Source organism: Kribbella amoyensis (assembly GCF_007828865.1).
GTDB lineage: Bacteria > Actinomycetota > Actinomycetes > Propionibacteriales > Kribbellaceae > Kribbella > Kribbella amoyensis.
Genome location: NZ_VIVK01000004.1, coordinates 57389 through 113130 on the forward strand (window position 1 = coordinate 57389; position 55742 = coordinate 113130).

Annotated in this window: 61 protein-coding genes (2 of these 61 running past the window's edge); 36 read left to right on the forward strand and 25 right to left on the reverse strand. The window is 70.0% G+C overall.

The features are described 5' to 3' along the window. Positions 1 to 158, forward strand: partial view of a DUF2332 domain-containing protein gene (locus tag FB561_RS36830; RefSeq protein ID WP_145814741.1) — the end only. 886 nt of this gene lie to the left of the window's left edge; 158 of the gene's 1044 nt are visible here — the last part of the coding sequence; the start codon falls outside the window, past its left edge; it ends in the stop codon at positions 156 to 158. A 23-nt stretch (positions 159 to 181) separates the two neighbouring features. On the opposite strand, the gene FB561_RS36835 is transcribed toward FB561_RS36830, so the two are convergent. The 8 genes from FB561_RS36835 to FB561_RS36870 all read right to left on the reverse strand — a co-directional run bounded on the left by FB561_RS36835 (position 182) and on the right by FB561_RS36870 (position 6236). Continuing rightward, a complete protein-coding gene (locus tag FB561_RS36835) occupies positions 182 to 925 on the reverse strand; it encodes an arginase family protein (protein WP_238335339.1) in 744 nt (247 codons plus the stop codon). Positions 926 to 1153: 228 nt separating this feature from the next. Beyond that, positions 1154 to 1594, reverse strand: coding sequence for a hypothetical protein (locus FB561_RS36840; RefSeq protein ID WP_145814743.1), 441 nt, complete (start codon positions 1592 to 1594; stop codon positions 1154 to 1156). A 27-nt stretch (positions 1595 to 1621) separates the two neighbouring features. After that, positions 1622 to 2644 carry a hypothetical protein gene (locus tag FB561_RS36845; protein ID WP_145814744.1) on the reverse strand — a complete coding sequence of 341 codons (1023 nt, stop codon included), beginning with the start codon at positions 2642 to 2644 and terminating at the stop codon, positions 1622 to 1624. Positions 2645 to 2647: 3 nt separating this feature from the next. Next, on the reverse strand, positions 2648 to 3079 hold the full coding sequence (locus FB561_RS36850; protein WP_145814745.1) for a hypothetical protein: 432 nt from the start codon (positions 3077 to 3079) through the stop codon (positions 2648 to 2650). A gap of 97 nt (positions 3080 to 3176) precedes the next feature. Beyond that, complete coding sequence (locus FB561_RS36855; protein WP_145814746.1) at positions 3177 to 4130, reverse strand: hypothetical protein; 954 nt, start codon at positions 4128 to 4130, stop codon at positions 3177 to 3179. 96 nt (positions 4131 to 4226) lie between these two features. Further along, positions 4227 to 4661: a hypothetical protein gene (locus FB561_RS36860; RefSeq protein ID WP_145814747.1), complete on the reverse strand. Its 435-nt coding sequence runs from the start codon at positions 4659 to 4661 to the stop codon at positions 4227 to 4229. Positions 4662 to 4762: 101 nt separating this feature from the next. Then, a complete protein-coding gene (locus FB561_RS36865) occupies positions 4763 to 5800 on the reverse strand; it encodes a hypothetical protein (protein ID WP_145814748.1) in 1038 nt (345 codons plus the stop codon). Between the two features lie 16 nt (positions 5801 to 5816). Beyond that, complete coding sequence (locus FB561_RS36870; protein ID WP_145814749.1) at positions 5817 to 6236, reverse strand: hypothetical protein; 420 nt, start codon at positions 6234 to 6236, stop codon at positions 5817 to 5819. 179 nt (positions 6237 to 6415) lie between these two features. Here FB561_RS36870 and ffh point away from each other — a divergent pair, with 179 nt between their 5' ends. From ffh to FB561_RS36910, 8 genes are all read left to right on the forward strand, one after another. Then, on the forward strand, positions 6416 to 7981 hold the full coding sequence (ffh, locus tag FB561_RS36875; protein ID WP_145814750.1) for a signal recognition particle protein: 1566 nt from the start codon (positions 6416 to 6418) through the stop codon (positions 7979 to 7981). Between the two features lie 142 nt (positions 7982 to 8123). Beyond that, positions 8124 to 9551: a lytic transglycosylase domain-containing protein gene (locus FB561_RS36880; RefSeq protein ID WP_145814751.1), complete on the forward strand. Its 1428-nt coding sequence runs from the start codon at positions 8124 to 8126 to the stop codon at positions 9549 to 9551. Positions 9552 to 9862: 311 nt separating this feature from the next. Continuing rightward, the gene (locus tag FB561_RS36885) at positions 9863 to 11032 is read left to right on the forward strand and encodes a lytic transglycosylase domain-containing protein (RefSeq protein WP_238335340.1); all 1170 of its coding nucleotides are present in this window, start codon (positions 9863 to 9865) and stop codon (positions 11030 to 11032) included. A gap of 24 nt (positions 11033 to 11056) precedes the next feature. After that, positions 11057 to 12151 (forward strand): amidohydrolase family protein, encoded by a 1095-nt coding sequence (locus FB561_RS36890; protein WP_145814753.1) that lies wholly within the window; start codon positions 11057 to 11059, stop codon positions 12149 to 12151. 187 nt (positions 12152 to 12338) lie between these two features. Further along, positions 12339 to 13712, forward strand: a complete 1374-nt coding sequence (locus FB561_RS36895; protein ID WP_145814754.1) for an N-acetylmuramoyl-L-alanine amidase — start codon at positions 12339 to 12341, stop codon at positions 13710 to 13712. Positions 13713 to 13927: 215 nt separating this feature from the next. Continuing rightward, a complete protein-coding gene (locus FB561_RS36900; protein WP_145814755.1) occupies positions 13928 to 15163 on the forward strand; it encodes a sensor histidine kinase in 1236 nt (411 codons plus the stop codon). Continuing rightward, positions 15151 to 15795, forward strand: coding sequence for a LuxR C-terminal-related transcriptional regulator (locus tag FB561_RS36905; protein WP_145814756.1), 645 nt, complete (start codon positions 15151 to 15153; stop codon positions 15793 to 15795). Before FB561_RS36900 ends, FB561_RS36905 begins: the two co-directional genes overlap by 13 nt. Positions 15796 to 15886: 91 nt before the next feature. Beyond that, positions 15887 to 17020: a S1 family peptidase gene (locus FB561_RS36910; RefSeq protein ID WP_145814757.1), complete on the forward strand. Its 1134-nt coding sequence runs from the start codon at positions 15887 to 15889 to the stop codon at positions 17018 to 17020. A 62-nt stretch (positions 17021 to 17082) separates the two neighbouring features. On the opposite strand, the gene FB561_RS36915 is transcribed toward FB561_RS36910, so the two are convergent. The 3 genes from FB561_RS36915 to FB561_RS36925 form a co-directional block, all read right to left on the reverse strand. After that, on the reverse strand, positions 17083 to 17871 hold the full coding sequence (locus tag FB561_RS36915; RefSeq protein ID WP_145814758.1) for a peptidoglycan DD-metalloendopeptidase family protein: 789 nt from the start codon (positions 17869 to 17871) through the stop codon (positions 17083 to 17085). Between the two features lie 114 nt (positions 17872 to 17985). Further along, positions 17986 to 19338 carry a flotillin family protein gene (locus FB561_RS36920; protein WP_145814759.1) on the reverse strand — a complete coding sequence of 451 codons (1353 nt, stop codon included), beginning with the start codon at positions 19336 to 19338 and terminating at the stop codon, positions 17986 to 17988. Positions 19339 to 19372: 34 nt separating this feature from the next. Further along, positions 19373 to 19567: a hypothetical protein gene (locus FB561_RS36925; protein ID WP_145814760.1), complete on the reverse strand. Its 195-nt coding sequence runs from the start codon at positions 19565 to 19567 to the stop codon at positions 19373 to 19375. A 139-nt stretch (positions 19568 to 19706) separates the two neighbouring features. Here FB561_RS36925 and FB561_RS36930 point away from each other — a divergent pair, with 139 nt between their 5' ends. From FB561_RS36930 to FB561_RS36945, 4 genes are all read left to right on the forward strand, one after another. Beyond that, the gene (locus tag FB561_RS36930) at positions 19707 to 20090 is read left to right on the forward strand and encodes a hypothetical protein (RefSeq protein WP_145814761.1); all 384 of its coding nucleotides are present in this window, start codon (positions 19707 to 19709) and stop codon (positions 20088 to 20090) included. Positions 20091 to 20133: 43 nt separating this feature from the next. Then, positions 20134 to 23085, forward strand: a complete 2952-nt coding sequence (locus FB561_RS36935) for a caspase family protein (RefSeq protein ID WP_170284965.1) — start codon at positions 20134 to 20136, stop codon at positions 23083 to 23085. After that, positions 23069 to 23731 (forward strand): maleylpyruvate isomerase family mycothiol-dependent enzyme, encoded by a 663-nt coding sequence (locus FB561_RS36940; protein ID WP_145814763.1) that lies wholly within the window; start codon positions 23069 to 23071, stop codon positions 23729 to 23731. Before FB561_RS36935 ends, FB561_RS36940 begins: the two co-directional genes overlap by 17 nt. Positions 23732 to 23804: 73 nt before the next feature. Further along, entirely contained in the window at positions 23805 to 25148 is a 1344-nt protein-coding gene (locus tag FB561_RS36945; RefSeq protein WP_145814764.1) for a 6-phospho-beta-glucosidase, read from the forward strand. On the opposite strand, the gene FB561_RS36950 is transcribed toward FB561_RS36945, so the two are convergent. After that, positions 25138 to 25725, reverse strand: a complete 588-nt coding sequence (locus tag FB561_RS36950) for a DUF2867 domain-containing protein (RefSeq protein ID WP_145814765.1) — start codon at positions 25723 to 25725, stop codon at positions 25138 to 25140. The two genes, FB561_RS36945 and FB561_RS36950, sit on opposite strands and share 11 nt — an antisense overlap. Further along, a complete protein-coding gene (locus FB561_RS36955; RefSeq protein WP_202881030.1) occupies positions 25722 to 26351 on the reverse strand; it encodes a TetR/AcrR family transcriptional regulator in 630 nt (209 codons plus the stop codon). Before FB561_RS36955 ends, FB561_RS36950 begins: the two co-directional genes overlap by 4 nt. A gap of 262 nt (positions 26352 to 26613) precedes the next feature. Here FB561_RS36955 and rpsP point away from each other — a divergent pair, with 262 nt between their 5' ends. The 9 genes from rpsP to FB561_RS37000 all read left to right on the forward strand — a co-directional run bounded on the left by rpsP (position 26614) and on the right by FB561_RS37000 (position 32449). Continuing rightward, positions 26614 to 27099, forward strand: a complete 486-nt coding sequence (gene rpsP, locus FB561_RS36960) for a 30S ribosomal protein S16 (RefSeq protein WP_145814767.1) — start codon at positions 26614 to 26616, stop codon at positions 27097 to 27099. A 5-nt stretch (positions 27100 to 27104) separates the two neighbouring features. Further along, entirely contained in the window at positions 27105 to 27356 is a 252-nt protein-coding gene (locus FB561_RS36965) for an RNA-binding protein (RefSeq protein ID WP_145814841.1), read from the forward strand. 127 nt (positions 27357 to 27483) lie between these two features. Beyond that, on the forward strand, positions 27484 to 28032 hold the full coding sequence (gene rimM / locus FB561_RS36970; RefSeq protein ID WP_145814768.1) for a ribosome maturation factor RimM: 549 nt from the start codon (positions 27484 to 27486) through the stop codon (positions 28030 to 28032). Beyond that, positions 28032 to 29231 carry a tRNA (guanosine(37)-N1)-methyltransferase TrmD gene (trmD, locus tag FB561_RS36975; protein ID WP_145814769.1) on the forward strand — a complete coding sequence of 400 codons (1200 nt, stop codon included), beginning with the start codon at positions 28032 to 28034 and terminating at the stop codon, positions 29229 to 29231. The genes rimM and trmD overlap by 1 nt, the downstream gene beginning before the upstream one ends. A gap of 153 nt (positions 29232 to 29384) precedes the next feature. Then, positions 29385 to 29744 carry a 50S ribosomal protein L19 gene (gene rplS / locus FB561_RS36980; RefSeq protein WP_145814770.1) on the forward strand — a complete coding sequence of 120 codons (360 nt, stop codon included), beginning with the start codon at positions 29385 to 29387 and terminating at the stop codon, positions 29742 to 29744. A gap of 150 nt (positions 29745 to 29894) precedes the next feature. Then, positions 29895 to 30524 (forward strand): signal peptidase I, encoded by a 630-nt coding sequence (gene lepB / locus FB561_RS36985; protein WP_238335341.1) that lies wholly within the window; start codon positions 29895 to 29897, stop codon positions 30522 to 30524. Continuing rightward, complete coding sequence (gene lepB / locus FB561_RS36990) at positions 30521 to 31288, forward strand: signal peptidase I (protein ID WP_145814772.1); 768 nt, start codon at positions 30521 to 30523, stop codon at positions 31286 to 31288. The genes lepB (FB561_RS36985) and lepB (FB561_RS36990) overlap by 4 nt, the downstream gene beginning before the upstream one ends. A 142-nt stretch (positions 31289 to 31430) precedes the next feature. Next, on the forward strand, positions 31431 to 32129 hold the full coding sequence (locus FB561_RS36995; RefSeq protein ID WP_145814773.1) for a ribonuclease HII: 699 nt from the start codon (positions 31431 to 31433) through the stop codon (positions 32127 to 32129). After that, the gene (locus FB561_RS37000) at positions 32126 to 32449 is read left to right on the forward strand and encodes a DUF2469 domain-containing protein (protein ID WP_012922325.1); all 324 of its coding nucleotides are present in this window, start codon (positions 32126 to 32128) and stop codon (positions 32447 to 32449) included. Before FB561_RS36995 ends, FB561_RS37000 begins: the two co-directional genes overlap by 4 nt. Before the next feature lie 38 nt (positions 32450 to 32487). Here the strand turns inward: FB561_RS37000 and dprA are convergent, their stop codons facing one another. The 4 genes from dprA to FB561_RS37020 form a co-directional block, all read right to left on the reverse strand. Further along, a complete protein-coding gene (dprA, locus tag FB561_RS37005) occupies positions 32488 to 33960 on the reverse strand; it encodes a DNA-processing protein DprA (RefSeq protein ID WP_202881031.1) in 1473 nt (490 codons plus the stop codon). Then, the gene (locus tag FB561_RS37010) at positions 33957 to 35534 is read right to left on the reverse strand and encodes a YifB family Mg chelatase-like AAA ATPase (RefSeq protein WP_145814774.1); all 1578 of its coding nucleotides are present in this window, start codon (positions 35532 to 35534) and stop codon (positions 33957 to 33959) included. The genes dprA and FB561_RS37010 overlap by 4 nt, the downstream gene beginning before the upstream one ends. Further along, positions 35534 to 35890, reverse strand: coding sequence for a YraN family protein (locus FB561_RS37015; protein ID WP_145814775.1), 357 nt, complete (start codon positions 35888 to 35890; stop codon positions 35534 to 35536). The genes FB561_RS37010 and FB561_RS37015 overlap by 1 nt, the downstream gene beginning before the upstream one ends. A 167-nt stretch (positions 35891 to 36057) precedes the next feature. After that, complete coding sequence (locus FB561_RS37020; RefSeq protein ID WP_145814776.1) at positions 36058 to 37674, reverse strand: APC family permease; 1617 nt, start codon at positions 37672 to 37674, stop codon at positions 36058 to 36060. Between the two features lie 136 nt (positions 37675 to 37810). On the opposite strand from FB561_RS37020, the gene FB561_RS37025 reads away from it, so the two are divergent. Together FB561_RS37025 and FB561_RS37030 are read left to right on the forward strand one after the other, a co-directional pair. Next, complete coding sequence (locus tag FB561_RS37025) at positions 37811 to 38749, forward strand: tyrosine recombinase XerC (protein WP_145814777.1); 939 nt, start codon at positions 37811 to 37813, stop codon at positions 38747 to 38749. A 63-nt stretch (positions 38750 to 38812) separates the two neighbouring features. Further along, complete coding sequence (locus tag FB561_RS37030) at positions 38813 to 39292, forward strand: RrF2 family transcriptional regulator (RefSeq protein WP_145814778.1); 480 nt, start codon at positions 38813 to 38815, stop codon at positions 39290 to 39292. Positions 39293 to 39333: 41 nt separating this feature from the next. Here FB561_RS37030 and FB561_RS37035 read toward each other — a convergent pair whose 3' ends face one another. Further along, positions 39334 to 40017: a murein hydrolase activator EnvC family protein gene (locus FB561_RS37035; protein ID WP_145814779.1), complete on the reverse strand. Its 684-nt coding sequence runs from the start codon at positions 40015 to 40017 to the stop codon at positions 39334 to 39336. A 298-nt stretch (positions 40018 to 40315) separates the two neighbouring features. Here FB561_RS37035 and rpsB point away from each other — a divergent pair, with 298 nt between their 5' ends. From rpsB to FB561_RS37065, 6 genes are all read left to right on the forward strand, one after another. After that, entirely contained in the window at positions 40316 to 41311 is a 996-nt protein-coding gene (rpsB, locus tag FB561_RS37040) for a 30S ribosomal protein S2 (RefSeq protein ID WP_145814780.1), read from the forward strand. 111 nt (positions 41312 to 41422) lie between these two features. Next, positions 41423 to 42241, forward strand: a complete 819-nt coding sequence (tsf, locus tag FB561_RS37045) for a translation elongation factor Ts (RefSeq protein ID WP_145814781.1) — start codon at positions 41423 to 41425, stop codon at positions 42239 to 42241. A 54-nt stretch (positions 42242 to 42295) separates the two neighbouring features. Continuing rightward, complete coding sequence (gene pyrH / locus FB561_RS37050) at positions 42296 to 43054, forward strand: UMP kinase (RefSeq protein WP_238335342.1); 759 nt, start codon at positions 42296 to 42298, stop codon at positions 43052 to 43054. Between the two features lie 204 nt (positions 43055 to 43258). Further along, positions 43259 to 43813, forward strand: a complete 555-nt coding sequence (gene frr, locus FB561_RS37055) for a ribosome recycling factor (RefSeq protein WP_202881039.1) — start codon at positions 43259 to 43261, stop codon at positions 43811 to 43813. Continuing rightward, positions 43813 to 44646: a phosphatidate cytidylyltransferase gene (locus tag FB561_RS37060; protein WP_145814783.1), complete on the forward strand. Its 834-nt coding sequence runs from the start codon at positions 43813 to 43815 to the stop codon at positions 44644 to 44646. The genes frr and FB561_RS37060 overlap by 1 nt, the downstream gene beginning before the upstream one ends. 52 nt (positions 44647 to 44698) lie before the next feature. Then, positions 44699 to 45307, forward strand: coding sequence for a GNAT family N-acetyltransferase (locus FB561_RS37065; protein ID WP_145814784.1), 609 nt, complete (start codon positions 44699 to 44701; stop codon positions 45305 to 45307). On the opposite strand, the gene FB561_RS37070 is transcribed toward FB561_RS37065, so the two are convergent. Beyond that, positions 45297 to 46319 carry an LLM class flavin-dependent oxidoreductase gene (locus tag FB561_RS37070; RefSeq protein WP_145814785.1) on the reverse strand — a complete coding sequence of 341 codons (1023 nt, stop codon included), beginning with the start codon at positions 46317 to 46319 and terminating at the stop codon, positions 45297 to 45299. The two genes, FB561_RS37065 and FB561_RS37070, sit on opposite strands and share 11 nt — an antisense overlap. A gap of 238 nt (positions 46320 to 46557) precedes the next feature. Between FB561_RS37070 and FB561_RS37075 the strand changes: the two genes are divergently transcribed. The 3 genes from FB561_RS37075 (at position 46558) to FB561_RS39080 (ending at position 48715) form a co-directional block, all read left to right on the forward strand. Further along, positions 46558 to 47250 (forward strand): C39 family peptidase, encoded by a 693-nt coding sequence (locus tag FB561_RS37075; protein ID WP_202881032.1) that lies wholly within the window; start codon positions 46558 to 46560, stop codon positions 47248 to 47250. Between the two features lie 107 nt (positions 47251 to 47357). Further along, positions 47358 to 48479 (forward strand): dual-specificity RNA methyltransferase RlmN, encoded by a 1122-nt coding sequence (gene rlmN, locus FB561_RS37080; RefSeq protein WP_145814786.1) that lies wholly within the window; start codon positions 47358 to 47360, stop codon positions 48477 to 48479. Continuing rightward, positions 48476 to 48715, forward strand: coding sequence for a DivIVA domain-containing protein (locus tag FB561_RS39080; protein WP_272952598.1), 240 nt, complete (start codon positions 48476 to 48478; stop codon positions 48713 to 48715). The genes rlmN and FB561_RS39080 overlap by 4 nt, the downstream gene beginning before the upstream one ends. Before the next feature lie 6 nt (positions 48716 to 48721). On the opposite strand, the gene FB561_RS37090 is transcribed toward FB561_RS39080, so the two are convergent. Next, on the reverse strand, positions 48722 to 49426 hold the full coding sequence (locus FB561_RS37090; RefSeq protein ID WP_145814787.1) for an alpha/beta fold hydrolase: 705 nt from the start codon (positions 49424 to 49426) through the stop codon (positions 48722 to 48724). 66 nt (positions 49427 to 49492) lie between these two features. On the opposite strand from FB561_RS37090, the gene FB561_RS37095 reads away from it, so the two are divergent. Further along, positions 49493 to 49993, forward strand: a complete 501-nt coding sequence (locus FB561_RS37095) for a GNAT family N-acetyltransferase (RefSeq protein WP_145814788.1) — start codon at positions 49493 to 49495, stop codon at positions 49991 to 49993. Between the two features lie 12 nt (positions 49994 to 50005). Next, positions 50006 to 50857 carry a pyridoxal kinase PdxY gene (gene pdxY, locus FB561_RS37100; protein ID WP_145814789.1) on the forward strand — a complete coding sequence of 284 codons (852 nt, stop codon included), beginning with the start codon at positions 50006 to 50008 and terminating at the stop codon, positions 50855 to 50857. Here the strand turns inward: pdxY and FB561_RS37105 are convergent. Further along, the gene (locus tag FB561_RS37105) at positions 50854 to 51954 is read right to left on the reverse strand and encodes an LOG family protein (RefSeq protein ID WP_202881033.1); all 1101 of its coding nucleotides are present in this window, start codon (positions 51952 to 51954) and stop codon (positions 50854 to 50856) included. The two genes, pdxY and FB561_RS37105, sit on opposite strands and share 4 nt — an antisense overlap. 77 nt (positions 51955 to 52031) lie before the next feature. On the opposite strand from FB561_RS37105, the gene FB561_RS37110 reads away from it, so the two are divergent. Continuing rightward, a complete protein-coding gene (locus tag FB561_RS37110; RefSeq protein ID WP_145814790.1) occupies positions 52032 to 53321 on the forward strand; it encodes an aspartate aminotransferase family protein in 1290 nt (429 codons plus the stop codon). Between the two features lie 55 nt (positions 53322 to 53376). Here the strand turns inward: FB561_RS37110 and FB561_RS37115 are convergent, their stop codons facing one another. The 4 genes from FB561_RS37115 to FB561_RS37130 form a co-directional block, all read right to left on the reverse strand. Further along, a complete protein-coding gene (locus tag FB561_RS37115) occupies positions 53377 to 53793 on the reverse strand; it encodes a hypothetical protein (RefSeq protein WP_145814791.1) in 417 nt (138 codons plus the stop codon). A 20-nt stretch (positions 53794 to 53813) separates the two neighbouring features. Continuing rightward, positions 53814 to 54245, reverse strand: coding sequence for a hypothetical protein (locus FB561_RS37120; protein ID WP_145814792.1), 432 nt, complete (start codon positions 54243 to 54245; stop codon positions 53814 to 53816). 202 nt (positions 54246 to 54447) lie between these two features. Continuing rightward, entirely contained in the window at positions 54448 to 55362 is a 915-nt protein-coding gene (locus tag FB561_RS37125; protein WP_145814793.1) for an amino acid ABC transporter permease, read from the reverse strand. Further along, positions 55359 to 55742, reverse strand: the 3' portion of a protein-coding gene (locus FB561_RS37130) for an amino acid ABC transporter permease (protein WP_145814794.1). The gene runs 306 nt beyond the window's last position; the window shows 384 of its 690 coding nt (coding positions 307-690); the start codon falls outside the window, past its right edge — the gene reads right to left on this strand; the stop codon is at positions 55359 to 55361. Before FB561_RS37130 ends, FB561_RS37125 begins: the two co-directional genes overlap by 4 nt.

Here is a 55742-nt window from a genome sequence, read left to right on the forward strand (position 1 = left end):
CGGCGTCTTCGCCTTTGGCCCGGCTCTGTTTGGAACCGATGCGCCGGGATGCCGATGCGCCGCACGAGTTCCTGGTCGCGTTGCAGGTCTGGCCGACCGGGGAACGCCGGATCCTCGGTCGCGCCGAACCGCACGGGGTGCCTGCTGTCTGGTTCTAGGGTTGGCCGTTGATCTTCTTGGGTCAGCCGTTGATCGCGGCAACCAGCGTGTCGGTCAACGCCGCGGCATACCGGCCGTCGGGATCGAGGTCCGGGTCGAAGATGCCGATGTCGACACCGCGACATGTCGGTGCCTTGAGCAACGGTTCGAGCAGGGCGCGCAGGTGCTCGTGCTGGATCCCACCAGGATCAGGGCTGTCCACCGCCGGCATCACCTCGGCATCGAGGATGTCGACGTCCAGGTGCACCCAGTACCCGTCCAGCTCGTCCCGCGCGACGTGCCGCAGTACCCCCTCGGCCGCCTTCACGGGATCCTCGGCGATGGTGAGCGCGGACCAGACAGGGATCCCGGCCGCCTCGACATCGGTGGCGTAGTCGTCGTCCTCCCGAATCCCGAGCAACGCGGCATCACCGTCGAGGACGTACGGCCCCTGTCCCTCCAGATCGGTGAGGTCGTCCTGCCCCCGCCCGGTCACCAGGGCCAGCGCCTCACCACCGGCGGCCCCGACGTACGGCGAGTTCCCGGTGGTGCGGTAGTCCGAGTGCCCGTCGAGATACACGACCCCGTACCGCCCACGCCGCTTGAGGGCCAGCGTGGGCCCGAGCAAGTTGCTGCACTCACCACCGAGCAGTACGACGAAGCTGTCGTCCTCGATCAAGGGGGCGAGCCGATCCGCAAGCCGCACGCTGTACTCGGCGATGGCGGCCGCGTTGAAGACCCCGTCCCCAGGCTCCCAATCCCCGCGGTCGTACCGAGGCGGCGTCACACACCCGGCATCCTCAGCCCCGATCCGCCTCACGAAGCCCTGATCCCGCAAGGCCCCGGCCAGCTTGTAACACCCAGGCACAGTCCCCACCTCGGGCGGCCGAAGCCCCAGATTGGAAGGCCCATCCACCACCACAACCCGCCGAGCCATCCACCACTCCTAACCAAAAAATGGAAGCCAACAGGTTAGATCCTCGCGGTCGGCCCACCCTGTGTCAACGACAATCCGTCAGCGCCCATCACGGGAAGAGTCCAACCACGGCGGCCCTTCCTCGAGCGCCCGCTCGACGCTGTCGAGACCCCGGGTCAGGCCGCGAATGCGCGCACTGTCCTCGCCGGCGCGATCAGCGATCTCCCAAACCTGCCGCCGCACGACCGCCACCATCGCCATCCGCTGCTCGACAGTTCCGGAATCGAAGTCCGCCACGTCCATCAGCCGAGCCGCCTCCTTCATCTCCGGACTCCACCCGGCACTGACCGACAACACCGACTCCACCTGTCCCGCCAGCATCTCGATCTGCCCCACCGCCCGCTCACGTCCGGGCGGGTCGCCAATCCCCTCAGCCAACAACCCCAACTGCCGCCGCGCCTCCTCGACCCCACCACCTTCAGCCCGTATCACCAGCTCGCGCAGAGCCCGGTACACAGCCATGAACTCATCGAACTCCATATCGCCCTTCCTCCAAGAAGACCCTGATCAGTCCAGTTCGCGCACGCCCGTCGAGCGATGGTGCTTGCCGCCGGCACCCCGTTCACCCTGACCGAGCAACGGCGCGGACTTGGTCGCACCGGTCGCCGGTGCGAGGCCGGTCAAGAAGCGCATCTCAGACGCGGCGGACGTGCCGGCTTGGGCGGATGTTGTAGCTGCGGCCTCGGGCTTTTCGGTTCGTGCCGTTCGTACTGCGAGCTGGTTCGGTGACTCGGCCGGGAAGGGGCGGTTCTGGCCGGGGGCGTAGTGCTGGCGGATCTCGTCGATCTTCGCGTTGAGGTGCTGGCGGATCTCGTTGCCGAGGGCTTCCCCGGCCGAGGCTGGGCGACCGGCGATAGTTTGCCAGAGGTCGTGGCGCATCGCATGGATCAGGGTTGCTCTGACCTGCTCACGTTCTGCAGGGCGAAAGGGAACCACGTCGCCAAGGCGGTTGCGCAGTACGGCGTCGGCCAGTTGGTCGAAGTGCATGACGGCCGGTCCCTCGGTGATGACGTCGAAGAGGGCTCCTCTTGTCTTCGACGGCCCGGTTGCCTGAGTGATGAGGCTCTCGGCGGCTGCATAGGCTCCCGGGTATTTCGGCTGGGGCAAGCTGAGGTTCCGGTACCCGGTCCTGGCCGCGAAGGCTCGGAAGTCCTGAAGGGCCCGCGCTTCGGCGAGGCCTTCCATCAGGTTCTGTGAGTGGGTCGTCCGGACGGCGTTGAGCTCGTCAGGAGCGTCGATCCACATGCCAGCGTGTGTTGCTTCATGCAGGACCGTGGCCAATGCTTCAGCCTGACCCGCCGGATCAATTGGTCCGGCCGAACCTTTCAGTTGCTGCAGGACTACGTGCTTGGAGACCCGGATGTCACCGGACTTCGCCTGAAATCCACCCCAGAGCTCGCTGTCGGTCGCGTAGAGATCGCCGTTCCACCGGTCCACCGCCGAGGGGCGAAGGGAACGGGCCGCGCGGTACAGACGGGCGAACTCCAGGTAGGCGGCCGAGTCGCGAGGGATCAGCTGGTCGGCCGCCATCGATCAGTCGGTCCGAGTCGTTCGTTCGTCCAGTGGCCAGCTGGGGTCACGCAGTTCGTTCTCAAGATGTTCGAGAACTCGGGTCATGGCGCGGATGTGCGGTGCCTCGTCCTGCGGCGCGCGGTCGGCGATCTCCCAGATCCGGCACCGCGCACTTTCGAGGGCCGCGATCTTCTCCCCGGTGGTGCCGTCGACGTAGGCGCTGGCATGAATCTGTCCGGCTTCGTCGTAGAGCGAACTCCATTGCCGAGGTGGGGGCGGGGGTTCGGCGAGCGACTCGATCAGCTCAGAGGCCCACTCGCGATCCGCTGGCGGATCCTCTTCGGAGAGCAGCCCACGTAAGCGATTCTGTTCACCCGCGACGTCGAAGTCGGGTTCCGTTCTCCGCCGATGGTCCGCATCGGAGAACGCCGAGTTGAACTTGGCGATGTCCACGTATGACCTCCTGTGGTGACTAGCCGTAACGATATCGACGCTGCCGCATCCACGTCGGGACTTATCCACAGGCCCGGTTGGCGGAATCCGCGGGCGGTCAGTCCAGTTCGCGTTCTGTGGTGGGGCCGCGGTGGTTGCTGCCGGCGCCTTTTTGGCCCTGGCCGAGCGACGGCGCCTTTCGGGTTGCGCCGGCGGCGGGGGCGAGGCCGGTGAGGAAGCGCATCTCCGGCGCGGTGGATGTTCCGGCACGTGCCGGTGCCGCCGCCTCAGCGTCCGGTTTGGTTTTCGGTGCTTCGCTCTGTGCGGCTGGTTGGGCTGCCTGTACTGCGAGCTGGTTCGGCGATTCGGCCGGGAAGGGCTGGGTCTGGCCGGGGGAGTAGTGCTGGCGGATCTCGTCGATCTTCGCATTGAGGTGCTGGCGGATCTCGTTGCCGAGGGATTCCCCGGCCGAGGCTGGTCGGTGCTGGATCGTCGGCCAGTACACGTGGGTCATGGTGCTGATCAGAGCCGCGCGGACCGCTTGCTGATCCGCGGCTCGGTCAGGTACGACGTCGCGGAGGCGGTTTTGTACGGCGGCGTTCGCGAACTGGTCGAAGTGCATGACTCCCGGGCCGCGAATGGCTTCGTCGAGGAGGGTCCTGCGGGTCATCGCCGGACCGGTCACCTGGCTGAGGAGATCTGACGTCGCCGCGTACGCGCCGGGGTACGTCGGAATCGGGGTTGGCAGATCTGGATAGCCGGCTCGTTCGGCGAAGGCTTCGAAGTTCTCCATCGCGTGGACCTCGGCGACGCCTTCCATCAACCCCACCGATTGGCTGGACCGTACCGCGTTGGGCTCGCCCGGCGCGTCGGTCGCCAGTCCGGCATGGGTGCTTTCGTGGAGGACCGTGGCTATCGCCTCGGACCGCGCGCTGGGGGTAGTCCTAGGCGGCGCTCCGGTCAGGTGGCGCAGTACTCGCTCGTCCGACAGCCGCATGTCCCCCGACTTCGGTTTGAAGCCACCCATCAGCTCGTCGTCGGTGGCGTAGAGGTTCCCGTTCCAGCGGTCCACCGTCGTACCGCTCATCCGCTGGGCCAGGTAGTACAGCCGCGCGAACTCCTGATAGGTCGGCGAGTCGCGTGGTACGGGTCGGTCGCCCGGCATCGGTCAGGTCGACGGAGTCGGTGGAGTGCCGTGCGGGAAGGTGGGGTCGCGGAGCTCGTTCTCGAGGTGTTCGAGGACGCGGGTCATGCCGCGGATCGACGGTGCTTCCTCTTCGGATGCTCGGTCGGCGAGCTGCCAGATCTGGCGCCGCGCCTGGACGAGTGCCTCGATCTGTTCCTCGACCGTGCCTTCGATGGGGTAGGCGGCCGCGTGGATTCGGCCGGCCTCTTCGTACAGCGGGCTCCGTTCGGGCGGCGCCTGGAGCGGCTCGGCCAGCTTCTCGATCATTCGGTAAGCCCAGGCACGGTCTTCGTCGTCGGGCTCGCCGGTCAGGAGGTCGCGGAGCTGGGTCTGGGCCGCCTCGGTGTCGAAGTCCTGTTCGGTTCGCTGACGGTGCCGGGCGTCGGAGAACGCCGAGCTGAAGCGGGCGATATCCATTCGAGCCTCCTCGACTGATGTGACTGACGGTCACGATAGCGATTGGGGCGGTGGGTCGTCGGGACTTATCCACAGGCCCGGTTGGCGGAATCCGCGGGCGGTCAGTCCCGTTCGCGTTCGGTGGTCGGGCCGCGGTGGTTGCTGCCGGCGCCTTTCTGGCCCTGGCCGAGCGACGGTGCCTTTCGGGTCGCGCCGGCGGCGGGGGAGAGACCGGTGAGGAAGCGCATCTCCGGCGCGGTGGATGTTCCGGCGTTCGCCGCCGCCTCCGGTATGGCTTTCGGTGCTTCGTTCTGTGCGGGTGGTTGGGCTGCCTGTACTGCGAACTGGTTCGGGGACTCGGCCGGGAAGGGCTGGGTTTGGCCGGGGGAGTAGTGGTGGCGGATCTGGTCGACCTTGGCGTCGAGGTGCTGGCGGACTTCGCCTGCGAGGGAGTGGCCGGCGTCGGCTGGGCGGTGATGAATGGTCGGCCAGTAGGCGTGGGTCATCGTGGAGATGAGTGCAGCGCGGACGGCTTGTTGGTCCTCGGGGCGGGCGGGGACGATGTCGTGGAGGCGGTTCTTGACGACGGCGTCGGCGAACTGGTCGAAGTGCATGGCACCGGGACCACGGACGGCCTCGGCAAGGAGGGCCTTTGAGGTCTTGCGCGGCCCAGAGACCTGGTCGAGGAGGTCGTCTGTAGCTGTGAAGGCGCCTGGGTACTGCGGTTCGGTCAGGACCAGGCCTGGGTAGCCGGCGCCCTCGGTGAAGACGTCGAAGTCGGCGAAGGTGCGTACCTCGGCGACACCTTCCATCAGACCGAGCGAGTGTGGCGACCGAACCGCGTTCGGCTCGTTCGGTGCATCGGTCGGCATGCCCCCGTGGGTCGCTTCATGAAGCACGGTGGCCAGTGCCTGTGCCTGCCCACGCCGCTCCGTCAGGGAGACAGCGCCGGTGAGATGGCGCAGGACGCGCTCGGTGGAGAGGCTGATGGCGCCCGACGCGGGATCGAAGCCGCCGAGCGTGTCCTCGGGAGTGGCGTACAGATCGCCGTTCCAGCGGTCGATCCCGGTAGGACGGACACGTTGTGCTGCTCGATACAGACGGACGAACTCTTGGTAAAGCGTCGACTCACGCGGTACCAGGTAGGTCCCGCCAGTCATTCGTCAGCCGAATCCATCAGTGTTGCTCGCTCGGCCAGTTCGGATTACGCAGGGCCCTCTCGATGTGCTCGAGCGACCTGGTCATGGCGCGGATGTCGGGCCCTTCGTCGTCCGAGGCCCGGTCGGCGATGGCCCAGATGCGGCGGCGTGCTTCCTCGAGTGCGGCGATCTGCTCGTCCACGGATCCCTCGATGGGGTACGCCGCGGCGCTGACCCGGCCCGCCTCTTCGTAGAGGGCGCTCCGTTCGGGCGCGATCGGCAGCGGTTCGGCCAAGCGCTCGATCATGCGCAGGGCCCAGGAACGTTCCTCGGCATCGGTCTCGTCGGCGATCAGCTCACGCAGTTCCGCCTGAACGGTGGTGACGTCGACCCCAGGGTCCCTGCGTTGGCGGAGACGGGCATCTGAGTACAGCGAGTTGAACTGGACGATGTCCATGCCGGCCTCCGGGGTTGCTGGGTAACTAACCGTCACGATAGCGATCGGGGCTGCGGGGTGTCGGTGGTTATCCACAGGAGGCGGGCGGGTGGGGGCGGTCCGGGTGGCCGGTAGACTCTCGGAGTTGCCTTGGGATTCGGGTGACGATCTGTTTAACCCAGAGAAACGGACTGTTCCTCGTGTTCGACACGCTTTCCGATCGGCTTTCCGCTGCTTTCAAGAACTTGCGGGGGAAGGGCAAGCTGACCGACGCCGACATCGACGCGACCACCCGGGAGATCCGGATCGCGTTGCTGGAGGCCGATGTCGCGCTGCCGGTGGTGAAGGAGTTCATCGCGGCGGTGCGGGAACGGGCCACCGGGGCCGAGGTGCGCGGCGGGCTGAACCCGGCGCAGCAGGTCATCAAGATCGTCAACGAGGAACTGGTCCGCATCCTCGGCGGGGAGACCCGCGAGCTGCGGATGGCCAAGCGGCCGCCGACCGTGATCATGCTGGCCGGTCTGCAGGGTGCCGGTAAGACCACGCTGGCCGGGAAGCTGGCCAAGTGGCTGAAGGAGGTCAAGCACCAGACGCCGATGCTGGTCGCGGCCGACCTCCAGCGCCCGAACGCCGTGACCCAGCTGCAGGTGGTCGGTGAGCGGGCCGGGGTCCCGGTGTACGCGCCGGAGCCGGGCAACGGGATCGGTGACCCGGTCGACGTGGCCCGGACCGCGATGGACGAGGCCCGGACCAAGCAGCACAGCGTCGTCATCGTCGACACGGCCGGCCGGCTCGGTGTCGACGAGGAGCTGATGAAGCAGGCCGCGGACATCCGCGACGCGGTCACTCCGGACGAGATCCTGTTCGTCGTCGACGCGATGATCGGCCAGGACGCGGTCACCACCGCGCAGGCCTTCCTCGACGGCGTCGGGTTCGACGGCGTGGTGCTGTCCAAGCTCGACGGTGACGCCCGTGGTGGTGCCGCGCTGTCGATCGCGCAGGTCACCGGCCGCCAGGTGATGTTCGCCTCCAACGGCGAGAAGCTCGAGGACTTCGACGTCTTCCACCCCGACCGGATGGCCTCGCGCATCCTCGGTATGGGCGACGTGATGAGCCTGATCGAGCAGGCCGAGCGGACCTTCGACGCCGAGGAGGCGGCGAAGGCGGCCGCGAAGCTGCAGAAGAAGGGTGGCAAGGAGTTCACCCTGGACGACTTCCTCGCCCAGATGCAGTCGGTCCGCAAGATGGGCCCGCTGACCAAGATCTTCGGGATGCTGCCCGGCGCGGCCCAGTTCAAGGACCAGCTGGAGAACTTCGACGAGCGCGAGATCGACCGGATCGAGGCCGTCATCCACTCGATGACGCCGGCCGAGCGGGCCGATCCGCACATCATCAACGGCTCCCGCCGGGCCCGGATCGCGAAGGGTTCGGGCACCGAGGTCGCCACCGTCAGCGGCCTGGTCGAGCGGTTCTTCGAGGCTCGCAAGATGATGTCCGCGATGGCCAGCGGCAAGGGAATGCCCGGAATGCCGGGGATGCCTGGCATGCCGGGGACCGGCGGCGGCGCCCGGAAGGCCAAGCAGCAGGCCAAGAAGGGCAAGGCCAAGCGTGGCTCCGGCAACCCGGCCAAGCGGGCGAACAAGGCCGCGAACCAGCCGAGCGAACCGGCGCCGGGTCAGCTGCCGGCCGCGTTCGGCGGCGGCCAGAGCGGCGACGACTTCGAGCTGCCGGACGCGCTGAAGAACATGCTCGGCGGCGACAAATAACATCCGGAAGTCCCCGGCGCAAGGGTCGTTGGCCCTTTCCGGACAGCCACTCCGGATCGGTTGCCGGGTTCCCGTCCCGCGTTAAGGTAGTGCCTACGCCCGGAGCAACTTGGTACTGCGGAAACGTCGAGGGACGGTTCGGATGAGGCAGCAGTTCAGAGACCTGGAGACGTGGCGGGGGAAGCTGACCGCGACGTGGATCATCCTGGCTCCGCCTGCCGCGATGGTGGCCGTGTTCGCCATCGGCGGCGTCCCGTCGAACAGTTTCGTGGTGGACGCGCACGCGCTCGGCCAGCCCCGGCACGACTCCGTCTTCGACAGCCTGGTCGAGGACGTACCGACCGAGCCGGGCGTCGACGGCAGTGTGGCGACCGAGAAGCGGTCCTCGATCGAGGTCCCGGTGACCGGCACGATCGACAACAAGCAGCAGCCCGTCATCGGCCCGATCGGCTCGGCCGCCGGCATCCCCGGGACCGTGCTCGCGGCGTACCAGAAGGCCGCCAACGACCTGGCCGCGGCGAACCCGGGCTGCCACATCACCTGGCCGTTGCTGGCCGGGATCGGCAAGGTCGAGTCCGCGCACGCCAGCGGCGGCCGCGTCGACGCCGCCGGCAACACCCGCGGCCAGATCCTCGGTCCGGTCCTCGACGGTGGGCCCGGGATGGCCGCGATCAGCGACACCGACCGCGGCCAGTACGACGGGAACACCAGCTGGGACCGCGCGGTCGGCCCGATGCAGTTCATCCCCGGCACCTGGAAGGTGTTCGGCGCGGACGGCAACGGCGACGGCCAGGAGAACCCGCACAACGTGTTCGACGCGGCCCGGGCGGCGGGGGACTACCTCTGCTCCGGCGGGGCGAACCTGAGCGATCCGCAGGGCCTGGTCCAGGCGGTACTGCGCTACAACCACTCGATGGACTACGTGTCCACGGTGCTGCGCTGGATGCAGGCGTACAGCAAGTCCACGGTCACCACCCCGGACGGCGACGGCGTGATCGACCCGCCGGCCGGCGACCTGGGCAACGTGGAGAAGGACGACGACCCGCGCCAGATCCCGGTCGGCGACGAGACCACCCCGCGGCCGGGCGCCACCACGACCAGTACGCCGGCGAGCACCCGCCCGGCCCAGCCGGTGAAGCCGACCCAGCCGGGCGCGACGACGCCCGCGACCCCGGCGAGCCCGGCCTCCCCGAAGCCGACGCCGAACCTGCCGACCACCAGCAAGCCGACCTCGCGCCCGCCGTGGACGACCCCGCCGAAGCCGTCCACCAAGCCGACGCCGACGCTGACCTCGCCTACGCCGGACCCGACGAACTCGCCGGACACCCCGACGCCGACGCCCGACCCCACCACAAGCACCCCGCCGACCACGACGACGCCGCCCACCACGCCGCCGACCTCGCCGGACAGCCCGAGCTGTACGCCGACGCCGACCGCGACGCCCTCGCCGACCCCGACGGAAACGCCCACGGCGGACCCGACGTGTACGCCGGCCGACGGTGGTACGAACGGCAGCGAGGCGACCGGCGGCGAGTCCGCCCCGGCCGAAGCACAGGCGAGCGGCAACTGACCGCCTCGGCGACGACCAGCTTGCAGTCGGCAAGGGGAGCAGAGGCCGGTACCGCGATCCGGCGGGCCGGGGCGATCCCGCGCGGGTAGTTGCCCACGGCGTGTTCGGTGGTCCGGCAGCGGGCCACGCACACGTTTGTGGAAGGCTGCTTACGAAGGTGTTACCGCCTCAGGTAACTTTCCGTCGCACTTCGGTAACTTTCTGGCGCGTCGGTCGTTGAGGGGACTATGCGCCTAACCCGTAGTGGAAACCGTCGGGTCAAAATCATCATCGCTTCACTGTGCACGGCCCCTCTCCTGGTAGGGGCCATCGTGACGGTCGCCTCGGGCGGAGCCGGTGCCTCCGGCCAGCTCGCGGCGGACAGCCCGGTCGCCCCATCGCCTGGGGCCGGGCTGAACAGCGGAGAGTTCGACGAACTGACCATGATCGTCCCGCAGCGTCCCGGAGTGGACGGCCGGGTCGGATCCGACAAACCTGCCCGCGCCGACGTCCCCGTGCAGGGGGCGACCGACGGAAGCTCCGTCATCCGGCCGGGCCGACCAGGAGCCGTGAACGGCATTCCGCGGGGCGTCTTCCCCGCGTACCGCCGGGCCACCGCGAACCTCGCCGTGGTCCGGCCCAACTGTGGTCTCACCTGGCCGTTGCTCGCCGGCATCGGCAAGGTGGAGTCGAACCACGCCAGCGGTGGCCGGGTCGACGTCGCCGGGACCACCCGCGGCAAGCTGCTCGGCCCTGTGCTCAGCGGCAAGGGCGGGCTCGGCAAGGTGGCCGACACCGACAAGGGCAAGTACGACGCGGACCTCGCCTGGGACCGTGCCGTCGGCCCGATGCAGATCATCCCCGGGGTCTGGACCGAGTTCGGGGCCGATGGCAACGGTGACGGCTTCCGCAACCCGAACAACGTCTACGACGCGGTCACCACGGTCGCGGTCTACCTGTGCTCCGAGGGCGACGACCTGAAGCGCCCGCGGGACCTGGTCACCGCCCTGCTGCGGTATCAGCACTCCAAGGACTTCGTCGCGACCGTGCTGCGCTGGATGCGCGTCTACAGCAAGGGCGCGGTGCTGGTGCCGAACGCGAAGGGCAACCTGTCGTCCGCGAAGCCGACCGGCAACGCGGAGCGCAAGGTCGACCCGCGGGACGTCCCGGACGTGTCGGACGACGCGCGCAAGACGCCGACGCCGACTCCCACCCCGTCCACCCGTCCGACCACCCCGTCGCCGGTCGACGAGACCCCGACGCGTCCGACCCGGCCCACCAGGCCGCCGACGGACACCCCGCCGACCGACACGCCGCCGACGGACACGCCGAAGCCGACGCCGACTCCCAAGCCGACGCCGACTCCGACGCCTACGCCGACCCCCACGCCGACGCCGACGGACACCCCGACGGGGACGCCGACGGACACGCCGACCCAGTCGCCGTGTGCCGCCGAGACGAACCCCACGCCCTGCACCCAGGGCAGCGGCTCGCACGGCTGACGCGATCCCGGTTACGGTCACGGTATGACCGCAACCGGGGTACTCAGGCTCGTCGGCACGGTGCTGCCGGCCGGCGAGCAGCAGGAGATCCACCTCAGCGGCGGACTGGTCGTCGACCGGTCCGCCGCTGCCGACGTCCAGACCGTGAGCAGCGGCGGCTGGATCGTTCCCGGCCTGGTCGACGCGCACTGCCACATCGGCCTCGACCAGCACGGCGCGGTCGACGTGGAGACCCAGGAGCAGCAGGCGATCGCCGACCGGGACGCGGGCGCGTTGCTGGTCCGCGACGCCGGGTCGGCCGCGGACACCCGCTGGATCGACGACCGCGAGGACCTGCCCAAGATCATCCGGGCCGGCCGGCACATCGCCCGGTCCAAGCGGTACATCCGCAACTACGGCTGGGAGATCGAGCCCGAGGAGCTGGTCGCGTACGTCGAGCAGGAGGCCCGCCGCGGTGACGGCTGGGTCAAGCTGGTCGGCGACTGGATCGACCGCGACGCCGGCGACCTGACTCCGTGCTGGCCGGCCGAAGCCCTCGAGGCCGCGATCACCCGCGCGCACGAGCTCGGCGCGAAGGTCACCGCGCACGTCTTCGGCGAACACGCGCTACCGGATCTGCTGGCCGCCGGCATCGACTGCCTCGAACACGGCACCGGCCTGCTGCCCGAGATGGTCGACGACCTGGCCACCCGTGGCGTCGCGGTCGTCCCGACGATCGTCCAGCTGGAGAACTTCCCCACGTACGCCGACCAGGCGCAGGCGAAGTTCCCGCAGTACGCCGCCCACATGCGCGATCTCTTCGCCCGGCGGCACGAGCGGCTGCGGTCGGCGGTCGAGGCCGGCGTGCCCGTGTTCGCCGGGACCGACGCGGGCGGAGTCCTCGGGCACGGCCTGGTCGCCGCGGAGATCCAGGCGCTCACCGAGATCGGCATGTCGGGGGAGCAGGCCCTGGCCGCCGGATCGTGGGCGGCCCGCGAATGGCTGGGGGTACCCGGCGAGCTGCTCCCCGGTGCACCGGCCGACCTGGTCGTGTACGACGAGGACCCGCGCGCGAACCCCGCGATCCTCACCCATCCCCGGCTGATCGTGCTCCGCGGCAAGGTGGTCAAGGGCGGCTGACCCTGGACAGTGGCAGCATCGGCCCCGCGTGACCGGCCGAGTTCGCCCGGTGACGGGAAAAAGTTCACCTAAGCACTGGATTGACGGGAAGAATTTGGCTTAGCGTGAGGCGCACCCACCGACGCCCCTCGGTGGGACGTCCGGACGCCGGAGGCGCGTGCGGGCGTCACAGCGGAAGGAACCGCCCATGGGTAACACCGCCCGAGTACCCAGACTGACCGCCGTGCTGGCCACCGTGGCCGCCGGCGCGCTCGCCCTCGGCACCCTGCCGAGCAACGCCGCCCAACCACCCGAACCGACCGGATCCGCGAACCTCGCCGAGGCGTTCCGGACCGCGGCCGACCGCTACGACGTCCCCCGGGAGCTGCTGGTCGGCATCGGGTACGCCGAGTCCCACCTGGACGGCCACGACGGAAAACCGAGCCAGGCCAACGGGTACGGCGTGATGCACCTGGCCAGCAACCCGAGCAACAAGACGATGTCGGAGGCCGCCGAGCTCACCGGGCTCGGGGTCGAGACGCTCGCCAAGGACCCCGGCGCCAACGTCCTCGGTGCCGCGGCCGTGCTGGACGCGTACGCCGACAAGGCCGGCCTGGCCGGGTCCGCGCGCGACGATCTCGGCAAGTGGTACCCCGTGGTCGCGCAGTACTCGCACTCCGCCGACGGCCCGACCGCGCGGCTCTACACCGACGAGGTGTTCCGCATCATCGGGACCGGCGTCGGCGCGGCCGGCGTCTCCACCGCGCCGAAGAAGGTGACCCCGGACCGCGGCAAGTACGCGAAGGTGGCCCCGCTCGGCACCCGCACGCCGTCCTCGGTCGCGGCGGTGGACTACCCGGGCGCGATCTGGAACTCGGCCAGCACCAGCAACTACCGGGCCGGCCGGACCAGCTCGATCACGCACATCGTCATCCACGTGACCCAGGGCTCGTACGCGGGCACGATCAGCTGGTTCAAGAACCCGTCGGCCCAGGTCAGCGCGCATTACGTGGTCCGCTCGAACGACGGCCAGATCACCCAGATGGTGGCCGAGAAGGACACCGCCTGGCACGCCCGGGACGCGAACCCGTACTCGGTCGGGATCGAGCACGAGGGCTGGGTCGACCAACCGTCCTGGTTCACCGACGCGATGTACCGGGCGTCGGCCGCGCTGACCCGCAACATCGCCGAACGCCGCGGTATCCCGATGGACCGCAACCACATCAAGGGCCACTCGGAGATGCCCGGCAACGACCACACCGACCCGGGTCCGAACTGGAACTGGGACTACTACCTGGAGCTGGTCAACGGCGGCGACCCTAATCCGCCGGAGTACAACTTCACCACCTACGGCAGCGGCGTCCGGGTCCGGTCGGCGCCGAGCCTGACCGCGTCCGTCGTCACCACGCTGCCCGGTCCGACGCAGGTCTTCGTGGTCTGCCAGAAGCAGGGTGACCCGGTCACCGCCGAGGGCACCACGAACAACTGGTGGGCCAAACTGCGGGACCAGAACGGCTTCATGAGCAACATCTACATCGACCACCCGGCCGCCCAGCTCCCGGACGTCCCGGTCTGCACCTGATCAACCCCGGTCTCGGGGTCCCGTCGCGGTGCACCCCGAGACCGGCCTCAAACCCGCCGGCGCCGGACCAGCCAGCGGCCGAACGTGAGCAGCTTGTAGATCGTCAGATCGGTAAAATCCTGCCGGAGCCCGGGAAAGGGTAGAGCCTGCTGTAGCGACAGCGGCGGGCTTGACGGCCGAGGATCGATGCTGACGACAACGAAAGGCGCACGTCGATGCTTGCGAAGATCCTGGCCCGCGGCTGGCCGTCCTGCCGGTACCTCCTGCTCCGTTACCTGGTGGGCATCGTGACGATCGCCGCGACCCCGATCGGCCTGTTGCTCAGCTGGGCCGTCCCCGGGATCACGGCCGGTCTGGTCCGCGTGGCCGACGCCGAGCGCGCCCGCGCCACCCGGTACCTCGGTCTGCCGGCGGATCCGCCGCTGCCGGGTGCCGCGAAGCGCCGGCCGGGCGACGTGGTCACGCTGCTGAAGGATCGCGCGTTCCGCCGGAGTCTGCGCCTGGTCCCGCTGTCACTGCTCGGGATCCCCGCGCTCTTCCTCGCGGTGGTCAGCCTCGCCGCGGCTCCCAGTGGTCTGCTCGGCATGCTGCTGTGGAGGGTGGACCCAGGGGAGTTCACACTGCTCGGTCTCCCGGTCGACAGCTGGCTGGACGCGTTGCTGCTGCGGCCGGCGCAGATCGTCGTCGGGCTGGCCTGCCTGCGGTGGGTGGCGCCCGCGGCCGCGTCCGCTCACGCCAAGCTGACCAGGACCGTGCTCTCCCCGAGCAGCGCCGAAGCAGAAGCGGCGTTGCTGTCCCAGCGCGTGGAGGAGCTGACCCGGAGCCGCGCCGGCGCCGTCGACTCACACGGCGCTGAGCTACGCCGGATCGAGCGCGACCTGCACGACGGTACGCAGGCCCAGCTGGTCTCGCTGACGATGCGGATCGGTGTGGCGAAGCAGCTGATGGCCGAGGATCCGGAGCGAGCCGCCAAGCTGCTCGACGACGCCCGCGACGGTGCGGAGCAGGCGATGACCGAGCTGCGCGGCGTACTGCGGACCATGTACCCGCCGATCCTCGCGGACCGTGGACTCGCGGGCGCTGTGTCGGCCCTGTGCGCGCGGGTCCCGATCCCGGTCGACCTGCGGATCGGTGAGCTCGGCGACGTCCCCGCGGCGGTGGAGGCGGCGGCGTATTTCGTGGTCGCCGAGTCGCTGACCAACATCACCAAGCACTCCGCGGCCGGTACTGCCGAGGTCCGGCTGGAGCGACGCGGCCCCGAGTTGTACCTCGCCGTCAGCGACGACGGCATCGGCGGTGCCCGGGTCGGCGATCGGGGCGACCTGCTCGGCCGGGGAAGCGGGTTGCATGGCATGGTGCACCGGGTGGAGGCGATCGACGGGCACCTGGAACTGACCAGCCCGATCGGCGGACCGACGACGGTCGAGGTGATCATGCCGTGCGGGTCGTGATCCTCGAGGACAACCCGATCCTCGCCGAGGGGCTCGGCCTGCTGCTCGGTAACTCCGGCTTCACGGTCGCCGCCGTCGCCGGGGACGCGGCCGAGTTCGCGGCCGCCGTGTCGGCCGAGCCGCCGGACATCGCGGTGGTCGACGTCCGGCTGCCGCCCACCTTCACCGACGAGGGCCTGCGGGCCGCGATCGAGGCGCGCACCCGGCATCCTGGGCTGCCGGTGCTGGTCTTCTCGCAGTACGTCGAGGACGTGTACGCGGCCGAGTTGCTCGCCGCGGGGAGCGAGGGTGTCGGCTATCTGCTGAAGGACCGGGTCTCGCGGGTGGACGAGTTCCTCGAGGCGGTCCGCCGGGTCGCGGCCGGCGGGACCGTGCTCGATCCCGAGGTGGTCAGCCAGTTGATGGTCCGCAAGAGCGATCCGCTGATCCGGTTGACTCCGCGCGAACGGGAGGTGCTCGCGTTGATGGCCGAAGGGCTGGGCAACGCCGAGATCGCCCGGCGGCTGGTGGTCAGCGAGGGCGCGGTGCACAAGCATGTCGGCAACGTGTTCCTCAAACTGGACCTGCCGACCAGCGACTCCACCCACCGCCGCGTCCTCGCAGTCCTGGCCCACCTGGGTGTGACCAGCTAACTGCCGAACTCTTGACGTGCTGTGCCGGATCCAGCACGCTGTGTCGCGAGAGCGCTCTCACGTCCTGTCCGCCCCCAGGTGAGGAGAGTCCATGAAAGTCCTACTGACCACGGTCCTGGTCGCGAGTACGCTCGCCGTCCCGGCTCAGGCCGGCGCGGTCCCGACCGGCTCCGACCAGCCGCTCGCGGTCCCGCGCCAGGCCACGGCGATGCAGCACGACCTCGGCCTGACCGAGCAGCAGGCCAAGGACCGGCTGCGGGCCGAGTCGACCGCGACCAAGCTCGTCCCCGCGGCCCGGCGTGCGGCCGGGTCGTCGTTCGGCGGAGTCTGGTACGACGCCGCGCGGGAGAAGCTCGTCGTCGGCGTGACCACCCCGGCCGCGGCCGACGCTGTCCGGGCCACCGGTGCCGAGGCGTCCGTCGTACCGGTCGCCGCGGCCGTGCTGGAGAAGCGGAAGGCGGCCGTCGACAAGCTCGCCGGGAAGGCAGTACCGGACGCCGTCAGCGGATGGGCCGCGGATCCGCGGTCCGGCCAGGTCGTGGTGACCGTCCAGCAGGGCCGGCGCTCGGCCGAGGTCGATGCCTTCGTCAACAAAGTGGCCGCGGCCGGTGGCGTGACGGTCCGGGAGGTCGTGGCCCAGGCGCCGCGGACGTTCGCGGCCGGCACCGTCGGCGGCGACCCGTACTACACCGGCAACGTGCGCTGCTCGATCGGCTTCTCGGTGCACGGCGGATTCGTCACGGCCGGGCACTGTTCGGGCGCCGGCGCGTCGGTCCGGGGCTGGGACGGGTCGGCGATGGGGACGTTCCGCGGCTCGTCGTTCCCGGGCAACGACTACGCCTGGGTCCAGATCGGCAGCGGCTGGTGGACCGTGCCGGTGGTCCTTGGCTGGGGGCAGGTCAGCGACCAGCTCGTCCGCGGTTCGTGGGAGGCACCGGTCGGTACGTCGGTCTGCCGCAGCGGATCCACCACGCACTGGCACTGCGGCACGATCCTGGCCAAGAACGAGACCGTGAACTACGGCAACGGCCAGCTGTTCTACGGAGCCACCAAGACCAGCGTGTGCGCCGAGGGCGGCGACTCCGGTGGCTCGTTCATCACCGGTGACCAGGCCCAGGGGGTGACCTCCGGGGGCTGGGGCAACTGCAGCAGCGGTGGCGAGACCTGGTTCCAGCCGGTGAACGAGATCCTGTCCGCCTACGGGCTCACGTTGCACACGGCCTGAACGGACCCGGGGCCACCGTCCCTGTCACAGGATGGTGGCCCCGGGCAACGAAGCTGAGCAGGTCAGCAGATGGGTACGCCGGGTAGCTGGGCGGCCGGATGGTTGATGTAGATGTTGGTGATGAAGCCGTTCTGGTCGCGCAGCTTGGACCACCAGTTGTTGGTGTAGCCCTCGGCGGTGACGGTGTCGCCCTGCTTCTGGCAGAGCACGAACACCTGGGTCGGCCCGGCCAGGGTGCCGACCACCGGCGAGCTCAGGTACGCGTCGGCGCGGACCCGGATCCCGGAGCCCCAGGTCATGAACGGGGTGCCCCCGCCGCCTCCGCAGCCGTTGTCGCTGGTCAGGTACTTCTGGTTGTACGAGCCCGGGTACGGAGCCAGCGAGGCACCGTTGATCCTGATGGTCTGGCCGACCCCGTTGTAGAGCTGCTCGTAGTGGATGTGCGGACCGGACGAGTTGCCGGTGCTTCCGGTGGTACCGATCTGCTGGCCCTGGGCGACCTGGGCGCCGTTCGGCACGGAGTACGTGCCGAGGTGGAAGTAGTAGGTCTTCCAGCCGCCACCGTGCTCGATGGCGATGTAGTTGCCGGCGCCGCTCGGTTGGGAGAACCGGTACGCGGTTCCGGCGGCCGAGGCGAGCACCGGGGTGCCGTTGGTGGCGCCGCCGTCGGAGCGGACGAAGTCGAGAGCCTGCCGGACCTCGGCCGAGTGGTGGCTGTAGGTCCAGCGCTGACCACACGGGAACGGGGCCTTGAAGTTGGGCGCGGCCAGCGCCTCCGTCGGTACCGCCACGAGCAGGGCGGTACCGACGAGGAGCGAGGCCAGAACAGCGAGGAATCGTCTGAGCGGCATGCGATCTCCTGAGCGACCGGTCACGGGCGGTGATGTCCGTGACGCCTGGAGTGATGCGCTCAAGCTAGCGCACCACTTGTCACCCCGGTGACTCTTTAACTTCCGGTCGAAAGGTCAGGCCGACTCGTCGTGCACCGGCTCCAGCGTGGCGTGCTGGCCGTTCTCCTTGCTGCTGAGCGAATCGATCAGCTGCTTGGCCAGGGCGAATCCGGACCCGCCCATCGTGATCGTCTTGACCAGGGTGTCCTCGATGCCCTGGGCACCGTTCAGGACCACCATGTTGCCGACCTTCTCGAACGAGCCGGCCGCGGCGGCGACGATCTCCGGGTATGCCTCGGCGAGCTGCTGGGCGACGACGGCGTCGGTGTTGGTGGCCAGCGCCTCGGCGCGCGCCTTGATACCGGCGGCCTCGGCCATCGCCTTCGCCTGCACCGCGGCGGCCTCCGCCTTACCGGTCAGCTCGGTCGCCTTCGCCTGCGCCTCACCGCGCAGCGCGACCTCGCGGGCCTGCGCCTCGGCGCTGGCGATCTGCGCGTCGCGGGCGGCCGTCGCCAGGGTGCGCTGCTTGTACGCCTCGGCGTCGGCCGGCTTCAGCACGCTCGACTCCAGCTGCTTCTCGGCCAGCGACGCGTTCAGCTTCGCGGTCTCGGTCTCGGCGACCACGACCTCCTGCCGGGCCAGCGCCTCGGCCAGCGGGCCGGACTGGGACGCCTTCGACTTCGCCTGGTCCACCTCGGCCTGGTAACCGGCCTGGGCGATCGAGCTCTGCCGGACCGCGGCCGCCTTGGCCGCCGCGGCGACCTGCTCGCGCTCGGTCGCCTCCCGGTCCCGCTCTGCCTGGGCGATCCGGGCCGCGGCCTCGACGGCGGCGGCCTGCGGGCGGCCCAGGTTGCGGATGTAGCCGGACTCGTCGTCGATCTCCTGGATCTGCAGCGAGTCGACCACCAGGCCGAGCTTCTCCATGTCGCCGGCCAGCGAGCCGCGGATGTTGGTGGTCAGCGTTTCCCGGTCGTGCAGCATCTCCTCGACCGTGGTGGAGCCGACGATCGCGCGCAGGTGACCCGCGAACAGCTCGTGGATGGTGCCCATCACCTGCTCGTCGCTCTGCTCCAGGAACCGCCGCGCGGCGTTCGCGATCGAGCCGTAGTCGTCGCCGACCTTGTACGCGGTGACGCCCTTGATGTGCAGCGGGATGCCCTGGCTGGACACGCAGGTGACCGTCAGCGGGGTGGCCCGGATGTCCAGCGGCAGCCGGCGCACGGTCTGGAAGCCGGGCAGCACCGCGGTGCCGCGGCCGACGACGATCTTGAAGCCGAGCGTGTCGTTCACCTGATCGGTGTTCGAATGGGCGCCGAGGCCCGAGATGATCAGCGCCTCGTTCGGTTCGGCGACGCGCCAGACCATCCGGAACAGGATCAGCAGGACCACCAGCGCGACGGCGCCGGCGATCAGGTACGTCCAGAGCATTGCCCCTCCAGGACTGCGTGGATCGATCGGTGGATCAGAAGGCGCGGGCGACGTAGACCGTGCGGGGCGGGTCGAACTCGACCACCACCACCGGCGTCCCGACCTCGATCACCTCGTCGGCCGCGGGGTAAGCGTAGAAGGCCTCGGTGGCACCACGAACCGGCAGCATCACCTCACCGACGATCCCGGGTGCGATCCGGCCGATCACCCGCCCCCTCCTGCCCACCATGACGACCCCTCCGACGCAGTACCGGCTGTTCCCGTTCCCGCACCCTATCTTCCGCCTGCGGCCGGGCGATGCCTTGTGGTCGGGGCGGGCCGGGCGCATGGTGGAGGCAACGGCGCAAGGCCTGGGGGCGGGAGGGCAGATGGCCGCTGACGTACGGCTCGGGGTGGTCGAGGAAGGGTCCGACGACGCGCGGCTCGAGGAGCTCGCGCTGCTGCTGCGGCAGGAGTTGCTGGCGCTCGACGTCCGGTCGGTCGAGCCGTACCGCGAGGGCGAGGCGCCGGACGGTACCCGCGGTGGGCTGGCCGCGATCGCCGGGGTGCTCACCGTCTCCGTACAGCCTGGTCTGCAGGCGATCGGCGCGGTCGTGGGCGTGGTCCGGGACTGGTTGCGCCGGTCCGGCGGCGGACGGACCGTGAAGCTCACGATCGACGGTGACGTGATCGAGCTGAGCGGCGCGAGCACCGACGTCCAGCAGCAACTGGTGGACGCCTTCGTCCGCAAGCACGCGGCGGCCGGCCAATGACTGCGTTGGGCAGGACCGTGCCGGGCAGGGACAGGTGCGGGCGGTGGACGGATCGCGGGTCGCGCTCGTCGTAGCGAACGACCGGTACGCCGATCCCGGGCTGCGCCGGCTGGTGGCTCCGGCCCAGGACGCGGCCGCGTTGGCGGAGGTGCTCGCGGACCCGGCCGTCGGCGGCTTCGAGGTGCGGGTGCTGCGCAACGAACCGGCGCAGGAGATCCGGTTCGCGGTCGAGGACTTCTTCGCGGACCGGGCGCCGGAGGACCTGCTGGTGCTGCACTTCTCCTGCCACGGGCTGAAGAACGCGGCCGGCGAACTGTTCCTCGCGGTCGCGGACACCAAGCCGACCCGGCTCGCGTCGACCGCCGTGGCCGCGGACTTCGTCAACCGGCAGATGGCGGACAGCCGGGCGCAACGGATCGCCTTGTTCCTCGACTGTTGCTACGGCGGCGCGTTCCCCCGCGGCATGGTGGTCCGGGCGGCAGGCGAGGCGCAGGTACGGGATGCGTTCGCCGGACAGGACGAGGTCGGTGGCGGCCGTGGTCGTGTGGTCGTGACGGCGTCGAGCGCGATGGAGTACGCGTTCGAGGGTGAGCAACTCGCGTCGGATTCGGCGGGTTCGCCGTCGGTGTTCACCAGCGCGGTCGTGGCCGGGCTGGCGTCGGGGGAGGCGGATCGCGACGGTGACGGGTGGATCGGGCTGACCGAGCTGGTCGGGTACGTCGGGGACCGGGTGCACCTGGTGACGCCGAACCAGCACCCGCAGATGTGGACCTTCGGCTCGTCGGGCGAACTCCTGATCGCCCGCAGCCGGGTCCGCCGGATCACCCCGGCACCGCCGGCCCCAGAACTGCTGGAGGCGATGGAGAGCCCGTTGTCCGCGACTCGGTTCGGCGTCGTGGACTTCTTGCGCGAGCGGGTCGGCGAGGCGGACCTGGCCCAGGCGTTCGGCGCGTGGGAGGCGCTGCACCGGATGACCGAGGACGACAGCCGCAAGGTCTCCGAGACCGCGCGAACCGCCTTGGCCGAGGCGGTACCCCGGGTCGAGGCCGAGTCGGTCACGCTGACGACGTCGATGCCCGAGGCAACCAGTACCACGGTCCGGCTGGCCGGGCCGCCATTGGCGCGGACCGCGGTCGCGTCGACGGAGGCCGGCTGGCTCGACGTCGACCAGGACGGCGCCGAGATCCGGCTGACCGCGACGCCGCCGGCCGAGGGGATCCACGAGGCTGTCCTCGAGCTCCAGGGGCCGACCGGTGAAAGTACCGTGCTGGTTCATCTCCTGGTCGGGGCGGACGTCGAGTTGCCGGCCACCGGGAGCATGCCGGAGCCCCAGCCGCTGCCGGAACCGGCGCCGGAGCCGGAACCGCACCCCACGCCCGAGCCTGAACCGCCTGCAGTGGCCACCGCCTCGGTGCGCGAACCCGCCGTCGTGCCGTGGTGGGTGGTCGGGGTGCTGGCGATCGGGGCTTTCGCGTTGGTGGCGATGAACTGGCCGGGTGCGTTGGAGTCCCGGAAGATCTGGACCGACGAGGACCAGACCGGCTGGCGGGTGTTCCGGAGTTGGGACGACGCCCTCGTTCTGGGCTCGTTCGTTGCTCTGGCTGGAGCTCTGGTCGCGCGGTTCGCCGATCGATGGGCGCCGGTCGCGCTGGGGGTCGTCGCGGGGTGCGCGGTGAGCTTCGTCGAGACGGGCGTGCTGATCCTTCTCGCTCGGTTGTCCGGCGAGGAGTTCGGGGTCTGGGTCGCGGTGACCGTCGTGGCCGCCGGGATGGCCACCTTGATCGCGGTGCGCTACAGACCGATCCGCTGGGCGTTCTGGCCGGTCGGAGCCGCTGCCGCCGGGCTGGTAGTTGCCGGGGGCATCGTCCAGCTGGTCGGTGCCGGTCTGCGGCATGACGACGGCATCGCCTTCCTCACCGTCTCGCCACTGGTCGCGCTCGACCCCGTCGTCGGTGTCGCGCTCGCCTGGCTCGCGGTGGCGGCGACCGATCGGCGCTCGCGAACCTGGCTGAGCGCTGCCGCCGCGACGTACGCGATCCTCGCTGCGTACTCGGCGCTCGCCGCGCTCCACGATGGTGCGCCCGCGGTGTTCCTTGCCTCGCTGGGCGGGACCGTACTGATCGTGGTCGGCCTCGCGCTCTCGGCCCGCCGTCCCTTGGCCGCTGGGGAGCCGATCACCCGGCCGACCGCGGCGACCCTGTGGTTGCGGCAGAACCCGACCGTCATCGTGGTCGCGGGACTTCTCTTCGCAGTCCTGCTCGTGTTCTTCAACCTCGCGGCCGTCGATCGCGGGCTGCGCCTTTGGTACAACACCAGCTACGGCTCGCCCGACGTGTCGCGGCACCTCACCGACGGCATCCTGACGACTGCGGTGCTGATGTTGATCGGGGCCGTACTCGCCGGGTTCCGCGGTCGCCTGGGCCGGTACGGCATGGGCGCGGCCGCTGGATCCGCGGCGCTGTTCGCGACGGGCGGCGTGGTGGTCCTCGGTGGGCGGATCTGGTACGACGACAACTTGTACGTCTGGTCCGCGTCGCTGGTGATCGCGGCCGTCCTCCTGGCAGTCGTCCTCTTCGGCACGGCGGCCACGGAGTACCGGCGTCCGGCGACGGCGTCGACTGTCGTCCTCGGTGCTGGCCTTGCGCTTCTCCTGGTGTTCCAGCTGATCCCTGATCAGAGCGGCCCGTCCGCGGCGACGTACACGCATGGCCTGTCGCTCCTGCTCCCGGTCACGGCCACCGGTCTCGTCCTGCTCGCCTCGCTCACCGCCAACCCGGTCGCCGTCGGCGCGGCCGTGTCGTACCTCGTCCTGTTCTGCGCGGCCGGGGTGTACCCGATCAGCATCAACAACGCGCCCGTGTACTTCGGCGCGATGATCGCGGGTCACCTTGTCCTGCTGCTCGCCCTGTATCTGGGGCTGCGCCTGCCCACCCCGGCAAGCCCTTCCGGCGTCAACCTCGCGGTGCCACACTCCGACCATGGGGGAGTTGGATGAGCTGATCCGTACGGAGCGGCTGGCGCTGGTGGAGTTCCTGACCACGCTGGAGCCGGGGGAGTGGGCGACGCCGTCGCTGTGTGGTGAGTGGACCGTCCAGGAGGTCGCGGCTCACCTGGCGTGGGCGCCCGTGCTCCCGCTTGCGGAGACAGCGGGCGCGCTGGTCCGATCCGGCTTCCGGATGAACAAGGCGAGCGCCGAACTGGCGAAGCGCTGGGCATTGCGGGGTACGGACCCGATCATCGAGCAGCTGCGGTCCAACGCCGACCGCAACCCCAAGCCACCCGGCGTACCGGCGCCCGCCGCTCTGGTCGACGCGGTGGTGCACCAGATCGACATCCGGCACCCGCTCGGCAAGCCCCGGGCCATCCCGGTGGCCGCGTTCCGGGACGTGGCCGACTTCTCGCTGTCGCTGCGCTGGCCGCTGAACCTGTCGGTCGGCGGCAGTGCCCGCAAGCGCGTGGCCGGGGTCCGGCTGGTTGCCATCGGCTACGACTGGTCGCACGGCGACGGTCCGGAGGCGCACCTGGCCGCCGAGGGCGCGCTCCGGTTGCTGAACGGCCGCCCGGTCGACCCCGACGAACTGAACGGCCCGGGCGCCGAGGTGCTGGCCGGCCGGCTCGACCGCGGACGGTCGCACCCTTGACGAACCACCGCGCGTCGGCGTGATGAGATGGTCGGAGCTGGTGGTGGCCGAATTGGCGGAAGCGGGAGTACAGGTGAGACTGACCATTCTCGGGGGCGGCGGGTTCCGCGTTCCCCTCGTCTACTCCGCCCTGCTGTCCGACCGCGGTGAGGGCCGGATCACCTCGGTGAGGTTGTACGACACGGACCGGACCAGGCTGGCCGCGATCGGGTCCGTCCTTCGCCAGCAGGCGTCCGGGATCGCGGACGCGCCGGTGGTCACCGAGACGACCGACCTGGACGAGGCGCTGCGAGGTGCGGACTTCGTCTTCTCCGCGATCCGCGTCGGCGGGCTCGAGGGGAGGACGATCGACGAGCGGGTCGCCCTCGATCTCGGCGTCCTCGGCCAGGAGACGGTCGGCGCCGGCGGGATCGCGTACGGGCTGAGGACGTTGCCGGTGGCACTGGAGATCGCGACCCGGATCGCCGCGCTGGCGCCGGACGCGTGGGTGATCAACTTCACCAACCCGGCCGGCATGGTGACCGAGGCGATGATCCCGGCCCTCGGCGACCGCGTGATCGGGATCTGCGACTCCCCGTCCGGACTCGGCCGGCGGGCCGCGCTGGCGCTCGGGCTGGACGCCTCCAAGGCCTTTTACGACTACGCCGGGCTGAACCACCTCGGCTGGTTGCGCGGTCTGCACGCGGGTGGTGTCGATCGCCTGCCCGAGCTGCTCGCGGACCCGGCCGCGCTCGGCGCCTTCGAGGAGGGCCGCCTGTTCGGGGCCGACTGGCTGCGCACGCTCGGCTCGATCCCGAACGAGTACCTGCACTACTACTACTTCGCGCGCGAGACCCTCGCCGCGGTCCGGTCGGTCGAGACGACTCGCGGCAAGTTCCTGCTGGAGCAGCAGTCCGCGTTCTACGCCGAGACGGCCGGTCAGCCCGAGAACGCGCTGGCGCTCTGGCAGCGGACCCGGGCCGAGCGCGAGGCGACGTACATGGTGGAGAGCCGGGAGATCGCCGACGCGGGGGAGCGGGACGAGCGCGACATGGCCGCCGGTGGGTACGAGCAGGTCGCGTTGTCGTTGATGCGCGCGATCGCCCACAACGAACGCGCCTCGCTGATCCTCAACGTCCGCAACCGGGGCACGCTGCGGCACCTGGACGACGACGCCGTGGTCGAGGTCCCGTGCACGGTCGACGCCAACGGCGCCCGGCCGCTCACGGTGTCCCAGCTGACCGACCACCAGGCCGGGCTGGTGTCCGCCGTGAAGGCGGTCGAGCGCTCGACGATCGAGGCCGCGGTGACGGGATCCCGGTCGTCCGCGCTCCGGGCGTTCGCGTGGCACCCGCTGATCGACTCGGTGACCACGGCCGGGCGACTCCTGGACGGGTACGTCGCCCAGTTGCCGACGTTGGCCCCGTTCAGGTCCTGACCTGCTCCTTCCACTCCGCCGCGATCCCGCGCATCAACGGCGGGTACACGAGGATGTGCCTAAACGGTGCGATCGCGGCCATGTACGCCGTGCCCAGCGGGCCGTTCGGTTTCACCAGCACCGCCATCCGGCCGTGGTACCCGTCGCCGGTCTCGTCGCGGACCCAGCTGAGGTGCATCACCGCCTGGCACGTCCGGTTGGCCATCTCCGCGGCCCACTCGTCCCCGGTCAGATAGACCGAGGTGAACGGGAGCTTGGCGAACTTCGGTCCGGATTCGCCGTCGCGGAGATCAGCCGGCAACCGGTCGCGCAGGGTCGGCACGCGGGTACCGACTCCGGCCTCGCTGTCGTCCCAGCCGAACACCTCGCCGAGCTTCCAGCGGATCGTGAACAGGGTGCGCGCGATCCAGGACGGGTTGCTCGCGGTGTCCCCGTCGGCGAAGAAGTCCACCAACTGCGGGAAGTCGCCAGGACCGCCGGGAGTCGGCAGCGCCCACACGTCGTACAGGCGGAAGTCCGGGGTGAGTTCGTGGATGCGCCACGGGCGGTCGGTGTGGGCGGTGTTCGGGAGCTTCACGGTCGTGCGTCCCTTCCTCGATGGGCTGACGGTTCGGTGGTTTCCGGGAGGCCGAGGACGCCGGCGACGGCGCGAGCGGCGAGCAGTTCGTCGTACGGCTCCTGGTTCTCGAGCGCGATCACGGTGCCTTCGAGCGCACCGACGAAGCCGAGCGCGACCACCCGGGTCGGGGCGCCGGGCGGGATGCTGCCGTCGGCGCGTCCCGCGTCGATCAGCTCGACGCAACGGTCCGTGAGCAGGGCGTACGCGCCCTCGACCGCACGTCCGACGGGGTGGTCCTGGCCGGCGAACTCCACCCGCAGGGCGACGGCGACGCGGGCGATGTCGCGGCGGCAGAAGACGGCGTGACCGCGGGCCAACACGAGCAGTGCGTCGACCGGATCGATTTCCTTGCTGACCAGCGACCCGACCTCTTGGTCCCAGGTCTTCAGGACCCACTCGAAGACGGCCAGGGTCAGCTCCTGCTTGTCCTTGAACTGGTGGTAAAGCGCGCCACGGGTGTAGCCCGCCTCCCGGGCCACCTGTTCGAGGGCGAGGTTGCCGTAGCCGACCCGGGACAGTCCGCGGGCGGCCGACTCCAGCAAGGCGGTTCTGGACCTGGCGCGACGGTCGGCCTGAGTGCTCACGACAGCAACATACATACATGTCTGTAGGTTTTCTATGCGCGGCGGTAGGATCCCGGTCACGCCGGTCGGTCAGGCGGGCGGCCGCGGTCGAGGCGGATTGGTTGGCGGCGGTGAGATCTGGCACAATGTCAGGCTGAGTCCGACTGGACGGTGTGCAGCCCTCTAACTCCACCCGCCGGCCGGCCCGTTCGAGCCTCACCCGTTGTCCCCACGACGACGTGCTGCTCACCCACCATGTATTTCCGAGGGAGACCCCACAAACGTGGCAGTCAAGATCCGTTTGAAGCGCATCGGCAAGAAGCGTGCGCCGCACTACCGCATCGTCGTGATGGACGCCCGCACCAAGCGGGACGGTCGCGCGATCGAGGAGATCGGGAAGTACAACCCGAAGGCCGAGCCGTCGTTCATCCACGTCGAGTCGGACCGGGCGCAGTACTGGCTGGGCGTCGGCGCGCAGCCGACCGAGGCCGTCGAGGCGATCTTCAAGGCCAGCGGTGACTGGCAGAAGTTCAAGGGCCTGGAGGCCCCGGCGCCGCTGCGGGTCAAGGAGCCGAAGCGGGACAAGCAGGAGATCTTCAACGAGGCCCTCGCCGAGGCGCACGGCACCCTGAAGACCGAGGCCGTCACCAAGAAGGCCGCGGCGAAGAAGGCCGACAAGAAGGACGACGCCGCCGAGGCGCCGAAGGCGGACGAGGCTGCCGCCGAGGCGCCGGCCGCGGACGCGCCGGCCGACGACACCAAGGCCTGACCATGATGGAGACCGAGGCGCTCGAGCACCTGGTCCGAGGCATCGTGGACAACCCTGACGACGTCAGCGTCCGGTCCCGCAATCTGCGCCGCGGACGCACGCTCGAGGTGCACGTGCACCCCGAGGACATCGGCAAGGTGATCGGCCGCAACGGCCGGACGGCGACCGCGCTCCGTACCGTGGTCGGGGCGCTCAGCTCCGAGTCGTCGGTCCGGATCGACTTCGTCGACGAGCTCAACCGGCGTCCGCGCCGCTGAGCGGGCAGTACTTCCGGAGGGCCGTACCCACTCGGGTGCGGCCCTTCGGCTTATCTTCGACCTGGTACACCCCGCGACGGGTGGACACCCGCGGTGGCGGGAAGACGCAGCAGAGAGGGACACAGCGGTGCTGGTGACCGTCGGCCGGATCGGCCGGGCACACGGGATCAAGGGCGAGGTCGGGCTGGACGTCCGCACGGACGAGCCGGACCGGCGGTTCGCCGACGGCGCGACCGTCATCACGGACTCGAAGACGGTGCGGACCCTCACCGTCGCCTCCAGCCGCTGGCACAGCGGGCGGCTGCTGGTGAAGTTCGCCGAGGTCCCCGACCGCACCGCCGCCGAGCAGCTGCGCAACCTGGCACTGCAGGCCGAGATCCCCGACGACGAGCGCCCCGAGGACCCGGAGGAGTACTACGACCGGGAGCTGATCGGGCTCACCGTGCGGACCACCGACGGGGCCGAGGCCGGTGAGGTGATCGACGTCGTGCACCTGCCGTCCCAGGACCTGCTGGAGATCCGCCGCCCGGCCGGCAACGCGGTCCTGGTCCCGCTGGTCGAGGAACTGGTCCCGGAGATCGACCTGGCCGCCGGTCACGTCGTCGTCGCGGACCGCCCGGGCCTGCTCGACCCCGAGGGCGCCGAGGTGACACCGACCGAGCCGGACGCCGACTGATGCGCCTGGACGTCGTCTCGATCTTCCCCGAGTACCTCGCCGCGCTGGACCTGAGTCTGGTCGGCAAGGCGGCGAAGAGCGGGCTGCTGGACGTCCGCGTGCACGACCTGCGGGACTGGACCTACGACCGGCACCGGACCGTCGACGACACCCCGTACGGCGGTGGCGCCGGCATGGTGATGAAGCCGGAACCGTGGGGCGAGGCGCTCGACGCGGTGGCTCCGCCGGACGGTCCCGCGCAACCTCGATTGATCGTTCCCACTCCCGCCGGCCGCCCGTTCTCGCAGGAGCTGGCGTACGAGCTCGCGGCCGAGCCGTGGCTCGCGTTCGCGTGCGGGCGGTACGAGGGGATCGACGCGCGGGTGGCGGCGTACGCCGGCGAGCGGATGCGGGTGGACGAGGTGTCCATCGGCGACTACGTGCTGAACGGTGGCGAGGTCGCCGTCCTGGTCATGGTCGAGGCGGTCGCCCGCTTGCTGCCCGGCGTGATCGGCAACCCGGAGTCCCTGGCCGAGGAGTCCCATTCCGGCGACGGCCTGCTCGAGTACCCGGTGTACACCAAGCCGGCCACGTGGCGCGGGCACGACGTACCGGACGTGCTGCTCTCCGGGAACCACGGGGTCATCGCGCAATGGCGTCACGAGCAGTCGCTGCACCGGACCGCGGAGCGTCGGCCCGACCTGCTGGCCGCGTGGGGAGATGCCGCGGCTCGCAAGGAGGACGCCGCGTCGTTGGTGGACGTGGTGCCCGCGACCGAGGCGGACGCGGGGGAGATCCACGCGTTGCAGCTGGCCTCGTTCCTGTCCGAGGCGCAGGCGTACGGCGATCTCGGGATCCCGCCGTTGACCGAGGACGTGCCCGCGAGTGTGGAGCGGATCCGCGCCGGCGGGGTGTGGAAGGCGGTGGCCGGGACCAGGGTGGTCGGGTCCGTCCAGGTGACCGTGGACGGCGCCGTCGCGCGGATCGGCCGGTTGATGGTGGCGCCGGACTGGCAGGGGCGTGGTCTGGGGGCCAGGCTGCTCCGGTTCGCCGAACAGACGGCGCCCGCCGGCGTCACCGGGTACGAGCTCTTCACCGGGGCGCTGAGCGAGCGCAACCTGGGGCTGTACACGAAGGCCGGTTACCGAGAGGTGCGACGCGAGCGCCAGACCGACAAGGTGGAGCTGGTGCTGCTCGCGAAGCGGCGCCGCCGACGCTGATTTCGTCGCGGCCGGGCGATATGGCAAACTTGATCGCTGTTGCCATTCGGTGCTCCTGCCACAGGGGGTGACCACCGTCCGGCCGCATCCTTTGACCTCTTCACCGCGAGATTCGTGGGTGACCTGTGGCACGCGCGAGAAAGTGAACACCTGATGAGCAACGTCCTGAACGAGCTCGACAACGCGAGCAAGCGCGACGACATCCCGACCTTCCGCCCCGGTGACACCGTCAAGGTGCACGTCAAGGTGGTCGAGGGCAACCGGTCCCGCGTCCAGGTGTTCCAGGGTGTCGTGATCCGGCGCCAGGGTGGCGGCCTGCAGGAGACCTTCACGGTCCGCAAGGTCAGCTTCGGCGTCGGCGTCGAGCGCACCTTCCCGATCCACACCCCGATCGTCGAGAAGATCGAGATCGTGACCCGCGGTGACGTCCGCCGCGCCAAGCTGTACTACCTGCGCGAGCTGCGCGGCAAGGCAGCCAAGATCAAGGAGAAGCGGGACGTCCCGGCCTCCTGAGCGCCTTCTCAACGACGACGGTCAGGTATGGCGCCGAGTTCTGCGACTCGGGCTCGCCCGGTAGCCAGGAGGGCACGTCGCAGCGGTCGTACCAAAGGGCGGCACCGCAGGCTCAAGCAGCGTAATCCGCTGGCGAGCCTGCTGATCGAGATGACCACGGTGACAGTGCTCGCCCTGGTCATCACGGTCGTCCTGCGGCTCTTGGTCGCCGAGGCGTTCTACGTTCCCTCGGAGTCGATGTACGACACCCTGACGACCAACGACCGGATCCTGGCCGAGAAGGTCAGCTATCTGCACCGGGACGTCGATCGGGGCGACATCGTCGTCTTCAAGGACCCCGGCCACTGGCTGAACGAGGAACAGCAGACCCCCGGCCCGGTCCGCCGGCTGGGGGAGTTCGTCGGCATCCTGCCGCGCAGCGGTGAGGGTCACCTGGTCAAGCGGGTGATCGGGATCGGTGGCGACCGGGTGATCTGTTGCGACCGCTCCGGGCGCATCATGGTGAACAAGATCCCGCTGGACGAGCAGGAGTACCTGCTGACGGACGCCAAACCGTCGCTCCAGCCGTTCGACGTCGTGGTTCCGCCCGGCCACCTCTGGGTGATGGGCGACAACCGGGCCGAGTCGGCCGACTCCCGGGCGCACATGGGCGGCCCCGGGGGCGGATTCGTGCCGGTGGACAACGTCGTTGGCCGGGCCTGTTGCGTAATCTGGCCGTCTGACCGGATGACGATGTTGCGTCCTCCGGAAACTTTCAAGAAGCCGGGGCTGAAGAAGTGACTGAGACACCGACAGCGACGAAAGAGAAGTCTTCCCATCGCTCGGGCCTCGCGGCCGCGGCTCGCGAGTTCGTGCTGATCGTGGTCGGCGCGCTCATCGTCTCGTCGATCCTACGCGCCTTCGTCGGTCAGATGTTCATCATCCCGAGCGAGTCGATGCAGAACACCCTGCTCGTCGGCGACCGGGTCGTGGTGGAGAAGATCACCGACGTCGAACGGGGCGACGTCATCGTCTTCGAGGACCCGGGCGGCTGGCTCGGGATCGGCGAGAGCGGCCAGAAGCGCGGTTCGCTCGGCCGGTTCTTCGAGGTCGTCGGCCTGCTGCCCGACTCCAGCCACGGTCACCTGATCAAGCGGCTGATCGGGATGCCGGGCGACAAGGTCGCCTGCTGCGACGAGAAGGGCCGGCTCACGGTCAACGGCCAGCCCCTGGACGAGACCAGCTACCTGTTCCCGGGCGACGCGCCGTCGGCGATGGAGTTCCAGGTCGTCGTGCCGGCCGGCAAGGTCTTCGTGATGGGCGACCACCGGTCCGAGTCCGGCGACTCCCGGGTGCACCTGAGCGACGTCGGCCCGGACGGTGGCGATCCCGGTGACGCGGCCTTCGTCCCGATGGACAAGGTGACCGGGCGCGCGATCCTGGTGGTGTGGCCGGCCAGCAACTTCTCCAAACTGAACGTGCCCGACACGTTCAAGTCCGTCCCCGCGGCCGCCTCCCCGCCACCGGCCAAGCCCTCGATCTCCCTGACCCCACCGCCCAAGTAACCGGAGCCTCCGTGCCGCTCACCCCACCCCAGCACCCGGCGCTCCCCACTCACCTGCACCAGCACGACACCTCCCTGGCTCAGGCCTGCCTGGCTCAGGCGAGCCCGGCTGAGGCGTGTCAGGCGCGGAGGTGGGGGCTGGGATGAGTGCTCTGCCACGGGGCAGCACGATCCGGCGGGACGCCGGACTCTACGGGTACGAGCGGGCGCTGCGGCGGGTCGGCCTGGATCCGATCGCCGGGGTCGACGAGGCCGGCCGCGGACCGTGTGCGGGCCCGTTGGTCGCCGCCGCGGTGATCCTGCCGGACGGGAAGCGCGGCCAGATCCCCGAACTGGCGGATTCGAAGCTGCTCACCGCGAAGGCCCGCGAACGCTGCTACGACGAGATCCGCAAGCGCGCCCTCGCCTGGTCGGTGGTCTCGATCGAGGCCCCGGAGTGCGACCGACTCGGCATGCACGTCGCCAACGTCGAGGCGCTCCGCCGGGCCCTGTTCCGCCTCGACGTGCGCCCGGAGTACGTGCTGACCGACGGGTTCGGGGTGGACGGACTGGGCGTCCCTGGCCTGGCGATCTGGAAAGGTGACCGGGTAGCCGCTTGCATCGCTGCCGCGTCAGTGATCGCCAAGGTGACCCGGGACCGGATCATGGCGCACTGGGACGAGGTGTACCCGCAGTACGACTTCGCGGTACACAAGGGGTACTGCACGCCTGAACACCAGGCGGCACTGGACAAGTACGGCCCGTGTCCGCAACATCGACGGCGATTCGAGAATGTCCGCCGCAGTCTGCGGCCCGATATGGGACACAATGTCACCAGTCCCACCGGAGTGGAGAGCCGATGAGTGCTGACGACCTCGAGAAGTACGAGACCGATATGGAGCTGCAGCTCTATCGGGAGTACAAGGACGTCGTCGGGATCTTCAAGTACGTCGTGGAGACCGAACGGCGTTTCTACCTGTGCAACGCCGTGGACCTCAAGGTCCGCACCGAGGGCGGTGACGTGTACTTCGAGGTGACGATGGCCGACGCCTGGGTCTGGGACGTGTACCGCTCGGCCCGCTTCGTGAAGAACGCGAAGGTCGTCACGTTCCGCGACGTCAACATCGAAGAACTCGCCAAGTCCGACCTGGAAGTCCCCAAGGACTCCGACTTCGGTCGCTGACCCCGCTGAGCTTGGCGCGGCTTCGGTCCGCGGGGTCGTCACGGTTGGCCCAGGCTGCGGCGGTGGGTCGGGGAGAGCCGCCAGCCATGCTCGTCGTGTTCGACGAGGTCGGCCTCGGCGAGGGTTTCGAGGCACTCGTGGACCGTCTCCAGGTCGAGGGCTGCCGTGGCCGCGATCCGCTCGGGGCGGGCCGGCCGGAGCAGAGGGACCGCGTCGAGGGTCCGGCGTACCTCCAGGTCGAAGCCGTCGGTCGGATTGGCGGGCGCTTGCGGGTAGCTGGTCAGCTGGTGGCCGATCGGGGCGATCGCTTCCAGGATGTCCGGGACCGACGTGACCAGCAGGCCGTTGCGTTCCCGGACCAGGACGTGGACGCCTTCTGACATCCGCGACGTGATGGGCCCGGGGACGGCGAGGACCGCGCGGCCGCACTGCTCGGCCCAGCCGGCCGTGTTGAGAGCGCCGCTGCGGACCGCCGCCTCGACGACCACCGTGCCGAGGGTGCTCGCGGCGATGAGTCTGTTGCGGGCCAGAAAACGAAGCTTGGTGGGGGAGCAGCCCGGTGGAAGCTCGCTGACCAGGAGGCCTTCGGCGGCGATGCGGTCGAAGAGGTTGGTGTTGGCCTTCGGGTAGCAGACGTCGACGCCGCACGCGAGGACGGCGAGCGTGATCCCCGAACCAGCCAGCGCACCGCGGTGCGCGGCCGCGTCGATGCCGTAGGCGCCGCCGGACACGACCGCGACCCCTTTGTCGCTGAGCCCGGCCGCCAGCTCCGCGGCCGCGTGTTCGCCGTACGACGAGCAGGCGCGGGCGCCGACCAGGGCGACAGACGTCTCCAGGCTTTGGCGGAGGTCGGCCTCGCCGCGGACCCAGAGGCCGAACGGGACCCCGCCTCGGCGGTTCTGCTGGCCGGCGTGTTCGAGGACCTCGACCTGGGTGGGCCACTCGTCGTCGCCGGGGATCACGAAGCGGGCGCCTGCGTCGGCGGCGCGTTGGAGATCCCGCTCCGGGTCGGTCTCGGCGAGGCGGCCGGCCCAGCGTTCGAGGCCGGGGGCGCCGGTCTGGAGCAGCTCCCAGGTCTCCGCCGCGGAGAGACCGACGAATGCTTCGAGGGCAGCCGGGTCGCCGGGCTCGATCACGCGGGACAGCCCGGCCCGCGCGAGCCGCTCGGCGTCAGCACCCGGTGCCGCAGGCCGGTCGTCGGCGGAGGTAGGTGGCCCGGGCGGGAGGTGCTGCGGGGAGGCAGGACGAACGAGGACAGCGGCCGGCGGGCGGTCGTCGAGGACGGACGTGGCGATGGGTGAGGCAGGGAGTTCGGGCGCGACGGTTGTCGTGACGTCTGATGGGGCGTCGTCGGTGGCAGCCGACCAGGTGTGCTCGCGGGCGGTGGTCGGGGCCGGCGCAGGGTCGAGGGCGGTGGTGGCTCGCGGGTGCGGGTCGAGCGCGGTGGCGGTGGCGGTGTGCAGGATCGGGTGGGGGCGGTGGGGCCAGGTCGGGAGGCTGTTGGTGGTCATGCTGCGCTTCCTCGGAGGGGGCGGGTGTTGGTCAGGGGCGTGAGAGGGCTGCCGTTGCGGAGCTGGGTGGCTTCATGGGTGAGGTCTTCGGTCGGCTGGTCCTGGCCGGCCAGATCGGCGAGGGTCCAGGCGACGCGGGCCACGCGGTCGAGGCCTCGGGCGGTGAGACGGCCCTCGGCGTACTGGGCTTCCAGGAGGGCCTGGCTGGGGGCGTCGAGTGGGTAGTCGCGGCGCAGGATGGGGCCGGGGACCTGGCTGTTGAGGCGCCACGGGGTGTTGCGGTAGCGGACGGCCTGGCGGTCGCGGGCGAGTTGGACCCGGGCCGCGACCTCGGCGGTGGACTCGGGGCGTTCGTCGGTGCCGAGGCCGCGGGCCGCTGGGAGGATCTGGCGCTGGATGTCCATCCGGTCCTTGATCGGGCCGCTGATGCGCTGGCGGTACCGGTTCAGGACTTGTGGGGTGCAGGTGCAGACGCCGGTCGGGGTGCCGGACTGTCCGCAGGGGCACGGGTTCGCGGCGAGGACCAGGAGGAACCGCGCCGGGAACTTCGCGACGGCCTGCGCGCGGTGGACCTCGATGAAGCCGGACTCGAGCGGCTGGCGGAGCGTGTCCAGCGTGAGCGGATGCATCTCGGGCGCCTCGTCGATGAAGAGGATGCCGCGGTGGGCACAGCTGATCGCGCCCGGCCGAGGCATACCCGAACCGCCGCCGACCAGGCTCGCCAAGGACGCGGTGTGGTGCGGCGCGATGAACGGCGGCCGGACGACGAGCTCCGCGTCGCTGGTGAGCAGACCGGCCAGCGAATGCACGGCCGAGACCTCCAGCGATTCGTCGGTGCCGAGATCGGGCATCAGGCCGGCCAGCCGTTCGGCAAGCATCGTCTTCCCGGAACCAGGTGGTCCGTGCAGGTACAGGTGGTGTCCACCGGCGGCGGACGCCTCGATCGCGCGGCGGCCCTCGCGTTGGCCGAGGACGTCGTCGAGGTCGACCTCGGGGACACGGGTGAGCGACTCGGACATCAGCCGTGGCTCCGCCCGGGGCGCCAGCTCGTCGGGGATCTCCTCACCCCGCAGCATCGCGAGGACCTGGCGCAGCGAGCGGACGCCGTACACGTCGATGCCGGGGACCAGGCGGGCCTCACCGGCGTTGAGCTCGGGGACGACGATCCGGGCGAAACCGGACCGGGCGGCGGCCAGCGTCATCGCCAGCGCGCCGCGGACCTCACGGACCCGGCCGTCGAGTCCGAGCTCGCCGATCATCGCCACCTGTCGCAGATCCTGGAAGTCGAGGACACCATGGGCCGCGAGCAACGAACAGGCGATGGCGACGTCGTAGTGCGACCCCGTCTTGGGCAAGGTGGCCGGGCTGAGGCCGATCGTCACCTTGCGGTCGGGGAACCGCTCGCCGCTGTTGACGACGGCGGCGCGGACGCGGTCACGGGCCTCCGTGAGCGAGGCGTCGGGGAGACCGATCAGCGTGGTCTTCGGCAGGCCCTGCGCGATGTCGGCCTCGACCTCCACCAGGTGACCTTCGAGGCCGACCAGGGCCACCGACCAGGCCCGGGCGAGCGACATCAGGCCACGCCCCGGACGTGGTCGACGGTCGCCTTGCCGTCACGGGGGACGAGGATCGCGACCACGTCGATCCGGACGTGGTCCGGGCGCAGGTCGTGGTCGCGCAGCCAGTGCCCGACGAGCTCGCGGAGCTTGCTGAGCTTGCGATACGTGATCGACTCCAAAGGGCTGCCGTAGCCGAGACCGCGGCGGGTCTTGACCTCGCAGACCACCAGGGTGTCGCCGTCCCGGGCGACGATGTCGATCTCGCCGGCCGCGCAGCGCCAGTTGCGCTCCAGGATCGCGAAGCCTGCGTTCGCGAGATGTTCCGCGGCGAGCTGTTCGCCGTACTGCCCGACTGCATCCTTGGTCCGCATCGATGACCACCTCCGGCTAAGAACATGCCGGGATCACGACGGTCTTCGGCGGCCGATCTTCCGCCTGTGGAGAACTTTGTTGCCCTCAACAACAGAACCGCCCGGCCGCGCCAGCTGGCGCTACCGGGCGGAGGAGAACCGGGGGCGGTCGTCGTCGTGCCGGGAGATCAGTTCCGCATGTGTTTACCGCGGGTTGGTCTTGGTGGAGTGCGGACGGCCCGCAGTTCGGGGTCGGGCTCGCTGGTACGGACGGCCTGCAGGCCACCGGTCCCGGGATCGGTGTCGCCGACCTCGAAGTCCCAGCTCTCCTCGTTGGCGAGCCGGCTGTGCCAGCGACCGTAGAGACCGTAGATCGCCAGTCCCAGCAGCATCCAGACACCGAACTTCACCCAGGTGCTCGTCTTCAGGTTGAGCATCAGCCACACCGTCGCGGCCAGTGACAGCAGCGGGATCAGCGGCACCATCGGCACCCGGAAGCCACGCTCCAGGTCCGGCTCGGTGCGCCGGAGCCGGAGGACGCCGATCGCGCAGAACGCGAAGCAGAACAGGGCACCGATGACGAGCAGCTCCTCCAGGTCCAGCACGCCTGGGTAGAGCGTCAGCGCGACGGCAGCGAGGCCCGCCGCGGTCGCCGCGCGAGCCGGCGAGGAGTACACCCGGCTGACCCGGCCGAGGCTCTTCGGCAGCAGGCCGTCGCGGCCCATGTTGAACAGGACGCGGCTCTGCGCGATCAGGACCACCATGATCACGGTCATCAACGCGAGCAGGGCCCCGAGATTAACCACGTCCGCGGCCCAGCCGACGCCGACCGTGTCGAGCGCCTCCGACACCGGTGCACCACCGCCGAGCTCGGCGTACGGCCGGAGACCGACCAGCACGACGGCCATCGCGACGTACAGGATCGTGACGGCGCCGACGCCGAGCAGCATGCCCTGCGGGACCGTCTTGCGCGGGTTGCGGGCGTCCTCGGACGCGGTGGCGATCAGGTCGAAACCGATGAAGGCGAAGACGATCGAGCTGGCGGCGGTGAAGATGCCCATCACCCCGAAGGCGCCGAACGAGGAGTCCAGGATCCAGCCCAGCAACGTCGGGCTGGCGGTCGCGGGCGCGGCCCGGGCCATCGGGACGAACGGCTCGAAGTTCTCCGGCTTGATGTGCGTCGCGCCGATGATGACGACCAGCACGATCACGGCGACCTTGGCCAGCACGACCACGGTGAGCACGCGGGCCGACAACTTGGTGCCGGTGACGATCATCGCGGTCAGCAGCAGCAGGAGCAGCGGGGCGACCAGGTTGACCTTGGCGTCCGGCCCGAAGAACTGCGCGAGTCCCGCGGGGATGCTGACGCCGAATCCGTTCAGGGTGGCGAGAAAGTACGCCGACCAGACCCGCGCGACGATCGCGGCCGCGGTGACCAGTTCCAGCACGAGGGCCCAGCCGACCAACCAGGCCCAGGCTTCGCCGAAGGTGACGTAGCTGAACGTGTAGGCGCTGCCCGAGACGGGGATGGTGGAGGACAGTTCCGCGTAGCAGGCGGCGGCGAGGACGCAGACGATGGCTGCGATGACGAACGAGAGGATCACGGCAGGACCGGCCACGGTGGCGGCCTGCTTGCCGCTCAGGCTGAAGATGCCGGACCCGATCATCACGCCGAGTCCGAGCACGACGAGGTCGCGCCGTCCGAACAGACGCGGCAGGCGGTGCCGCGCGTCCTCGACTCGAGTGAACGCCGACTCGACCGGCAGGCGCCGGCCTACGGTCTGTCCGTTCGCTGAGGGGGCCATGGTCAGGGGTGCCTCCGTTGCTACTAGGGCAATCGGGCCGAACAGTAGTCGACCTGTGGGCTGTGGACCAGACCTCCTCGTCTCGGCCACCGCGCGGTGGCTTGCGGTGCCGGGCCCACTCCCGCATGGTCAGGACATGGCCCCGGACGCTGTCAGCCCGAATCCCCACCTGGCGGAGAGTTTCGCTGTGTTACTGGCTGACTACGCAAGGCATCTGACGGCGGAAAGAGACCTCAGCGAGCATTCGGTGCGAGCGTATCTCGGAGACGTCTCGGATTTACTCGAACATTTGACTCGTCTTGGTCACGATGAGCTGAACAGTCTGGACATCCGCGGGCTGCGGTCCTGGCTGGCCAAGCAACAAAGCCTCGGCAAGTCCCGCAGCACGATGGCGCGTCGCGCGACGGCCGCCCGGGTCTTCACCGCGTGGGCGCAACGCACGGGACGGATCGAGACCGACCCCGGCGCGCTGCTCGCCAGCCCGAAACCGCACAAGAGCCTGCCCGGCGTCCTCGGCCAGGTCGACACCCGTGCGGTCCTCGATGCCGCCGCGGTGGCCGCGGACGACGGAAGCCCGGTCGGCCTGCGCGATCTCGCGATCATGGAACTCCTCTACGCGACCGGCATCCGGGTCGGCGAACTCTGCGGCCTCGACATCGACGACGTGGACACGTCCCGTCGGGTGGTCCGCGTCTTCGGCAAGGGCCGCAAGGAACGGTCCGTCCCGTACGGCGTGCCGGCGGGAGCCACCCTGGACACCTGGCTCGCGGTGCGGCCGCGGCTGGTCCGTGAGGGGAGCGGGCCGGCCTTGTTCCTCGGGGCGCGGGGCGGGCGGATCGATCAGCGGGCGGTGCGTCGCGTCGTCCATGCGCGGATCGAGGCCGTGGACGCGCCGGACCTGTCGCCGCACGGGTTGCGGCATACGGCGGCGACGCATCTGCTGGAAGGCGGGGCGGATCTGCGCAGTGTGCAGGAACTGCTCGGCCATGCCTCGTTGGCGACGACGCAGATCTACACGCACGTGTCGGGGGATCGGTTGCGGCGCGCGTACGAGCAGGCGCATCCCCGCGCCTGAAAGCTGCGCGAAGACGCGGGTGGATGCGGGTGGTTGGGCAGCCGATGCGGCAGACTGCGGGGCATGCGGGTTTCGGCTAAGTCTGACTATGCGCTGCGGGCGCTGATCGAGATCACCCAGCGGTGGGTGGCGAACGACCCGGCTGTCGTGTCGGCCGAGGAGCTGAGCCGGGCGCAGGCGATTCCGCACGGCTTCCTGCAGGGGATCCTGGCCGATCTGCGGCGGGCCGGGATCCTGTCCAGCCAGCGGGGTCAGTCCGGGGGATGGCGGCTGGCGGTCGATCCGAACGAGATCTCCGTCGCCGACGTGATGCGGGCCGTCGACGGCCCGATCGTCAGCATCTCGGGCGTTCGGCCGGAGAGCGTGGACTACAACGAGCGCGCGGTCGTGCTGCAGCGCGTCTGGATCGCGGCGCGGGCGAGTCTGCGGGACGTGTTGGAGCACACGACCCTGACCGACCTTGCCAAGGGCAAGCTGCCGTCGGTGGTGGAGAAGCGCTCGAAGGACGAGGACGCCTGGCAGGCTCGCGTCCCCGGGAGCTGACCTTCGCCCGACCGCTGGGTGTGAAGACAGAAGGGTGGGCATCAGTGCCGCCTGATCATCAGGGCCGTACCGATGGTGAGGATCGCGGCCGCGCCGACGACGACCGCGCCCGGACCGCCACCCGCGGTCGGGTTGCCACTTGCTGCAGGCATGACGGCAGGCGGGCCGCCTGCTGAGCTTGCCGGCAGCGGTGCCGTGAGGTGCGGTGGCGGTGGACCACTGGGTCTCTGCGGGCCGGTCGTGGTCAGGGGGAGCAGGCGGACCGGGGAATCCGGGAGCAAGGTCAGCGGGTCGAGATAGATCTCTCCTCGGCGTAGACCCCAATGGAGGCAGGCCGCGGGGGCACAGTGGGAGGCGGCTGCCGAGAGGTGACCGAGGAGCTGGCCCAGCCGGACCTCGGTCCCGACCGCGACGGTGGCGATCACCGGTTCGTAGGTCGTACGGAGCGGGCCGGTGGAGACGACGACCACGCCGCGGCCGGCCAGCGGACCGGCGTACGTGACGCGGCCGGCGGTGGCGGCGCGGACCGGTTGGCCGGGAGTACCGGCCAGGTCGACGCCGCGGTGGCCGGGGAGCCAGGGCTGGGCGGGCAGGTCGAAGGCGTGGACGATGCGGGGTCTGGGCTGGAGCGGCCAGCCGGCGGGCGTAGGCGCGCCGGCGGCCGGCGTGGGGGAGAACAGCAGCCACACCAGTCCCAGGAGCGCCAGGAATCCTGTCTGCTTCATGCGGGAAAGATGCCGTCGGAACGCCGCGCCGGACCGGACGATCTGCGGCCTGTGGACAACCGGGGAGGCCGGTTCGACCGTCAGGCGCTCTCTCCCGTAGACTTGCTGTGGCGTCCCACCCCGGTGGGACGACTTCGCACGCCCGCACACACCCGAACCCCATCGGTCCCGGCTCGCCGGGAAGGGATTCGCGCGGGCGTCAGGCGCGGCGGACCACCCCGGTCCACCGCGGGACAACCGAGCAATGCGCCGGTACGGATCGAGCGATCCGGCCAGGCGCGACAGGAGGAACCACCTCATGGCCGTCGTGACCATGAAGCAGCTGCTCGAGAGCGGCGTCCACTTCGGGCACCAGACCCGTCGCTGGAACCCGAAGATGAAGCGATTCATCTTCACCGAGCGCAACGGCATCTACATCATCGACCTGCAGCAGTCGCTGTCGTACATCGACCGGGCGTACGAGTTCGTCCGCTCCACGGTCGCGTCCGGCGGGACCATCCTGTTCGTCGGGACCAAGAAGCAGGCCCAGGAAGCGATCGCCGAGCAGGCGACCCGGGTCGGCATGCCGTACGTGAACCAGCGCTGGCTGGGCGGCATGCTCACCAACTTCCAGACGGTGAACAAGCGGCTCCAGCGGCTCAAGGAGCTCGAGCTCATCGACTTCGACGACGTGGCCGCCTCCGGCGTCACCAAGAAGGAGCTGCTGCAGAAGCGTCGCGAGCACGACAAGCTGCTCAAGACCCTCGGCGGTATCCGCGACATGGCCCGGGTTCCCTCGGCCGTGTGGATCGTCGACACCAAGAAGGAGCACCTCGCCGTCGACGAGGCGCGCAAGCTGAAGCTGCCGATCATCGGCATCCTGGACACCAACTGCGACCCGGACGAGGTCGACTTCCCGATCCCGGGCAACGACGACGCGATCCGCTCGGTCGGCCTGCTGACCCGCGTGGTCGCCGACGCCGTGGCCGACGGCCTGATGGGCCGCTCGGGTCAGGGCGCCGCCGCCGCCGGTGAGGAGCTGGGCGCCGAGGAGCCGCTGGCCGCCTGGGAGCGGGAGCTGCTGGAGAGCCAGAACGCCGCCGCTGCCGCTCCGGCCGCGAAGGCCGACGCCCCGGCTGCCGACGCCGCTCCGGCCGCTGACGCTGCCCCGGCCGCCGAGGCCGAGGCTGCTCCGGCCGCCGACGCCGACGAGGCCCCGGCGCCGGTCGCCGAGTCCGCCGCGGTCGCCGAGACCATCGCGAAGGCCGACGACACCCCGGTCGAGGGCACCGAGGCCCCGAAGACCGAGGCCTGATCCGGCCCCACGCCGCCAGGACACGCCGGCCGCCGTACGCGGTGGCCGGCACCGGCCCGGCAGCGGTTCCAACCACCCAGCTGACGCAGCGAGAAGACGAGAGAACGAGGAATGGCGAACTACACCGCCGCTGACGTGAAGAAGCTCCGCGACGCTACCGGCGCGGGCATGATGGACGCGAAGAAGGCGCTCGAGTCGACCGACGGCGACTTCGAGAAGGCGATCGAGGAGCTGCGCATCAAGGGCGCGGCCAAGGCCGCCAAGCGTGGCGCCGAGCGCTCCGCCACCAACGGCCTGGTGGCCGCCGCGGAGAACGCCCTGGTCCAGCTCAACTGCGAGACCGACTTCGTCGCCAAGAACGAGCAGTTCCAGCAGCTCGCCGCCGACATCGTCGCGCACGCCGCGGCCAGCAAGGTCGGCGACATCGAGGGCCTGCTGGGCGAGAAGCTGGCCGACGGCAAGAGCGTCGCCGAGAACATCGAGGCGCTGGCCGCGGTCATCGGCGAGAAGCTCGAACTGGCCCAGGTCGCCGTGTTCGACGGCCAGGTGACGGCGTACATGCACAAGCGCGCCGCGGACCTGCCCGCCCAGGTCGGCGTGCTGGTCGAGTTCGAGGGCGACAACGTGGAGGCCGCCCGCGGCGCCGCGATGCAGGCCGCCGCGATGCGTCCGCTCTACACCACCCGCGACGAGGTCCCGGCCGAGACGGTCGAGAACGAGAAGCGGATCGCCGAGGCGACCGCTCGCGAGGAGGGCAAGCCGGAGCAGGCGCTGCCGAAGATCGTCGAGGGCCGGGTCAACGGCTTCTTCAAGGACGTCGTGCTGCTCGAGCAGCCGTCGGTCCAGGAGAGCAAGAAGACCGTCAAGGCCGTGCTCGACGAGGCCGGCGTGACCGTGAAGCGGTTCGCCCGGTTCGAGATCGGCGCCTGACAGGTCGGTTCGAGCACCGACCGCATCACCCCAACGACCGAGGAGGCCGGAATCGTGACGGAAACCCTGAGTACCGAGACGAGACCGGCCTCTTCGCCGTTCGATCCGGCCTACCACCGGGTGCTGCTGAAGCTGTCGGGTGAGGTGTTCGGCGGCGGCAAGCTGGGCGTCGACCCCGACGTGGTGAACTCGATCGCCAAGCAGATCGCCGAGGTGGTCCGCGCCGGGGTCCAGGTCGCCGTGGTCGTCGGCGGCGGAAACTTCTTCCGCGGCGCCGAGCTCCAGCAGCGCGGTATGGAGCGGAACCGCGCCGACTACATGGGCATGCTCGGCACCGTGATGAACTGCCTGGCGCTGCAGGACTTCCTGGAGAAGCTGGGCGTGGAGACCCGGGTCCAGACCGCCATCACGATGGGCCAGGTCGCCGAGCCGTACATCCCGCGCAAGGCCGACCGGCACCTGGCCAAGGGCCGCGTGGTGATCTTCGGCGCCGGCTCCGGGATGCCGTACTTCTCCACCGACACCGTGGCCGCGCAGCGCGCGCTGGAGATCGGTGCCGAGGCATTGCTGATGGGCAAGCAGGGCGTCGACGGGGTCTACGACTCCGACCCGAAGAAGAACCCGGACGCGGTGAAGTTCGATCAGCTCTCCTACGACGACTTCCTGGCCCGCGGGCTGCGGGTCGCGGACGCCACCGCGATCAGCCTGGCCCGCGACAACGCGTTGCCGATCGTCATCTTCGGCCTGGCCGAGGGCAACATCGCCCGGGTGGTCCGGGGCGAGAAGCTCGGGACGGTCGTCGCCCCCGGCTGACGAGCCGTCCTCCGGCCGCCGGGCCGGATTCCCCCGCACGGCCACGGAGCCGGACAGCTGAGCACGGTCGGTGACGGCCGGCCGGTGTCCAGGCACTAGGATCGTGCGAAACGCGGGCTTCGGGCCCGTCGTCTGGTAGACCAGCGTTCGTAGGGTTGTCAGTGGCCGCATCGACGCGGCCCCGAGGAAGCGAGGAATGTCGTGATCGACGAAGCACTCCGCGAAGCCGAGCAGAAGATGGCGAAGGCCGTGGAGGTCGCCAAGGACGACTTCGCGGCGATCCGCACCGGCCGGGCGCACCCGCAGATGTTCGCGAGCCTCACGGCCGACTACTACGGCACCCCGACGCCGCTGCAGCAGCTGGCCGGTTTCCAGGTGCCCGAGCCGCGGACCGTGCTCATCTCGCCGTACGACAAGGGCGCGATGGTCGCGATCGAGAAGGCGATCCGCGACTCCGACCTGGGGGTGAACCCAGGCAACGACGGCGCGGTGATCCGGGTGGTCATGCCGCAGCTCACCGAGGAGCGGCGCAAGGAGTACATCAAGCTCGCGAAGACCAAGGCCGAGGAGGCCAAGGTCTCGATGCGCAACATCCGCCGGCACGCGATGGACCAGGTGCACAAGACCGTCAAGGACGGCGATGCGGGCGAGGACGAGGGCAAGAGTGCTGAGAAGCGCCTCGACGGGTTGACGAAGAAGTACGTCGACTCGATCGACGAGCTGCTCAAGCACAAGGAAGCCGAACTGCTCGAGGTGTGATGGACCTCGACCAGAGCACGCCCGCGCCGAGCCGCGCCGGGCGCAACCTGCCCGCGGCCATCGCGGTCGGAGTCGGTCTCGGTGCGATCATCGTCGGCTCGCTGTTCTGGCAGAAGGTCCTCTTCGTCTTCGTCGTCCTGGCCACCGTGCTGGTGGCCGTCGACGAGATGATCCGCGCCCTGCGGACCGGGGGCGCGGTGATCCCGCGGATCCCGTTGCTGGCCGGGACGACGGCGATGCTGCTGGCCGCGTACTTCGGTGGCCCGATGGCGCTGCTGGTCGCGCTGGCGCTCACCGTGCTGGCCACGATCTTCTGGCGGATGCCGGGGGGTTCGATCGGGTTCGTCCGCGACGTCAGCGCCGGCGCGTTCCTGATCGGGTACGTGCCGATGCTGGCCGGGTTCGCGATCCTGCTGGTCCAGCCGGACGCCGACGGCCCGCAGCGGGTGGTGACGTTCTTCCTCGTGGTGGTGGCCAGCGACGTCGGTGGGTATGCGGTCGGCGTCCTGTTCGGCAAGCACCCGATGGCGCCGACGATCAGCCCGAAGAAGTCGTGGGAAGGGTTCACCGGATCCACCCTGGCCTGTATCGGCGCCGGCATCGGCTCGGTGGTGTGGCTGCTCGACGGGGACTGGTGGGCCGGCGCGATCGTCGGGGCGGTGGCAGTGGTCACGGCCACGCTCGGCGACCTCGGCGAGTCGATGATCAAGCGCGATCTGGGCATCAAGGACATGTCGAACCTGCTGCCCGGTCACGGCGGGGTGATGGACCGGCTGGATTCCTTGCTGGCAACGGCTCCCGCGGTCTGGCTGCTGCTGCACCTCCTGGTCTGACGGCGCCCACAATCGGTTTGACCTGGTCGCCCGGGCGAGGTTGGCTGGCCGCATGACCATCGCTCCCGACGGCCGCTCCCTGGCCGGCGACGTCGTCCGTCTCGACCGGTTCGTTGCCGACGACATCGAATCCCTGTACGCCGCGATCGCGGACGAGCGCGTCTACGCGGGCGGCTTCGGCGGCGGGCCTGCCGCTTTGCCGGCCGACGTGGACCAGATGCGGACCCAGTGGATCGGCGCGACCACCCAACGGACGGCGTACGTGGTCCGGCTGGCCGGCGACAGCGAACTCGGGGCCGCGGGCACCGTTGTCGGGACTACGAGTCTCGGCGACGTGGATCTGGCCAACGAGAGCGTCCACCTCGGCTGGACCGGTTACGCGCCCGCCGTCTGGGGGACCGCGGTCAACCCGGCCTGCAAGTACCTGGTGCTGCGGCACGCGTTCGAGGACTGCGGGTTCGAGCGGGTGAAGATCCAGACCGGCCACGTGAACACGCGGTCCCAGGCCGCGATCGCCAAGCTGGGCGCGACCCGTGAGGGCGTTCTGCGGCACCACAAGAAACAGGCCGACGGTTCCTGGCGGGACACCGTGGTGTTCTCGATCCTCGCCGACGAGTGGCCGGACGTCAGCAAGCGCCTGCTGGACCGGATCAACCGCTGACGGGTGACCTCAGTTCGGCGAGCTCGGCCAGCGCCGCGTACGAGGCCAGCAGGTCCGCCCGGTCGTAGGTGTTGGTGGTGACCAGCACCTCGTCCGCCGCGGTCCGCCGGACGAGTCCACCGAGCGCGTTCTCGACCTCACCCGGTGTTCCGTAGATCTGCCCCTGCAGCGACTGCTCGAAGAAGCCGCGCTCCTTCTCGGTCAGTTCGAGCCGCAGCACCTCGTCGACGGATCGCAACGGCGGGAAGACGCCACGGGTTCGCGAATGCGCACTCGCCCACGCCTCGGGCAGCAGTAGCCGCCTAGCCTCGGCCGTCGACGACGCCACGGCCACCGTGGCCGCCAGGACGACGTACGGTCGGTCCGCCCACTCCGAAGGGCGGAACTCCGCGCGGTACCGAGCGAGCCAGCCGAGCAATTCCGCCTCGCCCCGTGCACCGGCGATCACCAGCGGCAGGCCGAGCGAGGCAGCAAGGAGCGCACCTTCACCGACGGCGAGGACGTACGGCGGTACGCGCAGGCCCTCACCTGGTCGGGCGTGGACCTGCGGGTGGTTGGTCTGGGTACCGGTGAAGTACCCGAGCAACTCGCTCACCTGATCGGCGAAGTCGTCGACGGCATCCTTGTCGACACCGAGGGCGCGGCGGATCCCGTTCGTGAAGCCGACCGAGCGGCCGAGTCCCAGGTCGATGCGATCCGGGAACAGCGATTCGAGGACGCCGAACTGCTCCGCGACCACGAGCGGCCGGTGGTTCGGCAGCATCACGCCGCCCGTCCCGACCCGGATCCGCGTCGTCGCACCGGCCACGGCGGCCGCCAGTACCGTCGGCGCGGAACCCACGACGCCCGGGACGCTGTGGTGCTCGGACACCCAGAACCGGTGGTACCCGAGCTCCTCGACCTGTTGGGCCAGCCGCACCGTCTGGCGCAACGTCTCGGCCTCCGTCTCGCCGACCCGGGTCCGGGATCGATCGAGCACCGACAGCGGGATACCAGCGAGCGGCGAAGTCATGATGCTCAGTGCAACGGCCTGGTGCGAAAGGGCATTCCGCGCCACCCGGATTCCACCAGGATCGAAACCCGGGTGCCGGCTGTGAATCACCGGCTGACCTGCGCAAAGAGCCTCGGTCAGATGTTTCCGCGTATCGCAGTAACGGGGTCAAAGGTTTACAAAGCCGCGACGACCTGGAACCACTAAGGGTGTTGCGGTGACCACGCCGGGTCACCCCTCGAGAGGCTGAGGAGCTGACATGCGTACACATCAGCTGCCGCCCGTGAGGCTCGGGAGGCGCAAGCAGAAGATCACGGCCGCACTCGGCGGTCTGGCCCTGACCGGTGGACTGCTGCTACCGGCCGTACCGGTGCAGGCCGCGCCGCCGGCACCGGTGACCGTCGCCGGCAAAGCGGTACCGGCCGGGGCGTATCGGACGCAGGAGGCGAAGGTCCTCCAGGTCGACTTCCAGTACCAGGAGACCGGGTACTGGTGTGGTCCGGCCGCGACCCGGATCGCCTTGTCGGCCCGGATGTCGCCGCCCAGTCAGGCCGCGCTCGCAGGGCAGCTCAACACCGACGAGGACGGGACCGACTGGATCGGCCAGGTCACCGGAGTGCTGAACAACAACCTCGGCACCGGCTGGTACGAGACCAAGGAGATGCCGAACGACCCGCCCACGCAGGCGCAGCGCGACCTGCTCTGGAACGACATCGTGCTCGACATCGACAACAACTACCCGATCGTCGCGAACATCGTCGCGCCGGCGAACAACCACCCGCCGGGTTACCCGAACTACACGATCTACCACTACTTCACCGTCATCGGCTACGACGCCGCCGACCGCACCGTCCTGATCGCCGACCCGGCCGGCTTCGCCCCCACCGCGACGTACTGGCTCACCTTCGACCAACTCGCCACCCTGATCCCCCCGAAGGGCTATTCCGCCTGAGACCCGCGCCCGGGGCGGGAGACAGGGACCCCATCCCGGGCGTGGCCGGGCTCACGCTGATGTGAATTTGTGAAGGAACCCGCTGCCGGGGGACAATCGAGGACGCTATGACTACCTCCCTGCCCCTCGTTTTCGATGAACCGCGTCGTGCCAAGAAGCCGCCGCGGCACCTGGCCGACCTCAGTGGGGAGGAGCGGAAGGCCGCCGTGGTGGCGCTGGGCGAGCCTGGGTTCCGGGCCAAGCAGCTGTCGAACCACTACTTCTCGCGGCTCACCGCGGACTCTTCCGAGATGACCGACCTGCCCGCAGCGAGCCGGGACAAGTTGGTGGCCGACCTGATGCCGCCGTTGCTGACTCGGGTGCGCGATCTGGAGTGCGACAACGGGCAGACCCGGAAGACGCTGTGGAAGCTGCTCGACGGTTCGCTGGTCGAGTCCGTCCTGATGCGGTACCCGGGTCGCGCCACCATGTGCGTGTCGTCCCAGGCCGGCTGCGGGATGGCGTGCCCGTTCTGCGCGACCGGCCAGGCCGGCCTGACCCGGAACATGACCACCGCGGAGATCGTCGAGCAGGTCGTCGACGGTGCGCGGGCGCTGGCGCGCGGGGAGATCGCGGGCGGGCCGGGCCGGGTGAGCAACATCGTGTTCATGGGGATGGGCGAGCCGATGGCCAACTACAAGGCCGTCATCGGGGCGGTCCGCCGGTTCACCGATCCGTCGCCGGAGGGGCTGGGGATCTCGGCCCGCGGCGTGACCGTGTCCACGGTCGGCCTGGTGCCGCGGATCAACCAGCTGGCCGACGAGGGGATCCCGGTGACGCTGGCGCTGTCGCTGCACGCGCCGGACGACGAGCTGCGCGACGAGCTGGTCCCGATCAACAACCGATGGAAGGTCGACGAGGTCCTCGACGCCGCCTGGGGGTACGCGGAGAAGACCAAGCGGCGCGTCTCGATCGAGTACGCGATGATCCGCGACATCAACGACCACGCCTGGCGCGCCGACCTGCTCGCCGAGAAGCTGCGCGCCCGCGGCGACTGGGGCTGGGTGCACGTCAACCTCATCCCGCTGAACCCGACCCCCGGCTCGAAGTGGACCGCCTCCGACCCGGCCGACGAGCGCGAGTTCGTCCGCCGGCTGCAGGCGGGCGGGGTCTCCACCACGGTCCGGGACACCCGCGGGCAGGAGATCGACGGCGCCTGTGGTCAGCTCGCGGCGGCGGACCGCGCGTGAGCGGGTTCGCGCCGCTGTTCACCAAGGTGAAGTGGCAGGAGGGCTACCAGATGGCCGACGTGGACGAGTTCGTCGCCCGGCTGGAAGCCACCCTCGAGGGCCGGCCGACGGATCGGCCGGTGACCGCCGAGGACGTCCGCAACGTCCAGTTCACCCCGGTGCGCTTCCGCGAGGGGTACTCCGTGGCCGAGGTCGACGCCTTCCTCGAGCAGGCCGAGTCCGCTCTGCGCCGCTGATCCGAATCAGCCGAGGGCGCTGAGCAGCTTCGCCAGCTCGGTGGGCCGGGAGATCATCGGCCAGTGCCCGGTGTCGAGCTCGGCCAGCGTCCACTGTGGCGACTTCAGGTGCGTCAGGACCGTACTGGTCGGGGTCGCGCCGTCGCGGAGGCACTTCAGGTACGTCGTCGGGAGCTCGGTGATCGGGCGCGGGAGCCGGGCCGGTTCCTGGATCGCGCGGCCGGGGTGTGGCGTGGACAGGTCGACGATCCGGGTGATCATCGGCTCGGTCAGGTCCTGGCCCGCGTAGTCCTCGGCGGTCAGCGGCGGCCAGTACCCACCGGCGCGGGCGAGCTGGTCGGTCAGCCACGCGCGCCCTTCCTCGGACCAGCCGTCGGCGAACGAGCAGCCGTCGATCGGGACGTTCGCGTCCACGTAGACCATCCGGCGGAGCCGCTCGCCGATCGCCGCCGCGGCCTGACCGGCCGGGATCCCCGCGTAGCTGTGCCCCGCGAGCACGACGTCGTGGAGATCGTTGTCCTCGACGACCGCGACGATGTCGGCGACGTGCTGCGCCTGACCGACCTCCTCCGCCCCTGGCCCGAACCGGTCCGCCAGCCCCGACAGCGTCACCGCGTACACCCCGTGGCCGTCCGCGCGGAGCAGCCCGGCCACCTCGTCCCACGCCCACGCACCCAGCCAAGCCCCGGGCACCAGTACGAAATTCGCCATGCGGGCGAGGCTAGATCAGCCCGCCGACAGTTTTCGTGCCGTTCTCCGATCGGCAGACTGGCCAGCATGCGTATCGAAGTCAGGCGGTTCGAACAGCGCGACCGCGAGGCCGTTCTCGCCCTGGCGCCGAGGCTGGCGGAGGGCGTCGCGGCCTGGCGGCGGCCCGCGGCGGTCCGGGCGGCCGTCCTCGGCTGGGTCACGGACGCGCTGACCCGGGCCCACGATCCCGGCCGGTTCGTGTTCGTCGCCGAGGTCCGGGGCGAGGTGGCCGGGTTCGTCGCGGGGGAGGAGCGTGACCACTGGTCCGGCGACATCGACCTGTACGTCGGGGAGCTGGCGGTGGCGGCGCGGCGGGAGGGCAAGGGGGTCGGCAAGGCGCTGATGAAGGCGGTCACCCAGCACGCGCGGCAGATCGGCGTCGCGAACGTGACGCTCGAGACCGGAGCCGCCAACCGCGGTGCCCGGAAGTTCTACAAGGCGCTCGGCTTCGAGCCCGAAGACGTCCGGCTGACCAAGACCCTGGCAGACCGGCCGAGGCCCGCGAAAGGCGCGAACTCACGGCAATGACATGATCGACCGGTGAAGATCCTCTCGATCCAGTCCGCGGTGGCCTACGGGCACGTGGGCAACTCGGCGGCGGTGTTCCCCCTGCAGCGCATCGGCGTCGAGGTGCTGCCGGTCTACACGGTCAACTTCTCCAACCACACCGGGTACGGCGCCTGGCGCGGACCGATGATCAGCCCGGACGACGTCCGTGAGGTGCTGCAGGGGATCGAGGACCGCGGGGTGCTCCCGCAGATCGACGTGGTGCTCTCGGGCTACCAGGGCGGCGAGGGGATCGCCGATGTGATCCTGGAGACGGTGAAGCGGGTCAAGGCGGCCAATCCCGCGGCGGTGTACTCCTGCGACCCGGTGATGGGCAACGCGAAGTCCGGCTGCTTCGTCGCGCCGGCGATCCCGGTGCTGCTGCGGGACCGGGTGGTTCCGGCCGCCGACCTCATCACGCCCAACCAGTTCGAGCTGGGCTTCCTGACCGGTACCGAGCCCGACACGCTCGAGTCGACGCTGGCCTCGGTGGAGCTGGTGCGCGCGACCGGACCGCGGACGGTGCTCGTGACGAGCGTCGAGCGGCCCGACCGCGAGGACGGCACGATCGAGATGCTGGCCGTCGGCGACAGCGGGGCGTGGCTCGTGCGGACGCCGTACATCCCGATGAAGGCGAACGGCTCGGGCGACGTCACGGCCGCGCTCTTCACCGCGCACTACCGACGGACCGGCGACCTCGCGGAGGCGCTCGCACGGACGACCTCGAGCGTCTTCGACCTGCTCACCAGCACCCACGAGTCGGGCGAGCGCGAGCTCCAGCTGGTCGAGGCACAGGAGGCGTACGCCAACCCCCGGATGCAGTTCACCCCCGAACGCGTCGCCTAGGTCGTACTCACCAGCTGAGCCGCTTCGGCGATGGAGTCGACCAGGTGGACGGAGGGCTCCATCGCGCGGCCGGCGGCGAGGCCTCGCAGTAGCGGCCAGACCGGCAGGCGGGTGGTCCAGTGCTCCACGCCGACCAGGACCATCGGGATCTGGGTGGCCGGGTCGCCGTAGTAGTTCGGCGTGACGGCCTGGAAGATCTCCTGGACCGTACCGGCCGCGCCGGGCAGGTAGATGATGCCGCCGCGGGCGTGGTTGAGCAGGACGTCCTCGCGCTGGGCGTTGGAGAAGTACTTCGCGATCGCGCTCGCGAACACGTTCGGCGGCTCGTGGCCGTAGAACCAGGTCGGCACCGACACGCCGCCGTCCCCGGGGAACGCCTGCCGCACCTTCATCCCCGCCGAGGCCCAGGCGCCGATCGACGGCCGGAACGACGGCACCTCGGCCAGGATCGACAGCGCCACCTCGACCTCGGCGTCGTCGTACTTCGCGAGCAGGGAGCCCAGGTTCGCCGCCTCCATCGCACCGGGACCGCCACCGGTGGCCACGGTGAGCCCCGAACGGGCCAGGGTCCGGCCGAGCTCGACGGCGGCGCGGTACGTCGCCTCGCCGCGTTCGATCCCGTGACCGCCCATCACGCCGACCCACGGCCGGTCGTCGGGGAGCTCGGCGAGCGCGTCGGCGACCGCGTGATCGTGCAACGCGGCGGCGAGGGTACGGCCGGTGTCACCGCGGACGTCGTGCTGCCGTGACCACGCGTAGATCCGGGCGTCCGGCGTCGACTCGTACCCGGCCGGCAGCCCGTCGTACAGCTCGTCCGCGTCGTACAGGGCGCCGCGGTACGGGTCGAAGGGGAGCTCGGGGATCGTTGGGAAGATCAGGCCGCCGCCGTCCCGGATCCAGCTCTCCGCCTCCTCGGCCAGCGCGCAGCCGAGGAACAGCGAGCCCATCGGCGCCAGCCGCAGCAGCTCCGCGGTCCGGCCGGTCAGGTCGACGGACTGGACCCGCCACCCCGCCATCGACGTCGCGCCGGCCGCCAGGATCCGGTCGAACTGCTCCAACGACTCGAGGTCGACGTGCGGGATGCTCGGCAGAGTCACGGGCAGCACCCTAACGGTCACCCCGGTCAGGCCGGGCGCCCCTGTCAGCCGGGCCCGACATGAGGTATTGCTAGGGCATGACACATGCGGAGCTGTGGGAGCGTCACCAGGCGGTCATGCCCGAGTGGCTGGCCCTGTACTACGAGGAGCCGATCGAGATCGTCAGCGGGTCCGGCCGCCGGGTCACCGACGGTGAGGGCAACAGCTACCTCGACTTCTTCGCCGGCATCCTCACCAACGCGATCGGCTACGACATCGCCGAGATCGCCGAGGCGGTCCGCGAGCAGCTCGCCAGCGGTGTCGTGCACACCTCGACGGTGTACCTGATCCGCCGCCAGATCGAGCTGGCCGAGAAGATCGCGGAGCTGTCCGGGATCCCGTCCGCGAAGGTCTTCTTCACCAACTCCGGCACCGAGGCGAACGAGGCGGCCCTGCTGTTCGCCACCCAGAACCGCCGGTCGAACCAGGTCCTCGCGATGCGCAACTCGTACCACGGCCGCAGCTTCGGCACGATCGCGATCACCGGGCACCGCGGCTGGTCGGCGAGCAGCCTGACCCCGGTCAACGTGCAGTACGTGCAGGGCGCGTACCGCTACCGCAGCCCGTTCCGCGACCTGCCGGACGCGGAGTACATCAAGGTCTGCGTGGACGATCTGCGTCAGGTCATCGACACCACCACGTCCGGTGACGTGGCCTGCCTGATCGCGGAGCCGATCCAGGGTGTCGGCGGGTTCTCCTCCGGGCCGGACGGGTTGTACGCCGCGTTCAAGGAGGTGCTGGACGAGTACGGGATCCTCTTCATCTCCGACGAGGTGCAGACCGGCTGGGGCCGGACCGGCGAGCACTTCTGGGGGATCCAGGCGCACGGGGTCGTGCCGGACGCGATGACGTTCGCGAAGGGCCTCGGCAACGGGTTCGCGATCGGCGGCGTGGTCGCGTCCGCGGACCTGATGGACAGCCTGAGCGCGAACTCGCTGTCCACCTTCGGCGGCAACCCGCTCTCGACCACGGCGGCCAAGGCGACCATCGAGTACCTGCTGGACAACGACCTGCAGGCGAACGCGGTCAAGCGCGGCGCCCAGCTCGCCGACGGGCTGCGCGGGATCTCCGACGAGTTCCCCGAGCTCGGCGACGTCCGCGGCAAGGGCCTGATGCTGGCCGCCGAGATCATCAAGCCGGAGGACCGTACCCCCGACCCGGCCACCACGGCCAAGCTCCAGCAGGAGACCAAGAACCGCGGCCTGTTGATCGGCAAGGGCGGCCTGCACGGCAACGTCCTCCGGATGGCCCCACCGATGACCCTGACCGAGGAAGAAGCCACCGAGGCCCTCGACATCATCCGGGACTCCTTCGACACCCTGCGCTGACAGAACGGCCCTTGGTCACCCCTGGTTCCAAGGTGGCCAAGGGCCGTTTCTCAGCTCAGCCGGTACACCCGGTACACGGAAGATAACCGAGATCCTCTTCGTACACGTTCTTCCAGTTTCCGTAGGTGTAGGTGATCTTCGCGTACGTGTAGTTGCCACGCTTGTCGTTCGGCTTGGGCATGCTCGGTGCCTTGGTCCGAATGGTATGCGTCCCGCTCTTCACAGTGCCTTGGGAATAGACCCACCATTCACCGTTGACGTAGACATCCATCCGCCAGTTGGCGTTGACCGTGGCGCAGTCGCCCGTCACTGTGACCGTGCCGCTGCGTCCGGCCGTTGACGTGCTCCATGTAGCACCCGTCGACCCGCAGAAGTCCCATCCCTGGGTCGCGGCGGAGGCGATGCCGGGGCCGATCGCCAGCATCGACAGACCGGTCAGCGTGGTGATGATCGTTCGCTCAGTCCTGCGCATGTGTTCCCACCTCCGGTTGATCAGGGCGCGGCCGTGTTGAAGCAGGAGTTCCGCTTCTCCTCGTCGATCTGGGTCTTGTCGAAGTAGTACAGCTCCGACCTCGCCGAGACGCACGCGGACTTCTTCGCACCGGCCGGCGTGGCGGGGACGATCGTGGTCTTGCTGTACGAGCCGGTGACGTACCCGGTGTTCTCGAAGACGAAGTCCTTGGTGTGCGGCCGGTCGTAGATGATCAGGTTGTAGCGCTTGAAGTAGTTCGCCGGCGAGCACGTCATCGACGTCTCGACGACCCACCAGCCGCCGGTCTGGTCGTTGTCGAAGGTGTAGCTGATCGAGATCGGGTTGCATTGTGCCGTCGCCGACTCGGGCACCGCCGCGGCCGATCCGCCGGACGCGGCGAGTACTGCGAGGGCGAGCGCGGCCGTGGCCGGGAATGCTCGGTTGACACCCATCCTGAGGTCCTCTCACTGGGGATTCAGCTGATCCGGCCGGGATCGTCAGTCTTGCCTTGGGCAACTGAATTTGTCCACGCGGACAGAGGCCTTTGCAGGAAGTGGCAGAAGCGCTCCGGTGGCTGTGACGGGAATGCAACAAGGTCGACAGGAAACAGAGAAGGCCCGGGAAATTCCCGGGCCTTCTCGGTGACTGCTGGTACTAGCGTGGCACGCCGCCGACCGAGTCGGGGTCGGCCGCCTGGGCCGCGGTGGCGGCCGCGGCCTGGTCGAGCTGGTCCGGGGCGATGGGGCCGCCGGCGGAGCGGCCGCGACGGCGCATCCGGCCTTCGACGAACTGGGCCAGCAGGCTGACGAAGTAGTTCACGATGACGAAGATCGCGCCGACGACGATCAGGGCCGGCAGCAGGTTCGACTTGTAGTTGCCGATCTGCTCCGCCTTCCGGAGCAGTTCCTCGTAGGTGATGATGTAGCCGAGCGCGGTGTCCTTGAGCACCACGACGAGCTGGCCGACGATGGCCGGCAGCATCGCGGTGATGGCCTGGGGCAACAGCACCAGCCGCATCGTCTTGCCCTCGGTGAGACCGATCGCCAGCGCCGCCTCGTTCTGGCCCTTGGGCAGCGAGTGCACGCCGGAGCGGACCAACTCGGCCACGACCGACCCGTTGTACAGGGTCAGGCCGGTGACGACGGCGGCCAGCGCCAGCCGGTCCGGCGGGAAGACCTCGTAGAACGCGTACAGCGCGTAGGTGAACAGCATCATCAGCAGCACCGGGACGGCGCGGAAGAACTCCACGATCACGCCGCTGGGCCACCGGATCCAGGTCTGCCGGGACAGCCGGCCGACCCCGAGCAGGACGCCGATCGTCAGCGCGAGCACGACCGAGATCGCGGCCGCGACGAGGGTGCCGATCAGGCCCGGGATCAGGTACTCGGTCCAGATCTCGCCGGTGAGGAACGGCTCCCACTTGGCCTTGGTCAGCTGGCCCTTCTCCTCGAGCTTGCTGATCACGAACCACAGGCCGAGCAGGACCACCACGATGCTGGCGGCACCGATGACGGCGTACAGCCGCTTGGTCTTCGGTCCGGGGGCGTCGAACAGAACGCTGGAGCTCATCGCTTCACCGCCAGGCGCTTGGACATCGAGGTGAACAGGATCCCGACCGGGAGGGTGAGGATCACGAAGCCGACGGCGAAGATGCCGAACACCACGAAGAGCTGGTCCGGCCGGTTCTCCATCATCACCTTCATCACCGCGGAGGCCTCGGTGACACCGATCACCGAAGCGACGGTGGAGTTCTTGGTCAGCGCGATGAGGACGTTGCCGAGCGGGGCGATGGCGCCGCGGAACGCCTGCGGCAGGACCACGAACCGCAAGGTCTTCAGGAACGGCAGGCCGATCGCCCGGGCCGCCTCCGCCTGGCCCAGCGGGACCGTGTTCACGCCGCTGCGGATCGCCTCGGCGACGAAGGCCGCGTGGTACACCGACAGGCCGAG

Coding starts and splice junctions, on each gene's coding strand:
- FB561_RS37030 (WP_145814778.1), top strand. CDS start 38,813: ATGCGGGTTTCGGCTAAGTCTGACTATGCGCTGCGGGCGCTGATCGAG.
- FB561_RS37060 (WP_145814783.1), top strand. CDS start 43,813: ATGGACCTCGACCAGAGCACGCCCGCGCCGAGCCGCGCCGGGCGCAAC.
- FB561_RS37120 (WP_145814792.1), bottom strand. CDS start 54,245: ATGGGTGTCAACCGAGCATTCCCGGCCACGGCCGCGCTCGCCCTCGCA.
- FB561_RS37020 (WP_145814776.1), bottom strand. CDS start 37,674: ATGGCCCCCTCAGCGAACGGACAGACCGTAGGCCGGCGCCTGCCGGTC.
- FB561_RS37075 (WP_202881032.1), top strand. CDS start 46,558: ATGCGTACACATCAGCTGCCGCCCGTGAGGCTCGGGAGGCGCAAGCAG.
- FB561_RS36930 (WP_145814761.1), top strand. CDS start 19,707: ATGGCCGCTGACGTACGGCTCGGGGTGGTCGAGGAAGGGTCCGACGAC.
- FB561_RS37125 (WP_145814793.1), bottom strand. CDS start 55,362: ATGAGCTCCAGCGTTCTGTTCGACGCCCCCGGACCGAAGACCAAGCGG.
- FB561_RS36860 (WP_145814747.1), bottom strand. CDS start 4,661: ATGGATATCGCCCGCTTCAGCTCGGCGTTCTCCGACGCCCGGCACCGT.
- FB561_RS36895 (WP_145814754.1), top strand. CDS start 12,339: ATGGGTAACACCGCCCGAGTACCCAGACTGACCGCCGTGCTGGCCACC.
- lepB (WP_238335341.1), top strand. CDS start 29,895: ATGACCACGGTGACAGTGCTCGCCCTGGTCATCACGGTCGTCCTGCGG.
- FB561_RS37070 (WP_145814785.1), bottom strand. CDS start 46,319: ATGACTTCGCCGCTCGCTGGTATCCCGCTGTCGGTGCTCGATCGATCC.
- rplS (WP_145814770.1), top strand. CDS start 29,385: ATGAGCAACGTCCTGAACGAGCTCGACAACGCGAGCAAGCGCGACGAC.
- FB561_RS36845 (WP_145814744.1), bottom strand. CDS start 2,644: ATGGCGGCCGACCAGCTGATCCCTCGCGACTCGGCCGCCTACCTGGAG.
- FB561_RS37090 (WP_145814787.1), bottom strand. CDS start 49,426: ATGGCGAATTTCGTACTGGTGCCCGGGGCTTGGCTGGGTGCGTGGGCG.
- FB561_RS36880 (WP_145814751.1), top strand. CDS start 8,124: ATGAGGCAGCAGTTCAGAGACCTGGAGACGTGGCGGGGGAAGCTGACC.
- FB561_RS36910 (WP_145814757.1), top strand. CDS start 15,887: ATGAAAGTCCTACTGACCACGGTCCTGGTCGCGAGTACGCTCGCCGTC.
- FB561_RS36865 (WP_145814748.1), bottom strand. CDS start 5,800: ATGACTGGCGGGACCTACCTGGTACCGCGTGAGTCGACGCTTTACCAA.
- FB561_RS37010 (WP_145814774.1), bottom strand. CDS start 35,534: ATGTCGCTCGCCCGGGCCTGGTCGGTGGCCCTGGTCGGCCTCGAAGGT.
- FB561_RS36995 (WP_145814773.1), top strand. CDS start 31,431: ATGAGTGCTCTGCCACGGGGCAGCACGATCCGGCGGGACGCCGGACTC.
- FB561_RS37025 (WP_145814777.1), top strand. CDS start 37,811: ATGGCCCCGGACGCTGTCAGCCCGAATCCCCACCTGGCGGAGAGTTTC.
- FB561_RS37035 (WP_145814779.1), bottom strand. CDS start 40,017: ATGAAGCAGACAGGATTCCTGGCGCTCCTGGGACTGGTGTGGCTGCTG.
- rpsB (WP_145814780.1), top strand. CDS start 40,316: ATGGCCGTCGTGACCATGAAGCAGCTGCTCGAGAGCGGCGTCCACTTC.
- FB561_RS36840 (WP_145814743.1), bottom strand. CDS start 1,594: ATGGAGTTCGATGAGTTCATGGCTGTGTACCGGGCTCTGCGCGAGCTG.
- FB561_RS37095 (WP_145814788.1), top strand. CDS start 49,493: ATGCGTATCGAAGTCAGGCGGTTCGAACAGCGCGACCGCGAGGCCGTT.
- FB561_RS36965 (WP_145814841.1), top strand. CDS start 27,105: ATGGAGACCGAGGCGCTCGAGCACCTGGTCCGAGGCATCGTGGACAAC.
- FB561_RS37015 (WP_145814775.1), bottom strand. CDS start 35,890: ATGCGGACCAAGGATGCAGTCGGGCAGTACGGCGAACAGCTCGCCGCG.
- tsf (WP_145814781.1), top strand. CDS start 41,423: ATGGCGAACTACACCGCCGCTGACGTGAAGAAGCTCCGCGACGCTACC.
- FB561_RS36915 (WP_145814758.1), bottom strand. CDS start 17,871: ATGCCGCTCAGACGATTCCTCGCTGTTCTGGCCTCGCTCCTCGTCGGT.
- FB561_RS37000 (WP_012922325.1), top strand. CDS start 32,126: ATGAGTGCTGACGACCTCGAGAAGTACGAGACCGATATGGAGCTGCAG.
- dprA (WP_202881031.1), bottom strand. CDS start 33,960: ATGACCACCAACAGCCTCCCGACCTGGCCCCACCGCCCCCACCCGATC.
- rlmN (WP_145814786.1), top strand. CDS start 47,358: ATGACTACCTCCCTGCCCCTCGTTTTCGATGAACCGCGTCGTGCCAAG.
- FB561_RS36925 (WP_145814760.1), bottom strand. CDS start 19,567: ATGGTGGGCAGGAGGGGGCGGGTGATCGGCCGGATCGCACCCGGGATC.
- FB561_RS36890 (WP_145814753.1), top strand. CDS start 11,057: ATGACCGCAACCGGGGTACTCAGGCTCGTCGGCACGGTGCTGCCGGCC.
- FB561_RS36870 (WP_145814749.1), bottom strand. CDS start 6,236: ATGGACATCGTCCAGTTCAACTCGCTGTACTCAGATGCCCGTCTCCGC.
- FB561_RS37115 (WP_145814791.1), bottom strand. CDS start 53,793: ATGCGCAGGACTGAGCGAACGATCATCACCACGCTGACCGGTCTGTCG.
- FB561_RS36900 (WP_145814755.1), top strand. CDS start 13,928: ATGCTTGCGAAGATCCTGGCCCGCGGCTGGCCGTCCTGCCGGTACCTC.
- FB561_RS37110 (WP_145814790.1), top strand. CDS start 52,032: ATGACACATGCGGAGCTGTGGGAGCGTCACCAGGCGGTCATGCCCGAG.
- trmD (WP_145814769.1), top strand. CDS start 28,032: ATGCGCCTGGACGTCGTCTCGATCTTCCCCGAGTACCTCGCCGCGCTG.
- FB561_RS37065 (WP_145814784.1), top strand. CDS start 44,699: ATGACCATCGCTCCCGACGGCCGCTCCCTGGCCGGCGACGTCGTCCGT.
- FB561_RS36940 (WP_145814763.1), top strand. CDS start 23,069: ATGGGGGAGTTGGATGAGCTGATCCGTACGGAGCGGCTGGCGCTGGTG.
- FB561_RS36920 (WP_145814759.1), bottom strand. CDS start 19,338: ATGCTCTGGACGTACCTGATCGCCGGCGCCGTCGCGCTGGTGGTCCTG.